Genomic DNA, 57,257 nt, shown 5'->3' with positions numbered 1-57,257 from the left:
CGCTCGATCGAGATCGTCTCCATCCTTACATCCCCCGCATCGCGCGTGCCATCGCACCCGCCGTTTCCAGAATTTCGGGTTTCAGCCCCGTGGCATATCCCAGCTCGATCAGCTTGGCATGGACCGCCTCGGTGGCGACATTGCCCGCCGCACCGGGGGCGTAGGGGCAACCGCCCAGCCCCCCCACGGCCGCGTCGAACACGCGCAGGCCCTTGTCCAGCGACACCTCGATATTGGCCAGCGCGCGGCCCGCCGTGTCGTGGTAATGGCCCGCCAGCTTGCCCGCAGGGACGACCTGCAGCACCGCGTCCAGCATCGCGCCGATGCTTTCCGGGGTGCCCTGCCCGATCGTGTCGCCCAGGCTGATCTCGTAGCAGCCCATCGCGGCCAGTTCGGCGGCAACACGCGCCACGGCCTCGGGGCGCACCGCGCCGTCATAGGGGCAGTCGGTCACGCAGCTGACATAGCCGCGCACCTTGACGCCCGCCGCCCGCGCCGCTTCGGCCACGGGGCGAAACCGCTCCAGGCTTTCGGCGATGGTGGCGTTGATGTTGGCCTTGGAAAACCCTTCCGAGGCCGAGCCGAAGATCGCCACCTCGTCCGCCTTGGCGGCAAGGGCGCGTTCCAGCCCCATCATGTTCGGCGTCAGCGCGGCATAAGACACGCCGCTTGCGCGAGTGATCCCGGCCAGCACCTCGGCGCTATCGGCCATCTGCGGCACCCATTTCGGGCTGACAAAGCTGGCGACCTCGATCCGGCGGAAGCCACCGCCGGACAGGCAATCCACCAGCGCGACCTTGGCCGCGGTAGGGATCTGCGCCTTTTCGTTTTGCAAGCCGTCGCGGGGGCCGACCTCGAAGATCTCGACGTATTCGGTCATCGCTTATTCCTCGTCTTCCAGCCGGATCAGGGCCGCGCCTGCCTCGACCTGGCTGCCTGCAGCGACCAGAACCTCGGCCACGACGCCGTCGCGCGCCGCCAGCAGCGAGTGTTCCATCTTCATCGCCTCCAGGATGGCCAGACGGTCGCCCGCGGCAACCTGTTGGCCAGCCGTCGCAAAGACCGCCTTGACCAGACCTGGCATCGGCGCCTCGATCAGGTTGCCGGCCGCACCGGCGCTGGCCGCGCGGTCCAGCGGATCGACGACGTGGAAGGCCACGCCATAATCGGCGAACACCGTGATCACCGCGCCCGAGCGTGCCCAATCGGCCGCCTTGGCGCCGTCAAAGCTCCAGCCGCTGGCGCCATACAGCGCCTCGACCACCAGCCCGTCCACGTTGATCAGCGCCGAGCCCGCGCCACGCAGCATCACGCCCACGTCCAGCGGTTCACCGTCGCGTTCCAGCAGCACCTCGCGCCAGCTGGCGCCCCACAGGGTAAAGCCCTGATCCCAGTCCGGCTTGCCCATCAGGTTCAGCGCCACCATCGCGGCCTGCGCGGTGATCTGCGGGGCGACCGTGGGGGCCGTTACCAGGCTGCCCAGATCGCGCCCGATCAGGCCGGTATCGACCTGCCCCGCCGCGAACCCCTTGTGCGCGCACAGGGCGCCCAGAAAGGCCAGGTTGGTCACGGTGCCCGCGACCTGCGTGCCCGCCAGCGCCTGACCCAGCTGTTTCAGCGCCACTTCGCGGGTGGCCCCGTGGGTGATGACCTTGGCGATCATCGGATCGTAGAACGGGCTGATCGTGTCGCCCGAGCGCACGCCGCTATCAGCCCGGCACGACGCCGGGAACGCCAGATGGGACAGCGTGCCGGTGGCCGGCAGGAAGCCCTTGGGCACGTCCTCGGCATACAGGCGCGCCTCGAAGGCGTGGCCGGTGATCGTCAGCTCGTCCTGCATCTTGGGCAGGCCCTCGCCGCTGGCGACGCGCAGCTGCCATTCGACCAGATCGACGCCGGTGATGGCCTCGGTCACGGGGTGTTCCACCTGCAGGCGGGTGTTCATCTCCATGAACCAGAACCCGTCAGTGCGCAGGCCACGGCTGCCATCGACGATGAATTCGATGGTGCCCGCTCCCTTGTAGCCGATCGCCTCGGCGGCGCGGACGGCGGCGTGCCCCATCGCGGCGCGCATCTCGCGCGTCATGCCGGGGGCCGGAGCCTCTTCGATCACCTTCTGGTGGCGGCGCTGCAGCGAGCAGTCGCGTTCAAACAGGTGCACCGCGCTGGTGCCGTCGCCAAAGACCTGCACCTCGATATGGCGGGGCTGCTGGATGTATTTCTCGATCAGAACGTCAGGGTTGCCGAAGGCCGTCCGCGCCTCGCCCTGCGCCGAGGCCAACGCATCCGCGAAATCCTTGGGGCGTTCGACAAGGCGCATGCCCTTGCCGCCGCCGCCCGCAACGGCCTTGATCAGCACCGGATAGCCGATGGCGTCAGCCGCGCCGGACAGGTGTTCCGGGTCCTGGTTGGCGCCGTGATAACCCGGCACGACGGGCACGCCCGCCTCCTCCATCAACGCCTTGGCGGCGTCCTTGAGGCCCATCTTGCGGATCGCACTGGCCGAGGGGCCGATGAACACCAGCCCGGCGGCTTCGACGGCATCGACGAAGCCGGGGTTTTCAGAGAGGAAGCCATAGCCGGGGTGGATGGCTTGTGCGCCGGTGGCCAGCGCGGCCTCGATGATGGCGTCGCCGCGCAGGTAGCTTTGCGCCGGGGCCGAGCCACCGATATGCACGGCCTCGTCCGCGGCGGCCACATGGGCGGCCTGCGCGTCGGCATCGGAATAGACGGCCACCACCTTGACGCCCAGCTTGCGGGCCGTGGCGGCCACGCGGACGGCGATCTCGCCCCGGTTGGCAATCAGGATCTTGTCAAACATCAGTTCGGTCCTTTCGGTTCGGGCAGTACCGGGGGCCAGCCCCCGGACCCCCGGGATATTTGGAAAAAGAAGAAGGCATCACATCCGGAAGACGCCGAACTTCGTGTCCTCGATCGGGGCGTTCAGCGTGGCGCTGAGCGACAGGGCCAGCACGTCGCGGGTTTTGCGCGGGTCCACGATGCCGTCGTCCCACAGGCGGGCGGCGGCGTAGAGCGGGTGGCTTTGTTCCTCGAACATCTCGATGGTGGGGCGCTTGAACTCGGCCTCTTCCTCGGAGGACCAGGTGCCGCCTGCGCGCTCGATGCCGTCGCGTTTCACGGTAGCCAGAACGCCCGCGGCCTGTTCGCCGCCCATCACGCTGATGCGGCTGTTCGGCCAGCTCCAGAGGAAGCGCGGGGAATAGGCGCGGCCGGCCATGCCGTAATTGCCCGCACCGAAGGAGCCGCCCACCAGCATGGTGATTTTCGGTACCTTGGTGGTGGCGACGGCGGTGACCATCTTGGCGCCGTGGCGCGCGATGCCCTCGTTTTCGTATTTGCGGCCGACCATGAAGCCGGTGATGTTTTGCAGGAAGATCAGCGGGATCTTGCGCTGGCTGCACAGTTCGACGAAATGCGCGCCCTTTTGCGCGGCTTCCGAGAACAGCACGCCGTTGTTGGCGATGATGCCCACCGGGCAGCCCTTGATATGGGCAAAGCCGGTGACCAGGGTTTCGCCGAAGCGCGGCTTGAACTCGTCAAAGCGCGAGCCGTCGACGGTGCGGGCGATCACCTCGCGGATGTCGTAGGGGGTGCGCAGGTCGGCGGGCACGACGCCCAGGATTTCCTCGGGGTCGTAGAGCGGTTCCTCGGAGGATTGCCACTGCACGCCCAGCGGTTTGGCGCGGTTCAGGTGGCTGACTGCGCGGCGGGCCAGCGCGATGGCGTGGGCGTCGTCCTCGGCCAGGTAATCGGCCACGCCCGACAGGCGGGTGTGCACATCGCCGCCGCCCAGATCCTCGGCGGTGACGACTTCGCCGGTGGCGGCCTTGACCAGCGGCGGGCCGGCCAGGAAGATCGTGCCCTGTTCCTTGACGATGATCGTCACGTCCGACATCGCGGGCACATAGGCGCCGCCTGCGGTGCACGATCCCATCACCACGGCGATCTGCGGGATGCCCTTGGCGGACATGTTCGCCTGGTTGAAGAAGATGCGGCCGAAGTGGTCGCGATCGGGGAACACCTCGTCCTGGTTGGGCAGGTTGGCGCCGCCGCTGTCGACCAGGTAGATGCAGGGCAGGTTGTTCTGCTCGGCGATTTCCTGGGCGCGCAGGTGTTTCTTGACCGTCATCGGGTAGTAGGTGCCGCCCTTCACGGTGGCGTCGTTGCACACGATCATGCATTCCAGCCCGTGCACGCGGCCAATGCCCGCGATCACGCCCGCGCTGGGGGCGGCGTTGTCATACATGTTGTGGGCCGCGGTGGCGCCGATCTCGAGGAAGGGCGAATCCGGGTCCAGCAGCGCGCGCACCCGGCGGCGCGGCAGCATCTTGCCGCGGGCCTCGTGGCGTTGACGGGATTTTTCGCCCCCACCCATGCGGGCGGCTTCGGCGGCTTCGCGGATCACCTCCAGCGCCTCGAGGTGCCCACGCCGGTTGGCCTGGAACGTCTCGGACGAGGGGATGGCAGAAGAGTTCAGTTTCATAGGACCTCCACCTGAAAGAAATGCCGCTCCAGTCGCGCGCGGATCAGAATGACCAACACCGCGAAGACGGCCGTGAATGAGAACATCGCCACGGCGGCGGGCGTCAGCCCCCCGTCAGGCGAGACGAAAGACAGCGACAGTACCATGCCGCCGATGAACAGCGCCGCCACCAGCAGCGGCAGCAGCCCCTGCCAGACCAGCAGGCCGGGGCCATCGGGCCGTGTGCTCAGCACCAGCCGCGCCTCGCAGCCCGGGCAGGCGGCAAACTCGTTGTACCGGGTCCGCTTGGCCCCGCCCCGAAAGGTCGAGTGCAGCGCGAACCATCCCGGTTCGGCCCCGCAGTTCGGGCAGGCATGGCCGGACAGGCGCGACATCAGGCTCATGATGCCTCCTGACTGGCGCGGGCCTTCAACTCTTTGCGGATCACCTTGCCGGTGACGGTCATCGGCAGCGCGTCCAGGAACCCGATTTCGCGCGGGTAGGAATGCTTGGCGACGCGCTCCTTGACGAAGCCCTGCAGCTCGGCCGCCAGCGCGTCCGAGGGCGCATGGCCCGGTTTCAGCACGACATAGGCCTTGACGATCTCGGTGCGCAGCGGGTCGGGTTTGCCGATCACGCCCACCGTGGCCACCGCCGGGTGGCGCAGCAGGCAATCCTCGATCTCGGACGGCCCGATCCGGTAACCCGCACTGGTGATGACGTCATCCTCGCGCCCGACAAAGCGCAAGAAGTCGTCCTCCCACCGGCCGCGGTCGCCGGTCAGCATCCAGTCACCCAGGAATTTCTCGGCCGTCGCCTCGGGCCGGTTCCAGTAGCCCAGCATCATGCTGGCGGCACCCTTTGCGATCGCCACGTCGCCCTCGCCGTCGGTCGGCAGGCCGTCCGCGTCCAGCACCGCGATGCGGAACCCCGGAGAGGGCTTGCCGATGCAGCCCGGTCGCGCGTCGAACAGCGCCCCGCAGGACGAGGCGACCATGTTGCATTCGGTCTGCCCGTAGAATTCGTTGATCGCCACGCCAAAGGCATCACGCCCCCAGGCCAGCATCTCGGCGCCCAGCGGTTCGCCCCCCGACGCGACCGAGCGCAGCCCGGAAATCCGCGCGTCCTCGGCCTTCAGCATCCGCAGCGCGGTGGGCGGGAAAAACACGTTGCGCACGCCGCCTTCGGCCACGATGCGCTGACATTCGGCTACGGTGAACTTGTCCATCCGTGCCGCCACGACCGGCACGCCCAGCGCCAGCCCCGGCATCAGCACGTCGAACAGCCCGCCGATCCAGGCCCAATCGGCCGGGGTCCACAGGCAATCGCCCCCCTGCCCCAGAAAATCATGGCTGACCTCGACCCCCGGCAGGTGGCCAAGCAGCACGCGGTGACCATGCAGCGCGCCCTTGGGCGCCCCGGTCGTGCCGCTGGTATAGATCAGAACCGCCGGATCCTCGGGGCCGGTATCGACCGCCTCAACGGGCGTGTCGCTCAGCGACAGCTCCTCGGGCACGATTTGCCCGTGCCCAGCGCCCGCCAGCCATTCGCGCAGCCCATCCGTGCCCTCGGGGTCCGAGACCACCCAGGCCACGCCGGCATCCTCCAGACGCGTCAGCAGCGCCTCGGTGCCAAAGAGTTTGAACAGGGGAATGGAAATCGCGCCCAGTTTCCAGCACGCGATATGCGCCGCCGCCGTCCAGGGGGACTGAGACCGCAGCACACCCACCCGGTCGCCCCGCTGCACGCCCTTCGCGCGCAGCTCGGCGGCCAGGGTATCGGCCATGCGGCGCAACATGCCATAACTCACGTTGCGCCGGGTGCCGGCGGTCATGTCGATGATCGCCACGCGATCCGGCACCCGCGCGGCCCAGTCGTCACAGACCTGCCGCGCCATGTTCAGCCGTTCCGGAAGGTTCCATTGGAACCCCCGTACCAGGCTGCCGTAGTCCTCCCCCCTCAGCAGCATGGCTCAGCTCATCGCCGCCATCATTTCGCGGCCCACCAGCATCCGGCGGATTTCCGAGGTGCCTGCGCCGATCTCCATCAGCTTGGCGTCGCGGAAAATGCGCCCGACCGGGTTGTCGCTCAGATAGCCCGCGCCACCGAACGCCTGCACGGCCTGGTGCGCCACGACCATCGCTTCTTCAGAGGCATAGAGACAGCACGCCGCCGCATCCTGACGGGTCACCTCGCCACGATCGCAGGCCTTGGCCACCTCGTAGACATAGGCCCGGGCCGAGTTCATCTTGGTGTACATGTCCGCCAGCTTGCCCTGCATCAGCTGGAAATTCCCGATGGGCTGACCGAACTGCTTGCGCTCGGCCATGTAGGGCATGACCTCGTCCAGGCAGGCCGCCATGATGCCGGTGCCGATCCCGGCCAGCACCACGCGCTCATAATCCAGGCCCGACATCAACACGCGCACGCCCTTGCCTTCTTCGCCCAGCACGTTTTCGAACGGCACTTCGACATTGTCGAAGATCAGCTCGGCCGTGTTCGAGCCGCGCATCCCCAGCTTGTCGAAATGCTTCGAGGTGCTGAACCCCTTCATCGACTTCTCGACGATGAAAGCGGTGATGCCCTTGCTGCCCGCTTCGGGGTCGGTTTTGGCATAAACCACCAGCGTGTCCGCATCCGGGCCGTTGGTGATCCAGTACTTGTTGCCGTTCAGCACGTAATAGCCGTTGCGCTTATCCGCCTTCAGCTTCATCGACACCACGTCCGAGCCCGCCGACGGTTCCGACATCGCCAGCGCGCCGACGGTCTTGCCCGAGATCAGCCCCGGCAGGTACTTCATCTTCTGCTCATGGGTGCCGTTCAGCTTGATCTGGTTGACGCACAGGTTCGAATGCGCGCCATAAGACAGCGACACCGAGGCCGACGCCCGCGCGATCTCCTCGACCGCGATCACATGCGCCAGATAGGACATGCCCGCCCCGCCGTATTCCTCAGGGGTGGTGATACCCAGCAGACCCAGCTCGCCCATCTCTTCCCACAGCTCGTTGGGGAATTCGTTGTCCTGGTCAATCTTGGCCGCCATCGGCTTGACCCGCTCTTGTGCCCAGCGATGCACCATCTCGCGCAGCGCATTCACATCCTCGCCCAGGTCGTACTTCATCACCGCGTTGAACATGGCCGATCCTCCATCTCATTGTCCCGTTATTGAACGCTTGTTCATAAATAGACACAGGCCCCGAGTCGGGTCAATACAAATGACAAAACTGGCAATTCCGGCCGCACTCCCCATCTAAGGACAAACCAATTGCCGGAGACCCCATGCGCCACCTCCCCCTCGCCTGCGCCGCCCTGCTGATCGCCGCCACGCCCCTTGCCGCCGACAAAGTCGGAGAAATCGGCGTCGACTGGACCGGAAACGATATCGTCCTCGAAGCGATCCACGACCCCAAGGTCGAGGGCGTCACCTGCCACATCGCCTATTTCGACCGCGGCCTGCTGGACCGCCTCAGCCAGGGCAACTGGTTCGAGGACCCCTCGAACGCCTCCATCGCCTGCCGCCAGACCGGCCCGATCACCATCGGCGACATCGACCGCAGCCAAGGCGGCGAGGACGTGTTCAAGACGTCCCGCTCGATCATCTTCAAGAAACTGCGCGTCAAACGGATCTTCGACGAGGCCAACCAGACCCTGATCTACGTCGCCCACGCGACGGAACTGGCCGAAGGCTCGGCCAAGGTCTCGATCTCCACCGTGCCGCTCTACGGCAGCGACTAAGGTTGGGGGCGCTGCCCCCAAACCCCCGGAGTATTTCATTCAGAAAGAAACCAGATCTGCTTCTTTCTGATCCAAATACTCACTTCCCACAAATGCCGCCCAGCGCAAGCGCCAGGGTCAGAGCGACTGATACACCGCGCTGACTTCGGCGCGAATGATGCGGGCGATCAGGGCGCAATCCTGGGTGCTGAAGGTCAGTGGCAGGCGCATGTCCAGGATGGCCTTGAGCACCCGGTCGCTGGCGGGCATGGGCGCGCTGGGGGCGTAGCGCCAGCTGTCATAGCGGCTGGTGAAGCCCACCGGCTCGGCGCCGCCGAACCATTTCAGTTCCACCCCGCGGGCCGCGCAGCGGCGCTGGACCTCTTGGATGGCGGCATCGGGCCAGTCCAGCAGCAGGAACTGGATCGAGCTGCCGACGAAGTATTCCTGTTCGGACCGTTCGATCACCGTCAGGCCGGTTGTGTCGCGCAGGCCGGTCTCGACCACCCGATAGCGTTCGTTCCAGCGGTCGCATTGGGTGCCGAGTGCGCGCAGTTGTGGGCGCAGGATCGCGGCGCGCAGGTTGTCCATGCGGCCTGACACGTTAGGGGTGTCGTATTTCACCGCCTCGAACGTCGCCGCATCCGGCGCAGCAAGGTGGCGGTCGTACAGCATGTACGAGCCCGACAGCATCACCGCTCGCGCCATCACCTGCGCGTCATCGGTGATCAGCAGCCCGCCCTCGCCCGAGTTCATGTGTTTGTAAGTCTGGGTCGAATAGCAGCCGATCACCCCATCCGTCCCCGATAGCCGCCCGTTCCAGCGCGCACCCATTGTGTGGGCGCAGTCCTCGATCACCTGGATACCCGCATCGGCGCAGATCTGCAGCAGCCGGTCCATGTCGCACAGGTGGCCGCGCATGTGGCTGAGCATCAGCACATCCGCCTGATCCGCCTTGGCCGCCAGATCATCCAGATCAATTACCAGCGCCTCGGTCACGCCCACGAACAGCGGCACCGCCCCGACCGAGGCGATCGCCCCCGGCACTGGTGCCAGCGTGAAGGCGTTGGTCAGCACCCGGTCGCCCGGCTTTACCCCCACCGCCCGCAGCGCGCAGGCCAGCGCGTAGCCGCCTGACGCCACCGCCAGCGCATAGCGCGCGCCCATTGCGGCGGCGAATTCCTGCTCCAGCAGGGCGACCTCGCCGGGATCGTCGCCCACCGTGTTGTACCGGTGCAGCCGGCCCGAGCGCATCACCCGCAGCGCCGCCTCGATCCCCTCTTCGGGGATGGGTTCCTGCTGGGTGAAGTTGCCGGTGAAGACCTCGGTCATGCGGCGGGCCCCAGCAGGCCCTGCACCACGCCCAGCAGGTCGTCGTAGTGGTCCAGCAGCGCCTCGGGGTTCAACGCTTCGACCCCGCGCCCGTCCGGGCCGAAGGTCACCAGCACGCAGGGCACGCCCATCGCGGCGGCGGTCTTGCGGTCGGTCATGGTGTCGCCGATCAGCACCGATTGCGCCGGATCACCGCCCGCGCGCAGCACCGCCTGGCGCAGCGGCTCCGGGTCGGGTTTGCGCACCGGCAGCGTGTCCGCCCCGATCAGCGAGGCAAACGCATCCCGCACCCCCAGCCGCTGCATCAGGGTTTCGGCCAGCCCCTCGGGCTTGTTCGTGCAGATGCCAACGCGATAGCCCGCGCCGCACAGCGCCCCCACCGCCTCCATCACGCCGGGATACAGCGTGGTGTGCCGGTCGATATCCGCACCGTAGGCCTCCAGCAGCACGGGATACCATTCAGCGATCTGCCCTTCGATGTCCGGGTGGTTCAGCCGCTCCAGCCCCAGCTTCAGCATCGCGCGCCCGCCGTGGAACGCGGTCGAGGCATCCTGCGCCACGCTCAGCACGTCGCCTTCGCCCATCCCGCGGAAACAGGCGTTCGCCGCCGCGATCAGGTCGCCGCTTGTGTCTGCCAGCGTCCCGTCCAGATCGAATATTACAGTTTTCATCGCCTGCCCCGTGTTTTCAGCGCCTTTCCGCGCACCCTTGTCACATGCCGCAATCACAAGTGACTCATCGCGGGCTTGCGCCGCGCCCCTCAGCGGATAAAACGGGCGCAACGCAAAAACAACAAGAGAGACGGCATGAGCACCGCCCTCATCATTCTCGCCGCAGGCATGGGAACACGCATGAACTCGGACCTGCCCAAGGTCCTGCACCAGATCGCCGGTGCGCCTTTGCTGATCCACGCCATGAAATCCGGCGCGGCCCTGGCCCCTGAACGCACCGTCATCGTCACCGGCCATGGCGCCGATCTGGTCGAGGCCGCCGCCCTGGACTGGGACGAGGACGCGCAATTCGCGCTGCAATCCGAACAGCTGGGCACCGCCCATGCCGTCGATCAGGCCCGCCCCCTGCTGGCCGAGTACGAGGGCGACGTGATCGTCCTGTACGGCGACACCCCCTTCATCCAGCCCGAAACGCTGGAGGCAATGGTCGAGGCGCGCGCCAAGCATGACGTCGTCGTGCTGGGCTTTACCGCCGCCGATCCCGGCCGTTACGGCCGTCTGGTGATGACCGGTACCTCGCTGGACCGCATCGTCGAGTTCAAGGACGCGACGGATGAAGAGCGCGCCATAACCCTCTGCAATTCCGGTGTGATCTGCGCCGACAGTGCGACGCTGTTCAGCCTGATCGACGCGGTGGGCAATGACAACGCTGCCGGCGAATATTACCTGACCGACATCATCGGCATCGCCCGGTCGCGCGGCCTGTCCGCCACCGCCGTCACCTGCAACGAGGCCGAGACGCTGGGCATCAACTCGCGCGCTGAACTGGCCGCAGCCGAGGCCGCATGGCAGGCCCGCGCCCGTCTGATCGCGATGGAGGACGGCGTCACCCTGATCGCCCCCGAGACCGTGTTCTTCGCCCATGACACCGTGATCGGGCGCGACTCGATCGTGGAACCGAATGTCGTGTTCGGGCCGGGCGTCACCGTGGAATCCGGTGCCCGCATCCGCGCCTTTACCCATCTCGAAGGCTGCCACGTCAGCCAGCGCGCCTCGGTCGGGCCGTTTGCCCGCCTGCGTCCAGGGGCCGAGCTGGCCGAGGACGTCCGCATCGGCAACTTCGTCGAGGTGAAGTCCTCGTATATCGACGAAGGCGCCAAGGTGAACCACCTGTCCTATATCGGCGACGCGACCATCGGGAAGGCTGCCAATATCGGCGCGGGCACCATCACCTGCAACTACGATGGCGTCATGAAGCACCAGACCGAGATCGGCCCGCGCGCCTTCATCGGCTCCAACACGATGCTGGTCGCCCCGGTGAAAATCGGCCGCGACGCGATGACGGCCGCCGGTTCGGTCATCACCGCAGACGTCCCCGCCGAGGCGCTGGCCATGTCCCGCGCCAAGCAGGAGGTCAAACCCGGCCTGGCGGTAAAATTGTTCGATATTCTAAAGAATAAGAAAGCCAAACGCGATAAAGGGGCTGTCTGATGTGCGGTATTGTGGGGGTGCTCGGGAACCACGAAGTGGCTCCTATCCTGGTCGAGGCGCTGAAACGGCTGGAATATCGCGGCTATGACAGCGCCGGGATCGCGACCGTCAACAACGGTCACCTGGACCGCCGCCGCGCCGTCGGCAAGCTGGTGAACCTGTCCGACCTGCTGGTGCACGACCCGCTGCCCGGCAAGTCCGGCATCGGCCACACCCGCTGGGCCACGCATGGTGCGCCCTCGGTTCTGAACGCCCACCCCCACCGCGCGGGCCCCGTCGCTGTCGTCCATAACGGCATCATCGAGAATTTCCGCGAACTGCGCTGCGAGCTGACCGAGAAGGGCTTCGACTTCGTCACCGAGACGGACACCGAAACCGTCGCCCTGCTGGCGCAATCCTACATGGCCGAGGGGCACGCCCCCGTCGAGGCCGCCCGCCTGACCCTGTCGCGTCTGCACGGTGCCTTTGCGCTGGCCTTTCTGTTCGACGGCGAAGAGGACCTGATGATCGCCGCCCGCAAGGGCAGCCCGCTGGCCATCGGTCACGGCGACGGAGAGATGTTCGTCGGCTCGGACGCGATCGCCCTGGCCCCGCTGACCGACCGCATCACCTATCTGGAAGAAGGCGACTGGGCCGTCCTGACCCGCCATTCCGTCGAAATCCGCGACGCCCACAACCATCTGGCCAACCGCGACATGCGCCGGATCGAGATTGACAGCGCCCGCATCGACAAGGGCGGCCATAAGCACTTCATGGCAAAGGAAATTGCCGAACAGCCCAGCGTGATCGGCGAAGCCATCCGCCACTACCTGAGCAACGACGCCGCCCATGTCGCCCTGCCCGGCGACGGTCTGGATTTCACCCAGATCGACCGGCTGACCATGGTCGCCTGCGGCACCGCCTTCTACGCCTGCCTGACCGCGAAATACTGGTTTGAACAGCTGGCCCGCCTGCCGGTCGAGGTCGATATCGCATCCGAGTTCCGCTACCGCGAGCCGCCGATCCCTGCGAAAACCGTCGCCCTGTTCGTCAGCCAGTCGGGCGAAACCGCCGACACCCTCGCCGCCCTGCGCTATTGCCAGGACAAGGCCGCGCAGATCGTGTCCGTGGTCAACGTCCCCGAAAGCTCGATCGCGCGCGAAAGCGATCTGGCCCTGCCGATCCTGGCCGGGGCCGAGATCGGCGTCGCCTCGACCAAGGCGTTCACCTGCCAGCTGACCGTCCTGCTGATGCTGGCCCTCAAGGCCGCCGAGCAGCGCGGCACCATCTCGCCCGAGCGTCTGTCCGACCTGCTGTCGCAACTGCGCGCGCTGCCCAACACGCTGAACCACGCGCTGGACCAGAACGCCGCCACCGAACGCGCCGCCCGCAAGCTGGCCGAGGCGTCGGACGTGCTGTTCCTGGGCCGCGGCCTGATGTATCCGCTCGCCCTCGAAGGCGCGCTGAAACTCAAGGAAATCAGCTACATCCATGCCGAAGCTTATGCATCGGGCGAACTGAAACACGGCCCCATCGCGCTGATCGACAAGACCCTGCCGGTGGTCGTCATGGCCCCCCGCGATGGCCTCTTTGAAAAGACCGTCTCGAACATGCAAGAGGTGCTGGCGCGTGGCGGCAAGGTCATGCTGATCACCGATGCTGCCGGTGCCGCCGAGGCCGTGAATGACACCTGGGAAACCATCGTCATGCCTCAGGTTGACCCGGTGCTGTCACCGATCCTCTACGCCGTGCCTGCGCAGCTGCTGGCCTATCACACCGCCGTCGCAAAGGGGACCGATGTTGACCAGCCGCGCAACCTGGCCAAATCGGTGACGGTGGAATGACGCTGGACGACGCCCTCGCCCAGCTGCGCGCCGCCATCGAGCCCGGCCGCGCCGAGGGTATGGCCGCCTACCACAAGCAGACGCGCGAGGTGCTGGGCATCCCCAACACCGCGCTCAACGACCTGTCCACCGAATGGCGCCACAGCCTGACGGTGCCCGAACGCGTCGACCTGGCCCGCGCCCTGTGGGACACCGACATTTTCGAGGCCCGCATCGCCGCCGCCAAGCTGCTGACTCAGGCCCGCATCAAGGATGACGAGCAGACCTGGATCCTGATCCAGTCCTGGGTGCCGCAATTCGACAGCTGGGCCATCGCCGATCACGTCTGCATGGCCGGGCAAAAGCGCCTGCTGGCCAACCCCACCCGCGTCGATCAGGTCGAGGATTGGACCCACTCCCCGCACCTGTGGACCCGCCGCGCCGCGCTGGTCATCACCCTGCCCTGGGCGAAACAGAACACCCCCAAGCCGACCGATCTGGAGATCCGCGACCGCGTCCTGAACTGGTGCGCGCGCTACGTCGACGACCGCGAGTGGTTCATCCAGAAGGCCATCGCCTGGTGGCTGCGCGACCTGTCCAAACACGACGCAGATCGCACCCGCGCCTTTCTGGATCGCTACGGCGCGCAGCTCAAACCCTTCGCCCGCAAGGAAGCGGCCAAGCACCTGCCGGCCGCCTGATTTCACGCGTACCAAAATCGCCCCGAATCGTACGATTTCGCGGGTAAAGGCCAGGTAAACGACCCGTTATTTACGGTAGATTTCCACCTCGGGCAGGCCCGTCAGGGGCGCATTCAGCAGCCGCATCGTGGCCAGCGACAACCGGCTTCCGGCGGTAGACGGCCCCGCGATCGGGATCAGGTCCACCTTCACCGTGCGCCCGGTCTTGCGGTAGCGCACGCTGCCCTTCGCGGGGGCGCTGACCAACGGGGTTTCGACCCAGAACCCCTCGCGGGATGTATCACCCAAAGAGGCCACGGTGACGCCCAAAAACCCTGTCTCATCAGGGGTTTGCGGCGTTTCCGGCACCACGTCCACCGGCTCGCTCACCGGCGGCTCGGCGGGTTGCACCTCGGCGGGACGGTCCTTTTTCAGACGCAGATCCAGCCCGATTTTCTCCATCGGGGTACAGGCGGAAACGGCCAACACGGCCAAGGAAACGGTCAAATATGCTTTCATGACGGCAGGCTACGACCATTCGCGTAACCGATCAATGACATCGCCCCTTGCCCCGGCAAGGTTCCGCGCCTACCTTCCGCCCATGACCGCCCCATTGATCGACCCCTTCCAACGCGCGATCTCGTATCTTCGCGTTTCCGTCACCGACCGGTGCGATTTCCGATGTGTCTATTGCATGTCGGAGAACATGACTTTTCTTCCGAAAAAAGAACTACTTACGCTGGAAGAACTGGACCGCGTCTGTTCCACCTTCATCCGGATGGGTGTCGAAAAACTGCGCATCACCGGGGGCGAACCGTTGGTCCGTCGTGGCATCATGACCTTCTTTCAGGACATGTCCCGGCACCTCGACTCCGGCGCGCTGAAAGAGCTGACGCTGACCACGAACGGCTCGCAATTGTCACGTTTTGCGGCGGAATTGTACGATGCGGGCGTGCGGCGGGTGAATGTCTCGCTGGATACGCTGGACGAGAAAAAGTTCGCCGACATCACCCGCTGGGGCCGCCTGCCGCAAGTGCTGGAGGGCATCGACGCCGCCCAACGTGCCGGAATGCGCATCAAAATCAACGCGGTAGCCCTCAAAGGTTTCAACGAGGATGAGCTGTTCCCGATGGTGGAATGGTGCAAATCGCGCGACATGGACCTGACCTTTATCGAGGTCATGCCGATGGGCGATATCGGCAACGAAAACCGGCTGGATCAATACTGGCCGCTGAAAGATCTGCGCGCGACGCTGGCGCAGCAATACACCCTGACCGACCTTTCCGAACGCTCGGGCGGCCCCGCCCGCTATGTGCGGCTAGAGGAAACCGGCCAGAAAATCGGCTTTATCACCCCGCTGTCCCACAATTTCTGCGAAAGCTGCAACCGCGTGCGCCTGACCTGCACGGGGGAATTGTTCATGTGCCTGGGCCAAGAGGACATGGCCGATCTGCGCCCCGCCCTGCGCGGCAACACCGACGACACACAGCTAGAGGCCGCCATTCGCGCCGCCATCGGGCTGAAACCCAAGGGGCACGATTTTGACTATTCCCGACAAGAGGTTAGCGGGAAAATGTCCCGCCACATGAGCCACACCGGCGGATGAAAAAAGGCGCCCCGCGGGGCGCCTTTCGCGTTACGCAGCGGGCATCCGCCGCTCGACGATCTCGGCCCACCAGCTGCACCCGGCAGGGATGGCCTCGTCGTTGAAATTGTATTCCGGGTGGTGAACCATCGCCGTGTCGCCGTTGCCGACCAGGATATAGGCACCCGGGCGCTCCTCCAGCATGAAGGCGAAATCCTCGCCGCCCATGACCAGCGGGGCTTCGTCGCATTGCCCGCTGATCGAGCGCGCGACCTCGGCGGCGAAATCGGTCTGCTCGGGCGTGTTCACCATCACCGGGTAGTTGCGGGTGTAGTTCACGCGGGCCACCCCGCCAAACGTCACCGCCACGCCGTTGCAGATCTGGCTGATCCGCGCCTCGGCCAGATCACGCATCTCGGCGCTCATGGTGCGGACGGTGCCCTTCAGCGTCACGCGCTGCGGGATGACGTTGAATGCCTTGGAGGACGTCTCGAAAGATGTCACAGAAACAACGACTTGATCCACCGGATCGGCGTTACGGCTGGCGATCGTCTGCAGCGACAGAACCGCCTGAGACGCCATCACGGTCGTGTCGATCACCTCTTGCGGCTTGGCAGCGTGGCCGCCTTTGCCCTCGAACTCGATCTCGAAAATGTCGGTCGCGGCAAAGAACGCGCCGGGGCGGATCGCGAACGAACCGGTCGGTCGGCCCGGCCAGTTGTGCATGCCGTAGACCTCTTGGATGTTCCAGCGGTCCATCATGCCGTCGTCGCACATCTCTTTGCCGCCGCCGCCGCCCTCTTCGGCGGGCTGGAAGATCACGACGACGGTGCCGTCGAAATTCCGTGTCTCTGACAGGTACTTAGCGGCCCCCAGCAACATCGCGGTGTGGCCGTCATGGCCGCAGGCATGCATCGCGCCGGGGGTTTTGCTGGCATACTCGACCCCGGTCTGCTCGTGGATCGGCAGCGCGTCCATGTCCGCACGCAGCCCGATCACCTTGCCGCCGGTATTGGACTTGCCCTTGATGACGCCGACCACGCCGGTGCGCCCGATGCCCTCGACCACCTCGTCACAACCAAAGGCGCGCAGCTTTTCGGCCACGATCCCGGCGGTGCGGACGGTATCGAACAGAATCTCGGGGTTTTCATGGAAATCGCGCCGCCAGGCGGTGATTTCGTCCTGAAGTTCGGCAAAGCGGTTTTTCACGGGCATTTCGGGGTCCTTAAGTTAGGCGCGCGGCAGGCGGCGCTCGATCAGTTCGGCGAAAAAGCTGCAACCCAGCGGGATCGCGGCGTCGTTGAAGTCATAGGCGGGGTGGTGACACATCGGCGTGTCCCCGTTCCCCATGAAGATATAGGCGCCGGGCCGCGCTTCCAGCATGTACGAGAAATCTTCGGCCGGCATGATCGGCGGCGTGTTGGTTTCCACGTGCTGCGCGACGGCCTGCGCCGCCTCGATCGCGTGCTGGGTGGGTTCCTCGGCGTTCACGGTCGGCGGGTAGCCGCGGTGATAGTTCACCTGCACGGTCGCGCCATAGGCCTGTGCGGTCAGGGTTGCGACGGCTTTCAGGCGTTCCTCGATCTGGTCGCGCACTTCGGGCTCAAAGCAGCGCACGGTGCCGCGCAGCTTGGCCGTTTGCGGGATCACGTTCTGGGTGTCGCTTTCGGTCAGAAAGGTCGCCACCGTCACCACGGCCTGTTTCACCGGGTCAACATTGCGCGAGACGATGGATTGCAGCGCGATCACGATATGGCTGGCCGCCAGCGTGGTATCGACCGCCTGATGCGGGGCCGCCGCGTGGCCGCCCTTGCCCGTCACCACGATGTCAAATTCATCAGCCGAGGCCATCAGCGGCCCCGGACGGATGGCAAATTCGCCGACCGGCACGCCGGGCATGTTGTGCAACCCGTAGACTTCTTGCACGTTCCAGCGGTCCATCGCGCCGTCCTCGACCATCTTCAGGCCGCCGCCGCCACCCTCCTCTGCGGGTTGGAACAGCAGCACCACGGTGCCGTCGAAATTGCGCGTCTCGGACAGGTATTTCGCGGCCCCCAACAGCATCGCGGTGTGGCCGTCATGCCCGCAGGCATGGGCCTTTCCGGGCACCTTCGAGGCATAGGCGAGCCCCGTCATCTCGGTCATCGGCAGCGCGTCCATGTCGGCGCGCAGCCCGATCACGCGGTCAGAATTGCCCGCCTTGATCACGCCCACGACGCCGGTGATGCCGATCCCCTCGACCACTTCGTCGCAACCAAAGGCGCGCAGCTTTTCGGCCACGATCCCGGCGGTGCGGTGCACGTCGAACAGGATTTCGGGGTTTTCGTGGAAATCATGCCGCCAAGCGGTGATTTCTGGGTGCATCTCGGCGAAACGGTTCTTGATCGGCATGGGTTTGGTCCTTCAGGCCAGTGTGTCCAGCAGGCGGCGCATGAAGTCCTGGCCCTTGTTGAACTGGGATATGGTAATGAATTCATCGGGTTGGTGGGCCTGTTCGATATTCCCCGGCCCGCAGACAACGGTGGAGTACCCGGCGGCCTGAAAGTGGCTGGCCTCGGTGCCGTAGCTGACCACGTGCACGCCGTTATCGCCGGTGATCATGCGCACCAGCGCCTCGGCCTCGCCGCCTTGTTCGGGGGCGAAGCCCGGCAGGGCAAAGGTCGGTTGCACCTCGATCCGGGTTTCGGGGACGATGGCCTGCATCTCTGCCTCGACCTCGGCGGCCTTGGCGCGCAGGCGGGCTTCCCAGTCCATGGGGTCTTCATCCGGGATCACGCGAAAGCCAAAGCCGAACTCGCAATCCTTGGCGGTGATGTTATGCGCCGTGCCGCCGTGGATCTGGCCGACATGGGCGGTGGTCCAATACGGCTCGAACAGCGCGGCGACCGGAGAGGGTTGCTTGGCCCGCGTTTCCTCGTTCACCTGATTGGCCCAATCAATCAGTTTCGCGCCGTACATGATGGCGTTGACGCCGGTATGCAGCAGCGAGCTGTGCACCTCATACCCATGCACATGCACCCAGTACGAGGTGCCGCCCTTATGCCCCGTCACCGCCTGCAACATCGAGGGTTCGCCGACGATCACCGCACTGGCCTTGGGCAGGGTTTGCAGCATCCGCTCGATCAGCGGCGGCGCGCCGGTGCAGCCGATTTCCTCGTCGAAACTGAGCGCGATTTGCAGAGGCCGGGTCACGCCGCGATACTGCGCCTCGACCAGCGCCCAGATCGCCAGCGCGTCAAAGCCCTTCATGTCGGCACAGCCGCGCCCAAAATATTTGCCGTCGCGTTCCACCACGGTGAACGGATCGCTGGCCCAGGGCTGGCCGTCGACGGGGACGACATCGGTATGCCCCGACAGGATCACGCCGCCGTCCTCCATCGGGCCGACATGGGCGAACAGGGCCGCCTTGTCGTTGTCCTCGTTATAGTAACGGTGGGCGGTGATGCCGTGGCTGGTCAGGTAGTCCTCGACCCAGTCGATCAGCGGCAGATTGGTGTCACGGCTGACCGTCGGAAACGAGACAAGCCGAACCATGATGTCATAGGGCGACAGACGCGCGGGCATGGTCAGTATCCGCTATCCGTGGTCAGGATGAAGTGGCCGGGGCTGACCTCGCGATACTCCGACGGGGCGGGTTCGTAGCCCACAGGGTGGATTGGCGAGGGGATGGGTTTGAATTTCAGATCCCGCTCCAGCGCGCGATTGTGCGGGTCCGCGATTGGCACCGCCTTCATCAGCGACTGGGTATAGGGGTGCTGCGGGTTTTCGAACACGGCCTGACGCGGGCCAAGTTCAACGATCCGACCCAGATACATCACGCCGACATCGTGGCTGACGCGTTCCACCACGGCCATGTCATGGCTGATGAACAGGAAGGACAGGCCCAGTTCAGCCTGCAGTTCCATCATCAGGTTCAACACCTGCGCCTGCACCGACACGTCCAGCGCCGAGACCGCCTCGTCCGCGATGATCAGCTTGGGGTTCAGCGCCAAGGCGCGGGCAATGGCGATGCGCTGGCGCTGGCCGCCCGACATCTCGTGCGGGAAACGCCGCATGAAGCTGCGGGGCAATTCCACCCGGTCGAACAGCATGGCGACCCGGTCCATCAGCGCGCTGCCCTTGTGGGTGCCGTAGTTGCGCATCGGCTCGGCCACCTGATCGGCCAGTTGCATCTGCGGGTTCAGGCTGGCGAACGGGTCCTGGAACACCATCTGCATGTCCAGCCGCGCCTCGCGCAGGCCGCTTTGGTCCAGCCCCATGATGTCGGTGCCGTCCAGCATGATATGGCCCGATTGCGGCTGCACCAGCCGCAGGATCGAGCGCCCGGCCGTCGACTTCCCGCACCCGGATTCGCCGACCAGCGACAGGGTGCGCCCCTTGTTCAGGGTAAAGGACACGTCCTCGACCGCATGTACATTGGCCACGGTCTGACGGAAGAAGCCGCCCTTGACCGGGAAGCGCGTCACCAGGTTCTTGACCGTCAACAACGGCTGATCGGTGCCCTTGATCGGCTTGATCTCGGCCTGTTCGCGGCCCAGCAGCTTCATCGGTTCGGGCAGCGGTTTGCCCGTCATCTCGCCCAGCTTGGGCACGGCGGCCAGCAACGCCTGCGTATAGGGGTGCTGCGGGTTTTCAAAGATCTGGGCGACCGGGCCTTCCTCGACCTTGTTGCCGCGGAACATGACGACCACGCGGTCGGCCATCTGCGCCACGACGGCCATATCGTGGGTGATGAACATCACCGCCGTGCCGGTTTCACGCTTCAGCCGGTTCATCAGCGCCAGAATCTCGGCCTGAATGGTCACGTCCAACGCCGTTGTCGGTTCGTCCGCGATCAGCAGGCGCGGCTCGCAGGCCAGAGCCATCGCGATCACGACCCGCTGACGCATCCCGCCCGACAGCTCGTGCGGGTACTGTTTCAGGCGCCGTTCCGGTTCGGGAATGCGGACCTGGCGCAGCAGGTCCAGCGCGCGCTCGGTCGCCTCTTGCTTGGACAGGCCCCGGTGCAGACGCAAACCCTCAGTCAGCTGGCGGCCAACGGTGAACACCGGGTTCAGCGCGGTCATCGGTTCCTGAAAGATCATGCCGATCTCGTTACCGCGGATCGTGCGCATCAGGGACTGGTCGGCCTTGGCCAGATCCAGCTCGCCGCCATCCTTGCGGTCGAAGATCAGCTTGCCTCCGGCAATTTCGCCGCCGCCGAACTCGACCAGGCGCATCAGCGACAGGCTGGACACCGATTTCCCCGAGCCGGATTCGCCGACGATCGCCACGGTTTCGCCGGGGTTGATGCTGAACGAGACATCCTCGACCCCGACGACGGGGCCGTCCTTTGTCTGAAATTCGACGCGCAGATTTTCGATTCTGGCGATGGGTTGATCCAGCATCCCCGCTACCCCGTTCCCTGGTGATTTTGCCCCGACGCTACAGACAGGCGAACGTCAGTGTCAAACCGCTTGCCAAGCTCCCGCGGGGTCAACATGCTGACCCCTTGCTTTTTTTGACCATTTGGTTTGGAGTTTGCGCATTCGCGGCAGCGTCACGGGAAAAATCGTGGTGCCGGAAGGGCCTGTTGGTGCATCCTTTGCGTAGACCGTGGACAGAATCACCCGATTGCACCGCGGGAACAAGACACATCAAAGTGTCCAACAAGGAGAGAGTTATGAAACTGAAGTCTCTGTTGCTTGGCGCAGTGGCCGCGACCGGACTGGCACCGGCGGCCTTTGCCGAGCGCGGCGCGGACGGCCATGTCAACATCATCTACTGGCAAGCACCGTCGATCCTGAACCCTTACCTGTCCAGCGGCACCAAGGACCTGGAGTCCGCGTCGCTGGTGATCGAGCCGCTGGGTCGCTACGACCAGACCGGTGCGCTGGTGCCCTACCTGGCCGAAGAAATCCCCACCATTGAAAACGGCGGCGTTGCAGCTGACCTGACCTCGATCACGTGGAAACTGAAGTCGGGCCTGAAGTGGTCGGACGGCTCGCCGGTGACCTCGGCGGACGTCAAGTTCACCGCCGACTACTGCATGCACCCCGAAGGCGGCTGCGCGCAGCTGGCCAAGTTCCAGGGCGTCAGCAGCATCGATGTCGTCGATGACCTGACCGTGAAGGTCACCTTCGCCGAGCCGAAGCCGAACCCCTATGGCCCCTTCATGGGCGCGCAATCCCCGATCATCCAGAAGGCGCAGTTCGAAAACTGCACCGGCGCGAAAGCCCCGGAATGCACCAGCGCCAACTTTGGCCCGATCGGCACCGGCCCGTTCGTCGTCACCGAGTTCAAGCCGAACGACGTGATCTCGATGGTTGCCAACCCGAACTACCGCGATCCGGCCAAGCCCGCCTTCGCAACGCTGACCTTCAAGGGTGGCGGTGATGCGACCGCAGCCGGCCGTGCCGTGCTGGAAACCGGCGAATTCGACTACGCCTGGAACCTGCAGCTGGCCCCCGACGTCATCGCCAACATGCTGAAAGGCGGCAAGGGCGAGACCGTGGCCGCATTCGGTTCGCTGGTGGAACGGATCGAGATGAACATGACCGACCCGTCGCCCAGCCTGCCGGAAGGCGAGCGTTCGACCGCCAAGCACCCGCACCCGGCCCTGTCCGACGTGCGCGTCCGCAAGGCGCTGTCGATGGCGATCGACCGCGCCCTGCTGGTGGAAATCGGCTATGGTCAGGCAGGTCGTCCGACCTGTAACCTGGTGCCCGCTCCGGCGCTGTATGCCTCGGACAACACCGACTGCATGACCCAGGACATCGAAGGCGCCAAGGCGCTGCTGGACGAAGCAGGCTGGAAAGTCGGCGCTGGCGGCATCCGTGAAAAAGACGGCAAGAAGCTGTCGCTGCTGTACCAGACCTCGACCAACGCCGTCCGCCAGGACTTCCAGGCGCTGATCAAGCAGTGGTGGAGCGAGATCGGCGTCGAAACCGAGCTGCGCAACATCTCGGGTTCGGTCTTCTTCGGTGGCGATCCGGGTTCGCCCGACACCTTCCAGAAGTTCTATGCTGACGTCGAAATGTACGCCAACAACTTTGACGGCACCGACCCGGAATCGTACCTGGCACAGCACACCTGCGAAAAGGCGCCCAAGCCGGAATCGCAGTGGCAGGGCGAGAACATCAACCGCTTCTGCGACCCCGCCTATGACGCCCTGGTGGCGGAACTGGGCCGCACCGGCGAGCTGTCGAAGCGTGGCGAAATCGCCAAGAAGCTGAACGACATGCTGACCAAGGACAGCTATGTCGTGGTGCCGCTGGTTGACCGTGGCCGTGTCTCGGCACATGCCAAGTCGCTGGGTGGTGTGGTTCTGAACACCTGGGATTCGGAACTGTGGAACGCCGCTGACTGGTACCGCATCAAGTAATCCGCTAAGACAACAGCCCCGGCCCATGCTGGCCGGGGCTTTTTGCGTTTAAGGCGTCCGTACACTCGCCTCCCTCCTCAACGATAAGCCGCAAAGGCGACCTCATGCTGACATTTACGATACGTCGACTGGTTCTGGCCGTCCCGACGCTGTTGTTCATCAGTCTGGTGATTTTCCTGCTTCTGGAACTGGCCCCCGGCGATCCGATGGCGCAGGTTCCCCTGACCGTCCCCCCCGAAGTCAAAGAACGCATGCGCGAGGCCCTGGGCCTTGGCGAACCCGTTCACGTACGCTTTGTCAAATGGCTGGTGCAGTTCTTCTGGATCGAGCCGCAGGTGCTGTTCGACAACCTGTTCGGCACCAACCTGACCGAAGGCCAGCAGCGCGTTCTGTCGTGGCAGACCCGCAGCCCGGTGATGGACATCGTGGTGCAGCGCCTGCCCCAGACCCTGTGGGTCGTCGGCATGTCCTACGTGCTGGGCGTGCTGATCGCCCTGCCGATCGGCATCTACTCGGCCTACCGCCAGTATTCGGTGTTCGACCAGCTGGGCACGTTCATCTCGATGATCGGCTTCTCGGTCCCGACCTTTTTCACCGGCGTTCTGCTGATCGTGCTGTTCTCGGTCCATCTGGGCTGGTTCCCGTCGATCTACGACACCACGCACAAGATCACGGACTGGGACAGCTTCGTATTCCAGCTGCGCCAGATGGCGATGCCCGTCTTCGTGCTGGCCTTGTACAACGCCGCACAGATCAGCCGCTTCATGCGCGCCTCGATGCTGGACAACCTGAACCAGGATTACGTCCGCACCGCCCGCGCCAAGGGGCTGGGCGAAAAGACCGTCGTTCTGGTGCACGTGCTGCGCAACTCGATGATCCCCGTCGTGACCGTGATCGCGCTTGGCGTGCCGCAGGTATTCGGAGGCGCCATCATCACCGAGCAGGTGTTCAAGGTGAACGGCCTGGGCCACCTGCTGATCGGCGCGATCGAGGCGAACGACCTGCCGATGGTGCAGACGCTGACCTTTATCTTTGCGCTGCTGATCGTGATCTTCAACCTGATCGCCGACGTCCTGTACGGCATCCTTGACCCGAGGATTCGCTATGACTGAGCCGATCCAGAACGCCGCCCCCACCGGGGCGCTGACCGATCCGATCCCCTCCAGCCCGCCGCGCAGCCAGTGGCACGACGTGTGGGACCAGTTCAAGCACCACAAAGGCGCGATGCTGGGCGGCGTGATCTTCCTGCTGATCGTCTTGCTGGTCTTTGTGGGCCCGTGGTTCTGGCCCTTCGACGCCACCCATATCGACATCCGCGCCCGCAACCAGGGCCCCACCTGGGCACATCCGCTGGGCACCGACCAGCTGGGCCGCGACACGCTGGCCCGGATGATGGCGGGCGGGCAGACCTCGGTCTCGGTCGGGATCACAGCGATGCTGCTGGCGCTGTTCCTGGGCAGCTTGATCGGCGTGCTGGCCGGGTTTTTCCGGCAACTCGACGGCCTGCTGATGCGCATGACCGACCTGTTCCTGGCGCTGCCCCTGCTGCCCCTGCTGCTGGTCATGGTCCTGCTGTTCCGAGACCCGCTGAACGCCGCCTTCGGCCCGGAAACCGGCATCTTCATCCTGATCGTCTGCGCCATCGGCGTGACCAGCTGGATGCCCACCGCCCGGATCGTGCGCGGCGACGTGCTGGCGCTTAAGGAACGTGAATTCGTGCTCGCCGCCCGCTCGATCGGCACCACGAACGCACGGATGATCACCCGGCACATCCTGCCCAACGTGCTGTCGCCGATCATGGTGTCGGCCACGCTGGGCATCGCCAACGCGATCATCACTGAATCCGCGCTGTCCTTCCTTGGCTTGGGCTTTCCGCCTGATTTCCCCACCTGGGGGCGGCTGCTGTTCGACGCGACCGACTACCTGCAGCAATACCCCGAACGGGTGTTCTGGCCGGGTCTGGCGATCTCCTTGACGGTGCTAAGCGTCAATTACCTGGGCGACGGCCTGCGCGACGCGCTGGACCCGCGGATCCGGGGCCGCTAAGGCAAATCCCTGCAAATAAGGATCAAAGCACGGCCCGTCCCACCCCGGACGGGCCGTTTTCATATCATCGCATTCATGAATACGGATTCGTTTCGATTTTTCCTGCGATCTGGGAAATTGTCCCGACTACAGGACGACATCCAAAGCCCCACCCACTTGATTAATAAACTCATCCCCGGCATCTGGGAAAAAATTCCAAACCCGCTGAGGACCCGCCATGTTTGAAACCTTCGGCTTCGAAGAGCTGACCGCGCCCCAGGCTGCCGTCTATTTCGCCCTTGTCATCGGCGTCGCCTTCGGCGCGCTGGCACAGATCACCCGGTTCTGCTTTCGCCGCGCCATCGTAGGCGAGGATCGCCGCCAAGCCACCGGCGTCTGGCTGACAGCGCTGGCCGTCGCCGTTCTGGGCACGCAGGCCGCCGTATCGGCCGAGTTGATCACGTTCGCCGATCACCGTTTCATGGCCGCCGACCTGCCGGTTCTGGCCATCGTCGCAGGTGGCCTGCTGTTCGGCATCGGCATGGTGTTGACCCGCGGATGCGTGTCGCGACTGACGGTTCTGACCGGTTCGGGCAACCTGCGTGCCGCGCTGGTGCTGGTGGTCTTCGCCGTCATTGCCCATGCCACGCTGAAGGGCGTTCTGGCCCCGGTCCGCACCACGCTGGCGCAAGTCACCGTCCCGCTGGAAACCGCCACCCTGCCCGGCTCTCCGCTGATCTGGGCCGCTCTGATCGCCGTGGCCGCGCTGGCCTTTGCCCTGCGCTCGGGCAACCGCATCGGCGCTCTGCTGGGTGCCGCGCTGATCGGCGCGCTGGTGCCGCTGGCCTGGGTTGGCACCGGCTACGTCCTGCTGGACGAGTTTGACCCTATCGCGCTGGAAAGCCTCAGCTTCACCGCGCCCGCTGCCGACACCCTGTTCTGGGGCATCGCCAGCACCTCGATTTCCGCTAATTTCGGCGTCGGTCTGCTGGGCGGCGTTCTGGTCGGGGCCCTGCTGGCCGCGCTGCTCCGGGGCCAGTTCCAGTGGCAAAGCTTCGAGACCGCGCGCCAGACTGGCCGCTACCTGACCGGCGCTGCGCTGATGGGCGTGGGCGGCGTGCTGGCGGGCGGCTGCACCGTGGGCGCGGGCCTGTCGGGCATCCCGACCCTTTCGATCTCGGCCATCCTGGCCATCGCCAGCATCGCCGCAGGTGGCTGGCTGGCGGGCCGGGTGCTTAGTGCATCTTCTTCTGGATCCGCCGCAGCATCCACCACACCGCCCCTACAACCGGCAGAGTAAGCGCCGCCGTCAATTCCCCCTTGCCCAGGCCCACCGCCGCGGCAAGGGGATAGGCCGCATAGGCCGCCAGCGACACGGCGTAATAGCTGATCGCGACCACGCTCAGCCCCTCGACCGTCTTTTGCAGGCGCAGTTGCAGATCGGCGCGGGTGTCCATGCTTTCCAGCAGCTTCTGGTTCTGGGCCGAGCGTTCCACGTCCACCCGTGTCCGCAGCAACTCGCCCGCCCGGATCGCCCGATCAGCCATCGCGGCCAGGCGTCCCTCGGTCGATTTCACCGTCCGCATCGCCGGATCATAGCGGCGCATCATGAATTCGTTGAAGGTCTGCCGCCCGTCGAAGCGTTGCTCGCGCATCACCTCGATCCGGTCGTGCACGATGGCCTCATAGGCCGCCGTCGCCCCAAAGCGGAACGAGTTGCGCGCCACCATCCGCTCCAACTCGGCCGAGGTGCTCAGCAGCCCCGCCAACGTCTGGTCGGCCGAGCTGTGGTCGCTGGTCATGTCGTCCATCAGCTTGGTCAGGCGGGCGTCCAGCTCGCCCATGCGGGGCGACAGTTCCTTGGCGCGGGCAAAGCCCAGCATCGACAGGCTCTTGTAGGTCTCGATCTCGCACAGCCGGGTCACGATCCGGCCGATCCGGCGCGCGCCCGTGCTGGGGGACACGAAGACGCCGAACCGCAGGTGACCCGACGGGTCGATCCGGAAATCCCCGGCCATCACGCCGGCATCGTCCAGCACGCGGCTGGCGGCCAGGCTTTCCAGCTCGAACCAGTCGTTGAACCGCTCGGTGGCGACCTGTTTGTCGCTCCACGGCTCGACCCGCACCAGCGCCGAGGTCACCCGCGCGCCCGGCGCCTGCTCCAGCCAATCCGACGGGAAGACGTTGAAATCGGCGGGGTCAAACGGCCGGTCGCTCAGCCGGTCGCTGAACGCGGTGTAGGTCACGAATTCGGTGTGCTGTTCCCACTTCAGCAGGTGCCGCCCGATCTTGCCGGAATAATGCGTGGCCCCCGGTTGCGGGTGCGGCGCGCCGTAGCGGTCCAGCAGCGCGATCAGGTGGGCGCGATCTTCGGCCCGGTCCCGGCTGGCGGCGTCCACCGGACGCTTGACCGCCAGAAAAGCCGCCGTGCAGGGGGCCGAAAGCGACGGGAACGGACGCGCGTGCAACTCGTTCGCCAATTCGTAGCGCAAGGGGTGGTCAGCGATCATCGGGGCGGCCCTATGCAAATGCGGATGCCGCCCTCCATGCCACAGAGATCAGAAAAGATAAAGCATTTTCAATAACTTGAAGGAATGCAACGGTATACCGTCGCCTAGCCACCACGCCCGACTACTGCCAGCGTACCCTGACCGGCGGCGACCAGCTTTTCGGTGCCGTCCTGCAACGCGTAGATCTCGCACCGGCACACCGCCTGCGTCTTGCCGACCGACAGCGCCTCGCCGCGTGCGATCAGCGCCTCGCCGATGCCGGGGCGGATCATGTTCAGCTTGAACTCCAGCGTCACGCTGTCCCCCAGTTTCGAGCCGCCCGCATAGGCAATCGCGCTGTCCGCCATCATCGCCACCAGCCCGCCATGGGCAAAGCCATGCTGTTGCAAATGCTCGGGTTTCAGCGTCAGCCGCAACTCGGCCTGACCCGGTTCGAACCGCGTCAGCTCTATCCCCAGCAGGGTGCAGAATGGCTGCGTCGCCAGCACCGAGCGGCCAAATTCCAACAAATCGGTCATGGGCTCTCCTCCTGCCTGTCACTGCATCCCGGCGCGCCAAGCCTGTCAAAACCAACGTGGCGTCAGAACGCACAAAGGGCGCCCGAAGGCGCCCTTTGCAATCCCGTATGACCGTCGATCAGGAGATCTTGGTCAGCAGCTCGTCCAGCGACTTTTTCGCGTCGCCATAGAACATGCGGGTGTTTTCCTTGTAGAACAGCGGGTTTTCGATGCCCGAGTAGCCAGTGCCCTGACCGCGCTTGGACACGAAGACCTGCTTGGCCTTCCAGCATTCCAGAACCGGCATGCCGGCGATGGGGCTGTTGGGATCTTCCTGCGCGGCGGGGTTCACGATGTCGTTCGAGCCGATCACGATCGCCACGTCGGTTTCCGGGAAGTCCTCGTTGATCTCGTCCATTTCCAGAACGATGTCGTAGGGGACTTTGGCCTCGGCCAGCAGCACGTTCATGTGACCCGGCAGACGGCCTGCCACGGGGTGGATCGCGAAACGCACGTTCTTGCCCTTGGCGCGCAGGCGACGGGTCAGTTCCGCCACGTTCTGCTGTGCCTGAGCAACCGCCATGCCGTAGCCCGGGATGATGATGATGCTGTCCGCATCGTCCAGAGCCTGCGCCACGCCGTCGGCGTCGATTGCGATCTGCTCGCCCTCGACTTCCATCGCGGGACCGGTGGTGCCGCCGAAGCCGCCCAGGATCACGCTGATGAACGAACGGTTCATAGCCTTACACATGATGTACGACAGGATGGCACCCGACGAACCCACCAGCGCGCCGGTGACGATCAGCAGATCGTTGCCCAGCGAGAAGCCGATGGCCGACGCGGCCCAGCCCGAGTACGAGTTCAGCATCGACACAACCACCGGCATGTCGGCGCCGCCGATGCCCATGATCAGGTGATAACCGATGAAGAAGGCCAGCAGCGTCATCAGCAGCAGCGGCCACAGCGCGCCGGTGTTGAAGTAGACGATCAGCAGGATCAGCGAACCAACAGCCGCCGCAGCGTTCAGAATGTGACCGCCGGGCAGTTTCTTGGCCTTGCCGTCAACCTTGCCAGCCAGCTTGCCGAACGCGATGATCGAGCCGGTGAAGGTCACCGCACCGATGAACACGCCCAGGAAAACCTCGACCTTCAGGATGTTCAGCTCGACCGCGGTCTTGTGCGCGACCTTGCCGGCGAACCCGTCGATGCCCTGGTCATGCAGCCACGCCTGCAGGCCCGTTTCGTTCAGCGAGGTGGGCGCGCTCATCAGGATGTCCGCAATGCGGCTCATCTCGAACTGCGCGTTGAACCCGATGAACACGGCCGCCAGACCGACGAACGAGTGCAGCGCCGCGACCAGCTGGGGCATTTCGGTCATTTCGACCTTTTGTGCCACCATCTGACCCAGGAATGCACCGCCCAGGACCATGACCAGCACGATCAGCAGGTTGCCCATACCGGGGCCGAACACGGTTGCCACGATCGCCAGCGCCATGCCGACGATGCCGTACCACACAGCGCGCTTGGCGCTTTCCTGGCCCGACAGACCGCCCAGCGACAGGATGAAGAGGATAGCTGCCGCGATGTATGCGGCGGAAACGATTCCGATGCTCATTTATCCGCTCCCTTCCTTACGATTTCTGGAACATGGCCAACATGCGGCGCGTGACCATGAAGCCACCGACGATGTTGATCGTTGCGATCAGGATCGAGATGGCGGACAGGATGACCACCAGCCAGTTGCCCGAGCCCACCTGCAGCAGGGCGCCCAGGATCACGATCCCCGAGATTGCGTTCGTCACGGCCATCAGCGGCGTGTGCAGCGAGTGCGACACGTTCCAGATCACCTGGAAGCCGACAAAGCACGCCAGCGCGAACACGATGAAGTGCGACATGAAGCTTTCGGGGGCAAAGGCGCCCACGATCAGCATCAGCAGCGTCCCCACACCCAGCAGGATGGCCTGGTTCTTGGTCTGAGCCTTGAACGCGGCGATCTCCTTGGCGCGTTTTTCCTCGGGCGTCAGCTCTTTGGCCTTTTCCTTCGGTTTTTGCGCGGCGATTGCGGCCACTTTCGGCGGGGGCGGCGGCCAGGTGATCTCTTTCTCGAAGGTCACGGTTGCGCCGCGGATGACGTCATCCTCCATGTTATGAACCAGCTTGCCGTCCTTTTCGGGCGTCAGGTCGGTCATCATGTGACGGATGTTGGTCGAGTACAGGGTCGACGCCTGCGCGGCCATGCGCGACGGGAAGTCGGTATAGCCGATGATGGTCACGCCGTTGTCAGTGACGATTTTCTCGTCCTTGACGGTCAGCTTGCAGTTACCGCCCTTTTCCGCCGCCAGGTCAACGATGACCGAGCCCGGCTTCATGCTCTCGACCATATCCTTGGTCCACAGCTCGGGGGCTTCGCGGTTGGGGATCAGCGCGGTGGTGATGACGATGTCCATCTCGGGGGCCAGTTCGCGGAACTTGGCCAGCTGGGCCGCCGCGAATTCAGGCGAGGACACCGAGGCATAACCGCCGGTGGCTGCGCCATCCTGCTGCTGTTCCTCGAAATCCAGGAAGACGAACTGCGCACCCATCGACTCGACCTGTTCGGCCACTTCGGGACGCACGTCGAACGCATAGGTGATCGCACCCAGGCTGGTGGCGGTACCGATGGCGGCCAGACCGGCCACACCGGCGCCCACGACCAGAACCTTTGCCGGCGGGACCTTGCCCGCAGCAGTCACCTGACCGGTGAAGAAACGGCCGAAGTTGTTGCCCGCTTCGATGACAGCGCGGTAGCCCGCGATGTTGGCCATCGACGACAGCGCGTCCATCTTCTGGGCGCGCGAAATACGCGGCACCATTTCCATGGCGATGACGTGGGCGCCTTTCGACTTGGCCAGCTCCAGACCCTCGGAGTTACCCGCCGGGTTGAAGAAGCTGATCAGGGTCTGGCCCTCTGCCATCCGCTTCAGCTCGGTATCGGTGGGCTGGCGCACTTTCGCGACAACGTCCACAGCTTTCCACAGCTGAGCGGCGGTCTTGATGATTTCGACACCGGCCTTTTCATAGGCCGCGTCAGAAAACCCCGCGGCGGCGCCCGCCCCGGACTCGATGGCGCATTCGTAACCCAGCTTCTGCAGTTGCAGAGCCGAGTCAGGAGTCATCGCAACGCGATTTTCTCCCTCGAACACTTCCTTAGGAGTTCCGATTTTCAACTTTTTTGTCCCCCTTAAGAACAGTTAACCCCTTTTCCCCGACATATTCGGAGCTTGTTATCATTTGCCGCGCAATATTATTGCGCAAGCATTCCGCCCCAGATGCACCGAACCGACTGGCAAGTCAAATCCAACGGCGCGTCTTTTGGCAGTACCGTGCAAAATTAGCACGAAATTTGATCCTCAGTCTGTGCTCCTCTGGTATGACAAATCGCCGTTCCAGAAGCCACAGCAACAAAGGTACCAAGGGCAGCGCCAACACGGCGTCGAAACGCAGAACCAAACCGGCCAGCACCAGAACATCACCCAGGTAGATCGGATTGCGCGTCCGCGAGAAGATGCCCGACTGCACCATCGTATCGGCATCGCGATGCGGAATGATGGTGGTGCGGTGCTTGCGCATCTCTACGAACGCCAGCAGCATCAACAGAATGCCGCCCCCAACCAGAATACCGCCCAGAAAATCGGCCCAGACCCCGCCAAAGCTGAAGCCCAGGGGATAGTATGTCCCCTGCACCCAGGCCAACACGGCCGCGGCCAACAGCCAAACCGGCGGAATATCGAGCCATTTCAACATCGCGGTCCTGGTCCTTGATCCATCCCGGCATCAGCCGGAATCACCTTGTGCGCCCAAAGCGACGCTGCCGCAAAATGCCATCAACTTTATGGGGTTTCCATGCGGCATCTTTTAGCTGTTACAGAATCTTTCAGATGCTACCGAAAAGATGCCGCGTTGGACGTGACAGGGGTTTTCCCGGCACGCCGGACAAGCGACGCGCCGAATTGGGTTATTCCCACTCCATCTCTTCGAAGACGCGGCCGGCGTTCTTGGTGGCCAGCTCGTCAAAGGTGTCCAGGTTGCGCCAGCGTTCCTGATCCACGTAATAGGCGCCCGCCAGATCGCCGCCATCGTCGATATGGGCACGGATCTTCTCTCGCAGATCGACCAGATAGTCGTGAGTGTAGCGCCGCACCTGCGCCAGGTTGGTCGGGTGGCCGTGGCCGGGGATCAGGTAGGTGGGATTCAGCGGTTCCAGCTTCGTTTCCCAGGTCTCGATCCAGCAGCTTGTGCAGGTGTCCTGAAAGATCGGAGGCATCCGTTCATGGAACGCGATGTCGCCCGCGATCATGAAACTCCACTGCGGAATCCACACCTGCGTATCCCCCGGACCGTGCGCAGGACCCAGGTGCAGGACGTGGAATTCCACGTCGCCCATCTGGACGATTTCTTCGTCCTCGAAGGTGCGGGTGGGCATGACGATGCGCGTGCCCTCGGCCTTGTCCTTGTTGTACTGCTCCATGCCGATCAGGATCTGGTCGCCATGCGCCTTGATCTCTTCCTCGGCATCGACATGCATCAGGATCTCGACGCCCTGATCCGCCCAGTACGAGTTGCCAAGGACCGCGTGCCCCTGCCCGTTCTCGCTGATCACCAGTTTCACGGGCTGGTCGGTCACGGCCTTGATCTCGTCATGCAGCGCCTTGGCCAACCGGGCCGAGGCCCCGCCATTGACCACCAGCACCCCATCGCCGGTGACGACAAAGGACAGGTTGTTGTTGTGGCCGCTGTTTTCATAGGTCGGCGGCGCGGTCGCCCCGATCGCCGTGAACACGTAGGGGATTACCTCGACCGGTTTCGAATAAAGCTCGGACTGCGGGTACTGATCGGCAATGTCCTCGCTGGCAAAAACGCTGGTGCCCAACAGGCACAAGGCGGTCGTCATCAGAAATCGTTTCATGAAAGGTCCTCCCTCAAAGGCTGAATAACAAATTCACAGATGCGAATACTTTTGTAAAGCACTCCTGCATGCAGGCGCATGCCAAAATGACGGAACGGCGCGCTGGACAGCCGCGCGCCTGCGCCTATCGTGGCCCCGTCTAACGGGAGGAGAGGACACATGACCCTGACAGGGAAACACGCATTGGTCACCGGCGGCGGCACCGGCATCGGGCTGGCCATCGCGCAGGCGCTGGCGGCGCAGGGCGCCAAGGTCACCATCACCGGCCGCCGCATGGCCGTGCTCGAGGAAGTCGCGGGCGAGAACATGTACCCCGCCGTGATGGACGTGACCGACGAGGCCGCCGTGCGTGACGTGATCGACGCCGCCGTCGCCGCGCGCGGACCGATCCAGATCGTCGTCGCCAACGCGGGCATCGCCGAGGGCCGCAAGCTGCACAAGACCGACACCGATTTCTGGCGTCAGATCATGGCGACCAACCTGGATGGCGCGTTCTTCACCATCCGCGAGGCGCTGCGCTCGATGACCCAGACCGATTGGGGCCGGGTGATCGCGATCTCCTCCATCGCGGGCGTGCGCGGCCTGCCGGGTGCCGGGGCCTATTCGGCCTCCAAGCACGGGGTGATCGGCATGATCCGCTCCCTGTCCGAGGATTTCATGGGCTCGAACTACACATTCAACTCGATCTGCCCGGGCTATGTCGCCACCGACATCATCACCCGCAACGTGGACGCGATCCAGGAACGCTCGGGCATGAGCGCCGACGACGCGCTCAAGGTCATGGTCAACGCCAACCGCCACAAGCGGCTGATCGACGCCTCCGAGATCGCGCAGGCCGCGCTGTGGCTGTGCGGGCCGGGGTCCGGCAGCGTGAACGGCCAGGAAATCCAGATCGCGGGCGGCAAGGTCTGATACCTGCCATCACATTCCTTGATGGGGTGGTCAAAAAGTTTCGTTGGCGCGGTCCGGGCGATCTCCGCTAGGACCGCGTCAAAGGAGACACGCGATGACCGATTTCCAAGCCACCAAAGCCCTGTTCGATCTGCCCCAGGGCGTGATCTATCTCGACGGCAATTCCCTTGGCCCGCTGCCCAAGGCCGCCCCCGCCCGGATGGAGCAGGTCATGCGCGCCGAATGGGGCCAGATGCTGATCACCGGCTGGAACAAGGCCGGCTGGATGCACCAGCCCCGCCAGATCGGCGACCGCATCGCCCGCCTGATCGGCGCGGAACCGGGCAGCGTCGTGATGGGCGACACGCTCTCGATCAAGGTCTACCAGGCGCTGGCCGCGGCCCTTGGGCTGGCAAAACCGGGCCGCAAGGTGATCCTGTCGGACAGCGGCAACTTCCCCTCGGATCTGTACATGGCGCAGGGGCTGATCGCCTCTCTGGACCGCGGCTATGAACTGCGCGTCGTCGCCCCCGAGGATGTCGCGGACAATATCACCGAAGACGTCGCCGTCCTGATGATCACCGAGGTCGATTATCGCACCGGCCGTCTGCACGACATGCAGTCCCTGACCGCCAAGGCCCACGCAATGGGCGTGATCACCGTCTGGGATCTGGCTCACACCGCCGGCGCCACGCAGGTCGAACTGGCCGCCTGCAAGGCCGATTTCGCAGTCGGTTGCACTTATAAATACCTGAACGGCGGCCCCGGCGCCCCTGCCTTCATCTATGTCGCCCCGCGCCACGCCGACACCGCCGCTCCGGCCCTGTCGGGCTGGCTCGGCCACGACGCCCCCTTCGCGTTCGAACAATCCTACCGCCCCGGCGCAGGCATCGAACGGATGCGCGTCGGCACCCCGCCCGTGCTGGCCCTGGCCGCACTGGAAACCGCGCTCGATATCTGGGATCTGACCGACATGCCGGCTGTCCGCGCCAAGTCGCAACAGCTGACCACCCTGTTCATCGACGAAGTCGAGCGCCGCTGCCCGCAACTGACCCTCGCCACCCCGCGCGACCCGAACGCGCGCGGCAGCCAGGTGTCCTTCCGCTTCGCCGACGGCTACGCCGCGATCCAGGCGCTGATCGCCCAGGGCGTGATCGGCGACTTCCGCGCCCCCGACATCATGCGCTTCGGCTTCACCCCGCTGTACGTCGACGAAACCGACGTGATCCGCGCCGCCGAAATCATCGAGGACGTGATGACCAACGCGCTCTGGGATCACCCCGATTTCAAGGTCCGCGCCGCCGTCACCTGACGCGCCGCACGCCCCATTCCCCCCTTCTTCCGACAGGCAAACCGATGACCAACACCCCCTACAACCCCGCTCAGGAAGGCGCGCAGATGCAGTTCGACGGCCGCATGAGCTATACCGACTATCTGCAGCTGGACCCGATCCTCAGCGCCCAGCACCCCCGCTCGGACGCCCATGACGAGATGCTGTTCATCATCCAGCACCAGACCTCGGAACTGTGGATGCGCCTGGCCCTGCACGAGCTCACCGCCGCCCGCGCCACACTGCAAAAGGGCGACTTCCGCCCGGCCTTCAAGATGCTCTCGCGCGTGGCGCGCATCTTCGAGCAACTGAACTCTGCCTGGGACGTGCTGCGCACGATGACCCCGTCGGATTACACCCGCTTCCGCGCCGCTCTCGGCCAAAGCTCGGGCTTTCAGTCGCATCAATACCGGCTGGTGGAATTCATCCTCGGCAACCGCAATCCTGCGATGCTTGCCCCGCACGCCCACCGGCCCGACCTTCTGGCGCAGCTCGAACAGGAACTGACCCGCCCCTCGCTCTACGACGTCGCCCTGTCGCATCTGCATCAGGTCGTCCCCCTGCCCGACGCCATCCTGACCCGCGACGCCGCCCAGCCCTACGCCCCCTCGCCCGAGGTCACACGCGCCTGGGCCCATATCTACGAGGCGTACGAAAATCACTGGGAACTGTACGAACTGGCTGAAAAACTGGTCGACCTCGAAGACTATTTCCGCCGCTGGCGCTTCAACCACCTGACCACGGTCGAGCGCGTCATCGGCCTCAAACGCGGCACCGGCGGCACCAGCGGCACCTCCTACCTGCGCCGCATGCTGGACACCCAGCTGTTCCCCGAACTGTGGGAACTGCGCACCACGCTCTGACTTCTTCTTTTTGAAAATATCCCGGGGGAGTCGTTGAAAATCTTCGGATTTTCAACGGCGGGGGCAGCGCCCCCTACCCGGCCAACGCCCGCGCGAACATCAGCGCCAAGCGCGAGATCGACGCCTTGTACTCGCTCACCCCCGGCAAGGACGCCTTCACCCCGTGCAGCGCGCTCAGCATCGTGCGGGCCACAGGCAAGGCCTCGCCGCCCAACCCGGACAAGTTCACCCGCCCCGCCCGCTCAGCCCGCGCCAGCCAGTCCGCGTAAATCTCCGCCAACCGCGCTTCGCCGGCGGCGATGATGTCCTCGGTATGGGCGTATTTCGTGTCCAGCAATTCCTGCCCGTGCGGCGAGGACAACAGCGCCTCGAACACCGGCCCGGCCTGGGTGTGGAACGCACGCTCCAGCGCCTCGGCGGGCGACAGATCCAGCGCCAGAACCTCGCTCACCTGCGCTGCGGCCATGTCGTAATACCCCTGCGCAAGCGAGCGAAAGATGTCTTCCTTGTTGCGGTAATGCAGGTACAGCGACGCGCGCGACATCCCCGCCCCGCGCGCGATGTCCTCCATCGAGGTGCGCCGGAACCCGTACAGGCGAAACGCCTCGAAAGCGGCGGCCAGAATGGCCTGCTGCTTGGCGTCGGTCCCCGGAATTTTCGCTGCGATCTCTTGCATTTGCACAAATTGACAAAATTCCGCAAAAACGTCAATTGACATTAATGACACTTTCACTAGATTTTGTCAGAGCGTCAACTCACGCACGGAGGAAGCCATGCCAACCACCCTGACGATCAACGGCCAGACCCATCAGGTCGACCTGCCCGACGATGTCCCCCTGCTGTGGGTGTTGCGTGACGAACTGGGCCTGACGGGCACCAAATACGGCTGCGGCGTCGCGGCCTGCGGGGCCTGCACCGTGCAGATCGACGGAGAGGCTGTGCGCTCGTGCCAGACCTCGCTGGGTGATGTCTGGGGCGAGGTGACCACGATCGAAGGGCTGGGTGCCCCCGATGCCCTGCACGTGCTGCAAACGGCCTGGGTCAAGCATCAGGTCGCGCAATGCGGCTACTGCCAGTCCGGGCAGATCATGCAGGCCGCCGCGCTGCTGGCCACGAACCCGGCCCCCTCGGACGCCGAGATTGACGAGGCGATGCAGGGCAACCTGTGCCGCTGTGGCACCTACCCGCGCATCCGCGCCGCCATTCACGACGCAGCCAAGATGATGGAGGCCTGATCCATGGCAAGCCTGGGAAAACTGACGCGCCGCGCCTTTCTGATCGGCTCTGCCGCCATTGCCGGGGGCGTGGCCTTTGGCGTCTACAAGGTCAAAACCCCGTCGCCGAACCCGCTGATCCCCGCCGAGGGCGAGGCGGTGCTGAACCCCTACATCATCATCGACCAATCCGGCGTCAGCATCATCACCCCGCGCGCCGAGATGGGTCAGGGCGTCCACACCACCCTGGCCGCGCTGGTCGCCGAAGAGTTGGACGTGGACATGGCCGAGGTCACCACCCGCCACGGCCCCGCCGCGCAGGCCTATTTCAACGGCGCGGTTCTGGGCAGTTCTCTGCCATTCAAGGAATACGCGATGAGCGAGTTCCAGCATGGTCTGGGCAACCAGATCGGCCAGGTCGGCAAGCTGCTGTCGCTGCAGATCACCGGCGGCTCAACCTCGACCGTGGACGCGTTCGAGAAGATGCGCGCCGCCGGGGCCTCGGCCCGCGAGGCGCTGAAACTGGCCGCCTCGCAGCGGCTGGGCGTCCCCGTGGCGCAGCTGAAAACCGAAAACGCCCATGTCATCGCCCCCGATGGCAGCCGTTTGTCCTATATCGAGCTGGCCCCCACGGCCGCCCAGTTGGAGGCGCCCCAAGTGCCGCTGCGCCCGCGGGAGCAATGGAAACAGCTTGGCCGCTCGATCCCGCGGGTGGATATGCTGGCAAAGTCGACCGGCACCGCGACCTTCGGACTGGACGTGCGCGTGCCCGGCATGAAATTCGCCGCCCTGCGCGCCAATCCCCACCTGAACGGCGCGATGCAGCGCTTTGACGCCTCGGACGCAAAAGCGATGCCCGGCGTCGAAGGCGTCTATGATCTGGGCGACGCCATCGCCGTTGTGGCCCGCAACTCCTGGCTGGCTATGCAGGCGGTCGAGGCTGTCTCGGTCGATTGGGCCGCCTCGCCGCATCCGGCAACCATGAAGGAGATTGACGCCCGCATCCGCGCCGCGCTGAACGACAGCGCGAACTCGACCCTGCGCGATGATGGGGATGCCGATGTGCTGCCCGCCGGGTCCACCGAGATTACCGCCGAGTACCACCTGCCCTACCTGCCCCACGCCACGATGGAGCCGATGAACGCGACCGCGCTGTTTGACGGCGATCAGCTGACGATCTGGGCGGGCAATCAGTCGCCGATCATCGTGCGCGACAAATGTGCGAAAATCGCCGGGCTGTCCTCGGACGCAGTCACCGTCCACACCACCTGGATGGGTGGCGGGTTCGGACGGCGCGGGGAAGTCGACTATGCCCAATACGCCACCCGTCTGGCCGTACAAATTCCGGGCGTTCCCGTACAACTCATGTGGTCGCGCGAAGAGGACATGACCCACGATTTCTATCGCCCCGGCGCGATGGCGCGCTTTCGTGGCGCGGTCAAGGATGGCAAGGCTGTTGTGATGGACGGCCATATTGCCGCGCAATCCGCGATGGTGCAGGCCGGGGGGCGCATGATGGGCCTGCCGATGGGCGGCCCCGACAAGATCCTGGTCGAAGGCGCCTACGATCAGCCCTATCGCATCCCGAATTACCGCATCCGCGGCCATATCGCCGATCTGGACCTGCCGGTCGGCTTCTGGCGCTCGGTCGGGGCGTCCTACAACGGATTCTTCCACGAGACCTTTATCGACGAGCTGGCCCATGCCGCCGGCCGTGATCCGCTGGAGTTCCGGCTGGAGCTGATGCGCGACGAAGACCCCATCTCTGCCGCCGTGCTGGAGGCCGTGCGCGACATGTCCAACTGGACAGGCAAGACCGCCGCCAATGTCGGGCGGGGCGTGGCCTTTACCTGGTCCTTCGGCACCCCCGTCGCCGAGGTGATCGAGGTCGTCGACGAGGGCGGCACAATCCGCATCGCCAACGCCTGGATCGCGGCGGATGTCGGCATCGCGCTGGACCCGTCGATCGTGCAGACCCAGATGGAGGGCGCGCTGATCTACGGTCTGTCCGCAGCACTCCACGGGCAGATCACCTTTGAACAAGGGGCCGCGCAGCAGCTGAACTTCCCGGATCAGGACGCCTTGCGCATCCACACCACCCCCCGGATCGAGACGCGCATCCTGCAGAACAAGCCGCATATCTCGGGCATCGGGGAACCCGGCACGCCGCCGTCGATGCCTGCGCTTGGCAATGCCCTGTTTGACCTGACGGGGACCCGTGCGCGCAAACTGCCGCTGGCCGACCAATTCCCGCTGCTGACCTGAGGCCGCCCCCGACTGCTTTGCTTGCCCGAACGGTGGAAGTGCCGTAAGGTGTTCCCCAAGCGTCCGACAGATGACGCAAACAAGTCAGAGTAGTAGGGGGCATTTTCCGCCCCACAGGCAGGAGCAGTCACATGCCCACCGGATACCTCATTTCCTTGGGGGACGGGTCGCTGGATTCCGGCGACACGCTGGGCACATCAGCCTACAGCTTCTCGACGGCTTCTGTCATCGGCACCGGCTCTGTCAGTTTCACCGGAGAGTTGTACCGCCATTACAACGTCTCCGACTACAACCTGACCGGCACCTATTACGAGGCGACCGACGGCAACGTCTATTTCGTGCCCAGCACCTTTCCGCGCCGGATGAACAGCGCCGAGGTGAACGATCACCCGCAATATCCGCCCGCAGACGGGATTGTCGAAGGCACCGGCGGCGATGATGTGATCGACGGCTCGTATCTGGATACCGACGGCGATCAGGTCGATAGCGGTCAGGGCACCGGCCCGGCTGGCATGGGGGATTCCATCGCGGCCGGGGATGGCAACGACACCGTTGATGGCGGCGCCGGGGATGACACGATCTCGGGCGGGGGTGGCGCGGACTCGATCCTGGGCGGCGAAGGCGACGACAGCATTTCAGGCGACGGGATCAATGACGCCAGCGCGACCTCGGAGTCGCTGAACTGGAGCGATGCCGGCGCGGACGAAGAGGACATCTCGGGCGGGTTCACCCAAAGCACCGGAGTCATGGACGTCACGGTCGGCTTTACCGATGACGGCAACTCGACCGGCATCACGGTGGAAAGCACCGGCTCCAACTATGTCGGCACGGGCGAGCCGTTCGACCCGAACTCGACCCTGTCGCTGACCGGCTCGGGGGTGGGCGACACCTCGACCACGACGATCACCTTCGACACCAACCAGCCCGACAGCTACTCGGACAACGTCGAGAACGTCACCTTCCGCATCAACGACATCGACGGGTCGGCCAACAGCTGGCAGGACATCATCACGATCACCGCCATCGACGCCAACGGCAACCCGGTGACGATCCAGCTAAGCGGCAATGGCGACGACAACATCAACGGTAACGTCATCACCGCGACGCTGACGCCGAACTACTTCACCGATCAGAACGGCTCGGTTCTGGTGACGATCCCGGGGCCGGTGCATTCGATCACCATCCATTACGGGAACGGCTACGGCAACGGACAGGCGCTGGCGATCTCGGACGTGCATTTCGACACGATCCCGCTGACCCCCGGCGACGACACCATCGACGGCGGCGCGGGCGACGACTGGATTTCCGGCGACGGCGGCGCGGATAGCCTGATGGGCGGCGAAGGCAGCGACACGCTGATCGGCGGCGACGGCAATGACACGCTGGCGGGTGGCGCGGGGGGCGACCGCCTCAGCGGCGGCGCGGGCATGGATTTCCTGGACTATTCCGAGTCCGACGCAGGCGTGAACATCGACCTGGGCGCAGGCACCGCCAGCGGCGGCCACGCGACCGGCGACACGCTGGCAGGCGGGCTGGACGGCATCATCGGCTCGGACTGGGACGACACGCTGGTCGGCTATGACGGGCAAGGCGCGGACTGGACCAACGTGTTCTACGGCGGCGCGGGGAACGATTACCTCGACGGTGCGGGCGGCGACGATTCCCTGTACGGTGGCACGGGCGACGACACAATTCTGGGCGGCGCGGGCAGTGACGTGATCGAGGGGGGCGACGGCGACGACCTGATTGACGGCGGCACCGGCGACGACAATATCGACGGCGGCGCAGGCGCGGACACGATCGAAGGCGGCGACGGCAGCGACGTGATCGAGGGCGGCGATGGCAGCGACGTGATCTCGGGCGGGGCCGGCAGCGACATCCTCAGCGGTGGCGCGGGCGACGACACCCTGACCGGCGGCGCAGGTGCGGACATCCTGACAGGCGGCGCAGGCAATGACGCGCTGTTTCTGGGCGGCGGCGACATCGCCCAGGGTGGCGAGGGCGACGATGTCTTTCACATAACCGGCGGCGGCGGCACGATCACCATCGACGGGGGCGAAGGCGGCGAAGGCGATGGCGACACGCTGGATTTCGGCGGCACCATCGACTGGGGCTCGATCAACTACACCAGTACCGACCCCGGCAACTTGGCCGGCTCGGTCACCCTGGCAGACGGCACCGTCGTCACCTTTGAAAACATCGAGTCGGTCGTCATCTGCTTCAAGGCCGGCACCCGAATCCAAACGCCCCACGGCCCAAGGGCGATCGAGACCCTGCGCGCGGGCGATCTGGTGATTACCCGCGACAATGGCGTCCAGCCGGTTCGCTGGGCGGGCCGTCGGCGCGTTCCGGGCACCGGCGAATTCGCCCCGATCCGGTTTGCGCCCGGCACCTTTGGCAATGATCGGCCCCTGTTCGTTTCCCCGCAGCACCGGATGCTGCACCGCTCGGCCACCGCGACGCTGCTGTTCGACACGCCCGAAGTGCTGGTCGCCGCACGGCATCTGGTCAACGGGCGCTCGGTCCGGCAGGTGGCGAAGGACGAGATCGACTATGTCCACATCCTGTTCGACCGGCACGAAATCATCTTTGCCGAGGGCGCGCCCAGCGAAAGCTTCCACCCCGGCCAATACGGCCTGAACGGCGTCATGGGCGCGGCCCGAGAAGAGTTGTTCGCCCTCTTCCCCGAACTGCGCGCCGATCCTGATAGTTTTGGTGATACCGCCCGCCGCTGCCTGCGCGAATACGAGGCGCGGCTGCTGCACCCGGCTTAGGCGCTTTTCAGCACCCGCCCGGATTTGCGCGCGGCCCAGTCATGCACGGCCTGCCCGAAAGCGGTGAACAGCGGGCGTGAAACCGGATCATTCGCCGCATCCCATTCCGGGTGCCACTGCACCGACATGGTAAAGCCCTTGGCCCCCTCGACATAGATCGCCTCGGGCGTGCCATCGGGGGCATATCCGTCGATGACGATGCGGGCGCCGGGTTGCTTGATCCCCTGCCCGTGCAGCGTGTTGGTCATCACCTCTTGCGCGCCCATCAAGCGATGGAACGGCCCGCCTTCGGTGAAGCGCACCTTGTGGCGCAGGGCGAACTTTTCCTCCAGCGTGCCATCCGGCGGCATCCGGTGATTCATCCGGCCCGGCAGATCGCGGATCTCGGGGTACAAAGAGCCCCCCATCGCCACGTTCACCTCTTGAAAGCCACGGCAAATCCCCAGAAAAGGCTGCCCCCGCTCCACGCAGGCGCGAACCAGCGGCAGGGTGATGGCATCGCGGTTGCGATCGAACGCCCCATGCGCGGGCGTCTCGGCCTCGCCATATTCCTCAGGGTGGACGTTCGGCCGCCCGCCGGTCAGCACGAAACCGTCGCAGGCCTCCAGCAGTTCGGCCACGTTGACATAGCGCGGGTCCGAGGCGATCAGCATCGGCAGGCAGCCAGACACGCACGAGACCGCCTCAGTATTCATCACACCCCCGGCATGCACCTGATAGGTGTCATTGATCAGATGGTGATTGCCGATGATACCAACGATGGGACGGGTCATGTCGCGCCTATTCCTGCCTTTGTCGCCCAGTTTATATGCAATAAAAGGGTTACAAAACAAGAAACCTGCGCGGTGACGCACAGCCAGCCGCCGTTTGCCTTGGTTTTGCGCAGGCTCACGCCTCGCCGACCAGACCCGCCGCCTCGATCCCGGCCAGCGCCGCAATCGCATCATTGTCCGAGGTATCGCCGGTCACGCCAACCGCGCCCAGGATCGCACCCTTCTTGTCGCGCACCAGAACACCGCCCGGCACCGGCACCACTTGGCCGCCATAGACGCCGTTCACAGCCGCCATGAAATAGGCCTGCGCCTCGGCCCGCGCCATCTGCGCCTTGCCCGCCATGCCCAGCATTACGCAACCATAGGCCTTGCCCTGCGCGATTGCGAACCGCCCCGGCGCCGCACCGTCGCTGCGCTCGAATGCGATGACATGACCACCCGCATCCAACACCACCGCGCTCAGCGGCTTCATCCCGGCCTCGCGCCCCTTTTCCAGCGCCTTGCGGATCATGACCCGCGCCTTGCTCAACGAAATCCCGGCCATCGCCTCATCCCTTCTTCTTTTTCCAAATATCCTGCGGGGGTCTGGGGGTGCAAAACCCCCAGTTCTCAGTCCGCCGCCTTCAATTCCAGCCGCCGCTGATGCAAGACCGGCTCGGTATAGCCCGAAGGCTGAACCCGCCCCTTGAACACCAGATCACAGGCCGCCTGAAAGGCAATCCCGTCAAAGCCCGGCGCCATCGGCCGATACAACGGATCGCCCGCGTTCTGACGGTCCACGACGGCCGCCATCTTGCGCATCGCGGCCATCACCCGCTCTTGGCTGACCACACCGTGATGCAGCCAGTTCGCCAGCGCCTGCGAGGAAATCCGGCACGTCGCCCGGTCCTCCATCAGCCCGACATCATGGATATCCGGAACTTTCGAGCACCCGACACCCTGGTCCACCCAGCGCACCACGTAGCCCAGGATGCCCTGCGCGTTGTTCTCGATCTCGCGGGTGATTTCCTCGTCGCTGAAGTTGCGCCCCGTCGCGACCGGGATCGTCAGCAGATCGGCCAGCGTGCCGCGCGGCCCGCCTGCCTTGATCTCGGCCTGACGCGCCTTCACGTCGACCTTGTGATAATGCGTAGCATGCAGCGTGGCGGCGGTGGGCGACGGCACCCAGGCGCAGTTCGCACCCGCCATCGGATGGCCGATCTTGGCCTTCAGCATGTCCGCCATCATGTCGGGCATCGCCCACATGCCCTTGCCGATCTGCGCCTTGCCCTGCAGGCCGCAAGCCAAGCCGATATCCACGTTGCGATCCTCGTAGGACAGGATCCACGGGGTGGTTTTCATCTCGCCTTTCGGCAGGAACGGCCCCGCCTCCATCGAGGTGTGAATCTCGTCCCCCGTCCGGTCCAGGAACCCGGTGTTGATGAACGCCACCCGGTGCTTTGCCGCCCGGATGCATTCCTTCAGGTTGGCCGAGGTCCGGCGCTCTTCGTCCATGATGCCCAGTTTGACGGTGTATTGCGGCAGGCCCAGAATGTCCTCGACCTTCGAGAAAATCTCGTCCGCAAAAGCCACTTCTTCCGGCCCATGCATCTTGGGCTTCACCACATAGACCGAACCATGCAGCGAGTTGCGCGCGCCGTCGGTCTTGCGCAGGTCATGCATCGCGATCAGCGTCGTGCACAGCGCATCCATCAGCCCTTCGCCGATCTCGTGCCCGTCGCGGTCCAGCACCGCCGGGTTGGTCATCAGGTGCCCCACGTTGCGCACCAGCATCAGCGAGCGCCCCTTCAGCACCAGCGGCTGCCCGTCCGCCCCGGTAAAACTCAGGTCAGGGGCCATGCGGCGGGTCATCGCCTTGCCGCCCTTCTCGAAGGTCTCGGTCAGGTCGCCCTTCATCAGGCCCAGCCAGTTGCGATAGGCCAGCGCCTTGTCCTCGGCATCCACGGCGGCGACTGAATCTTCGCAGTCCATGATGGTGGACATGGCGGATTCCAGACGGATGTCCGAAATGCCCGCCGCGTCACCGCTGCCAATCGGGCTAGTCGGGTCGATGTCGATGACGATATGCAGCCCGTTATGGCGCAGCAGGATGGCCGTCGGTTTGGCCGCGTCGCCCTGGTAGCCCAGGAACCCCTCGGGCTGCGCCAGTTCCGGCACCAGCTTTCCGCCCTCGACCGCGATACCCGCGATCTGCGACCACGAGCCCGAGGCCAGCGGCACCGCATCGTCCAGGAACTGACGGCCCCAGGCGATCACGCGTCCGCCACGCCCGGCGTCATAGCCCTTGCCCGTCGGCAGATCGCCCAAGGCGTCCGTACCATAAAGGGCGTCATACAAAGACCCCCACCGCGCATTCGCGGCATTCAGCGCAAAGCGCGCGTTGGTGATCGGAACCACCAGTTGGGGGCCGGGAACCTCGGCGATCTCGGGGTCGACACCCGCGGTTTCGATCTGGAACTCCGGGCCTTCGGGCACCAGGTAGCCGATCTCGTTCAGAAACGCGGTGTAGGCGGCGGCATCATGGGGTTTGCCGCGATGCTTGACGTGCCAATCGTCCAGTTTCTGCTGAAACGCTTCGCGCTTTTCCAGCAAGGCTCGGTTCTTCGGCCCCAGCTCATGCGCCAGCGCAGACAGGCCAGCCCAAAAGGCATCGGCCTGAACGCCAGTGCCCGGCAGCGCCTCGCCCTCGACGAAGGCAACCAGCTGTTCCGCCACCTGAAGCCCGTATTTTTCGATCCGGATCGTCATCTCGTCCCCCTGATTTCCCTGAGTCGTGTTTCTCAATAGAACGGAAGTTTCCTATAGGCAACAAGAGTGGTCAAATAATATTACCAATTTAGCCGAAGATGCTTCAAAAATCTTAAAACAATCCCGCTCATGTGCCGTTTCGCGCGGTTCCGCGCGCCTGCCGGCACCGGTCCGAGCAATAGCGCACCTCATCCCAGACCTTCGCCCATTTTCGCCGCCACGCAAACGGTCGTCCGCAGGTGACGCAGATTTTCGTCGGCAAATCCGCTTTCTTACGCTGTTTCACCGGCATTCCCCCCATTCTGGCCCGTTCACAGCAGATCTAGCCGCAACCCGCGCCACGAAAAGGGATGCGCATCCGCCATTGAAGCCCCCTGCCCGGCGTCCTAACGTCTGGCCGACACCAGACCGGAGACCACGATGAAAGACGCCGCACCGCAGACGATCTACCTGTCCGACTACCAGCCCTTCGGGTTCATCGTGGACTCGGTGCACCTGACATTCCGTCTGGCCCCGACCGCGACGCGCGTCATCAGCCGGATCGCGTTCCGGCCCAACCCGGCGGCGCAATCGCGCGACTTCTTTCTGCATGGCGAGCAGCTGAGCCTGATTGACGCGAAACTGGACGGGGCCGCGGTCTCACCAGAGCTGACGCCGACCGGCCTGCGGCTGGACGTCCCCGACGCTCCGTTCGTGTTCGAGACCGAGGTCGAGATCAGCCCCGAAACCAACACCGCGCTGGAAGGGCTTTACATGTCCAACGGCATGTACTGCACACAGTGCGAGGCCGAGGGCTTCCGCAAGATCACCTATTACCCCGACCGTCCCGACGTGATGAGTGTTTTCACCGTCCGCATCGAGGGCGACCTGCCTGTCCTTCTGTCCAACGGCAACCCGGTGGCGCAGGGCGACGGCTGGGCCGAATGGCACGACCCCTGGCCCAAACCGGCCTACCTGTTCGCGCTGGTTGGAGGCGAATTGCTGAACCACCCCGACACATTCACCACCAAATCCGGTAAGCCAGTCGAGCTGAACATCTGGGTCCGCCCCGGTGACGAGGATAAGTGCGCCTTTGGCATGGAGGCGCTGAAGAAGTCCATGAAATGGGACGAAGATGTCTATGGCCGCGAATACGACCTCGATATCTTCAACATCGTCGCGGTGGACGATTTCAACATGGGCGCGATGGAGAACAAGGGGCTGAACATCTTCAACTCCTCCTGCGTTCTGGCCTCGCCCGACACCTCGACCGACATGAATTTCGAGCGGATCGAGGCGATCATCGCGCACGAGTATTTCCACAACTGGACCGGCAACCGCATCACCTGCCGCGACTGGTTCCAGCTGTGCCTGAAAGAGGGGTTGACGGTGTTCCGCGACAGCCAGTTCACCGCCGACATGCGCTCGGCCCCGGTGAAGCGGATCAGCGACGTCATCCAGCTGCGCGCCCGCCAGTTCCGCGAGGATAACGGCCCGCTGGCGCATCCCGTGCGCCCCGAGAGCTTTGTCGAGATCAACAACTTCTACACCGCCACCGTCTACGAAAAAGGGGCCGAGCTGATCGGGATGCTGAAGACGCTGGTCGGGGACGAAGCGTACGAAAACGCGCTGAATTTGTACTTCGACCGCCACGACGGCGACGCCGCCACGATCGAGGATTGGCTACAGGTGTTCGAGGACGCCACCGGCCGCGACCTGAGCCAGTTCAAACGCTGGTATTCGCAGGCCGGCACCCCGCGCCTGTCGGTCAGCGAGGAGTATGCCGACGGCACCTATACCCTGACGTTCCGCCAGTCCACGCCGCCCACGCCCAGCCAACCGGTCAAAGACCCCCGCGTGATCCCCATCGCCGTGGGCCTGCTGAACCCCAATGGCGACGAGGTTGTCCCAACGACCGTGCTGGAGATGACCGAGGCCGAGCAGAGCTTTGCCTTCGACGGGCTGGCGGTGCGTCCGGTGCCGTCGATCCTGCGCGGCTTCTCGGCCCCGGTGATCTTGCAGCGAGACACCACGAACGAGGAACGCGCCTTTCTGCTGGCCCATGACACCGACCCGTTCAACAAGTGGGAATCCGGCCGTGCGCTGGCCCGCGACGGGCTGCTGCACATGATCCGCGACAGCGCCGCGCCCGACATGGCCTATCTGGAGGCTCTGACGGCCGTCGTGCGCGACGATGCGCAAGACCCGGCCTTCCGCGCGTTGGCGATGGGCCTGCCCAGCCAGGACGATCTGGCTCAGGCGCTGGTCGATCTGGGCGAGATCCCCGATCCGCAAGCGATCTGGCAGGCGCTGGAAACCCTGCGCCAGGCCACCGCCCAGCACATGCAAGACCTGCTGCCCCGGATCTACGCGCAATACCAGGTGGACGCGCCCTTTCAGCCCGATGCCGAGCAATCCGGCGCGCGGGCGCTGGCGAATGCGGCACTGGCGCTGCTGAGCCGACTGGACGGCGGAGCCCAAGCGCAAAAGCAATATGACGCGGCCGACAACATGACCCAGCAACTGGCCGCCTTTGGCTGCCTGCTGTCGGCGGGCAAGGGTCAGGCAGCCACGAAAGCCTTCTATGAGCGGTGGAAACACGACCGGCTGGTGATCGACAAATGGTTCACCATGCAGATCGTGCAGGCCGACCCCGATCAGGCCGCCGATGTCACCGCCGCGCTGACGCAGCACCCCGACTTCACGATGAAGAACCCCAACCGGTTCCGCGCCACCCTTGGCGCACTGGCCATGAGCCCCGCCGGGTTCCACCACGCCAGCGGTAAGGGCTATGCGCTGCTGGCCGACTGGCTGATCCAGCTGGACCCGCTGAACCCGCAGACCACGGCGCGGATGTGCTCGGCCTTCGAAACGTGGCGGCGCTACGATGCGGACCGGCAGGCGCTGATCGCGACACAGCTGGACCGCATCCTGGAAATCGACACCCTCAGCCGCGACACCCGCGAAATGGTCGAACGTATACGAAAGGCGTAACTGCCTGAGGACCATACGCAATCGAACTGAAGCCTGCGCGCAACAGGACACGGAAAAAACACCGGAAGTGACCGATGCGGCCGGTTGTTAACCGTATTTTTGCCATTCCTCAGGCGTCATACTGAAGTCATGAACAGGATTGCGGAATATCATTGGCGCGGGTTGGACCCATTGCACATCGCTGGCGGCGTTACGTTGCTGCTGGCGTGGGGCGTGATGTTCATCATGGCGCGCGTGTTGCCCGACTGGCAGATGATCCTGCTGATCGGCACAGTGGCGCTGGCCAGCGCGGCATTCCTGCGTGAATTGCTGAACCGCAAAAGCTCGGGCGCGTGGATGACGGACACGCATCTGAACGTCTATTACGGGCAAAAGCACTGGACCTTTCCGCTGACGGGCATCCGCGCCGTGGGCGCACGGGCTGCGCCCTTCTATGCGCGCGCCCCGCATCTGGAACTGTCCGGCGGGCGCAAGGTGCAACTGCCTCTGACCTGCCTGCCCGCAGCCCCGGTATTGCGCCGCTGGTTCAATGGGCGACCAATCCGGGTTGACGCCAAGATCACACTGACCTGAAACTCCCATTTGGGAGGAGAAGATCATGTCACATCACACCATTCTTATCACCGGCGGTAGCGCGGGTATCGGCGCGGCTTGCGCGGTTATGGCGGCCGAGCGCGGCCATGACATCATTCTGACGTATAACAGCGACCGCGCGGGGGCCGAGGCAACGGCGGCAGCGGTCAAGGCCGCAGGTCAGCGCGCCCAGATCATCCGCTGCGATGTCGGCCAGCCGGAGCAGATCGACCGGATGTTTAGCGAGATCGACCCCGCCTGCCCCATCCATCTGGTCAACAACGCCGGTGTTGTGGGGCCGACCGCCTCGATCGCCGATCTGACGGCCGAGCGGCTGACCAACATCTTTGCCGTCAACGTCGTGGGTGCGATGCTGGTGGCGAAAGGGGCCGTTGCCCACATGCGGCGCTGCGGACAGTCCGGCCATATCGTCAACGTGTCGTCGGCCGCTGCGCGGCTGGGGTCGGGCAACCAATACGTGGACTATGCCGCCACCAAGGGCGCGATCGACACGTTCACCCTGGGTCTGGCGGATGAGTTGGCGCCCGAGGGGATTCGCGTGAACGCCGTCCGTCCCGGCCTGATCGAGACGGAAATCCACGCCAAAGGCGGAGAGCCCGACCGCCTGGCCCGCCTGTCGCACATGGTGCCGATGCGCCGATCAGGCTCGGCCCAAGAGGTGGCGGATGCCATTCTGTGGCTGCTGTCGGATCACTCGTCCTACGTGACCCGCGCGCTGATTGACGTCACCGGGGGGCGCTAGGGCCACTCTACCTTATGGCGACCAGACGCCACCCAGCACACGGCATTTCCCCAAAACCAGCCCGAACTGGCCATTATTCGGACAGAAAGCTGCGGTCATATCGGTCCAATGCACTTTTGGACACGCACTGACCACACATGAAACATCTGTTCACCAGAGGCTCCGGTTTTGGATTGGGCTCGGTTGGATTGCTGCGACGCTCGGCCCGGGTCGTCGACGCAGCCCCGGCCAAGCCCATACAGGAATCGTCCCCCGGCCCGATGCCGATCCGTCTGCAACGGGCGCTGGATATCCCGGTCATGGATACCAGCCATGAACAGTCGCGCCGTGAATACGTCATCTCGCGTGGCCAATTCCTGGCGCGTCAGGACATGTGGGAGGAGTTGGGCGCCGAATTGCGCAACCACGACCGCAAACGCGCCCGCACCGCCGCTGACATGCCGCTGAGCGATCTGCTGTCCTATGGCGCGCGCTCGGACGTGGTTGAGCCGCTGATCCGCCAGATCCGCGCCGGTCGGATCGACGCCTCGGATATCGAGGATCTGCCCGCATTGACCCAATTGGAATACGCGCTGGAGGACGCTCCGAACGATTACGGTGTCGCGCTGGTCGTTTTGCACGCGTTGCAGGATCTGGCCTGGGCGTTCCACGGGATCGAGCCGTCCTCGGAACCCTCGAAACCGCGGGCCCGCGCCTTTCACGCGCTGATGTCCAGCGCCGAGGAAATCCTGGACCGCTTTGACGCGTTCGAACAGAACAGCCCTGCATTGGCCGCCGCCCGCTGCGCCATGCTGCCCGCCCAGCAAAACCCGCAATCGCGCGTGGTGGACGATTACGAGGACCTGATCGACCTGGACCCGCACAACCCCGGCCACATGCGCGCCTTTGGGCGGTTCATGCTGCCGCGCTGGTTCGGATCGTATCAACAGCTAGAGGTGCAGGCCCGCCGCATGGCCGCCCTGACCGAGGATGTCTGGGGCGCCGGCGGCTACGCCTGGACCTGTCTGGACGCCCTGCGGCTGGACCCCGAGGTGCTGAACCTGCTGGAAACCGACATGTTCATCGAAGGGATGCACGACATCCTGGAACGGCGTCAGGACCAACACACCGCCAACCTGTTCGCGGCCTTCTGTGCCGTCACCATGCACACGGCGCGGCTGCGCGGCTCGGCCTATAAGCCACAGATCGAGGCGTTGCGCGGCGCGTTCGACTGGATTCTGGCGGACCACCTGCGCGAAGTGCACCCGCTGGTCTGGGCCCTTGCCGAAAGGGATTCGATGGACGAGCACGAGCTGACCTATAACGAGTCCCTCGCCGAAAAAGGCCGCGGAAGCGCGTTCCGCCGCATCGCGCGACATTTCGAAACCGAAATCCGCAACGGTGCGCGCGTGGTTTTTGGCGAAAACGGCCCTCAAATCCAGCCACGCGCCTAAGCGAACGGGCATTTGGGCATCGCCCCTCTTGCCCCTTTTGCACCCCTGTCCTAGAACGCGGGTCAATTCCCGTGACAAAGGACGGATGCGATGCTGGACCTGACCTATGAGACCCCGAAACCCAAGGTGATCGCTGGCGCGAAGCACGACTGGGAACTGGTGATCGGTATGGAGGTCCACGCCCAGGTCAGCTCGAACGCGAAACTGTTCTCGGGCGCGTCGACCAAATTCGGGGCCGAGCCGAACTCGAACGTGTCCTTCGTGGACGCGGCGATGCCCGGGATGCTGCCCGTCATCAACGAATATTGTGTCGAACAGGCCGTCCGCACCGGGCTGGGCCTGAAGGCCGAGATCAACCTGTGGTCCGCCTTCGACCGCAAGAACTATTTCTACCCGGACCTGCCGCAGGGCTATCAGATTTCGCAGCTCTATCACCCGATCGTGGGCGAGGGCGAGATCCTGGTCGACATGGGCCCCGGCGTGGCGCGTCTGGTCCGCATTGAACGTATCCACCTGGAACAGGACGCCGGCAAATCGGTGCACGACATGGACCCGAACATGTCCTTCGTCGACTTCAACCGTACCGGCGTGGCCCTGATGGAGATCGTCAGCCGCCCCGACATCCGTGGCCCCGAAGAGGCCGCCGCCTACGTGACCAAGCTGCGCCAGATCCTGCGCTATCTGGGCACTTGCGATGGCAACATGCAGAACGGCAACCTGCGGGCGGACGTGAACGTCTCGATCTGCCGTCCCGGTGCGTACGAGAAGTACCAGGAAACCCAGGATTTCAGCCATCTGGGCACGCGCTGCGAAATCAAGAACATGAACTCGATGCGCTTTATCCAGGCCGCGATCGAGGTCGAGGCACGCCGCCAGATCGCCATCGTCGAAGCCGGTGGTTCGGTCGTGCAGGAAACCCGCCTGTATGACCCGGACAAGAACGAGACCCGCTCGATGCGGTCCAAGGAAGAGGCGCACGACTACCGCTACTTCCCCGATCCCGACCTGCTGCCGCTAGAGATCGAGCAGGCCTGGGTCGACGACATCAAAGCCTCGCTGCCCGAACTGCCGGACGAGAAGAAGGCCCGCTTCGTCGGTGATTTCGGCCTGTCCGAATACGATGCCAGCGTGCTGACCGCCGAAGTGGCGAACGCCGCCTATTTCGAAGCGGTTGTGACCGAGGCAGGCGACGGCAAGCTGGCCGCCAACTGGGTCATCAACGAACTGTTCGGCCGTCTGAAGAAAGAAGACCACGATATCACCGACAGCCCGGTCAGCCCGGCGCAACTGGCCGGCATCATCAAGCTGATCAAAGCCGGGGACATCTCGGGCAAGATCGCCAAGGACCTGTTCGAGATCGTCTATACCGAAGGTGGTGACCCGGCGGAAATCGTGGATGCGCGCGGCATGAAGCAGGTCACCGACACCGGCGCCATCGAGGCTGCCGTGGACGAGGTGATCGCCGCCAACCCCGCGCAGGTCGAAAAGGCTCAGCAGAACCCGAAACTGGCGGGCTGGTTCGTCGGTCAGGTAATGAAGGCCACCGGCGGCAAGGCCAACCCGGCCGCCGTGAACGCGCTGGTTCTGCAAAAACTCGGCCTCTGATCCCGGATCAGCAAGAATTGCATCAGACGGGGGGCCTTGTGCCTCCCGTTTTCTTGCGTCGGGGGGCCGCTTCGCCTTAGGGTGTGCAAATCACCAATGGAAAGAAGCCCGCGATGCCCCACAAAGCCCCGTTCCTCTCGTCTGTCATGGAAGTGCTGCCGGAATGGATCGACTATAACGGACACTTGAACATGGCCTATTACAACGTCCTGTTCGACCGGGGCGTGGACGAGGCATTTATCCTGATGGGCTTTGGCCCCGACTATGCGGCGACGCGCCAGCACACCACCTATACGGCCGATTTCCGGGTGCGTTACCTGCGCGAAATCCATGTCGGCAACAAGGTGCGCGTCGGCTTTCAGTTGCTGGCCACGGATCAGAAGAAATTCCACTTTGCCCAGTGGCTGTACCACGAGGACGGCTGGGTCTCGGCCACCGGCGAGGGCGTCACGCTGCATGTCGACATGAGCGGCCCGCGCGTCGTCCCCTACCCGCCGGACGTCGCCAAAAAGGTCAACGCCATGCTGGAGGCGCACAGCCACCTGCCGGTGCCCAATTTTGTCGGTCTTCCCATCGGTATTCAGAAGAAGTGACCCCTGCAGGGCGGATCGCTTTTGCGTTTTGCCACAGGGCTGATACTGTTGACGTGATTTGAGCACGGACAACAATAGATGCCGAAATACGAGTACAAGGTGGTTCCCGCACCAGCGAAGGGACTGAAGGCCAGAGGCGTGCGCGGGCACGAGGCGCGGTTTGCCTATGCCCTGCAGGACCTGATGAACCGGATGGGGGCGGACGGCTGGGAATACCAGCGCGCCGAGACCCTGCCCTCGGAGGAACGCCACGGGCTGACCACCGTCACCACGACCTACCGCAATGTGTTGGTGTTCCGGCGCATCGCCTCGGACACCGAGGATTACGCCCCCCGCCTGCTGGAGCCGCCGGTTGCCACCCCGCCTCCGCCGCAGGAGGAGGACGACGAGGACGGGCCCGATAATTTCTTTGCCCACGCGTCGGATAACGGGGTCGAGGACACCGCCGACATGGACAGCCCCGCCGCCGCGCTGCTGCGCGCGCGGGCGTCTCAGTCCGCGCTGAAACCGGCGGACACGGACGCCGAAGATTAACGCACACATAAAAACGTCAATATTCGTCAATAGATTAGCGCGGCACGATTCTCTGGCGCTTACCCTCTACGACCAGGTGCCTGCCATTTTTTCGCGGACGCCCCTTCAACTCGGCGTCAACAAGTGTAAACTCCACCGTCCGAGTCGAGAGGTGACCCCATGGCTAAATCAGACCCCTTCGGGTTCGACATGTCCGTTTCGTCGGCGAAAAAGAAAACGACCCGCGGCCGCCGAGGCATGTCCGGGGCGTTCGAAACCTCGCAACGCGTCTGCGAACACGAGGGCTGCCAAGAGGCAGGCCAGTACCGCGCGCCCAAGGCACCCGATGTGCTGGACGAGTATTTCTGGTTCTGCAAGGACCACGTACGCGAATATAACCAGAAGTGGAGCTTCTTCGACGGCACCACCGAGGCCGAGCTGAACGCCCAGATGTCCAAGGACAAGGTGTGGGAACGCCAGACCCGTCCGATGGGCGACCCCGAGGCCCGCGCCTGGGCCCGTCTGGGCATCGAGGACCCGCATCAGGTGCTGGGCGCCAACGCCACCAAGAACCCCGGCAAGGCCGCCGCCGCTGGCCGCCGCCTGCCCCCGACCGAACGCCGCGCCATCGAGATCCTCGAAGCACAGGACACCTGGACCAAGGCCGAGGTCCGCAAGGCCTACAAGAAGCTGATCAAGGTGCTGCACCCTGACATGAACGGCGGCGACCGCAGCCAGGAAGAACAGCTGCAATTGGTCGTCTGGGCCTGGGACCAGATCAAGGAAAGCCGCAACTTCAAGTGACGCGGTCAAATGCCGGAAAACGGGCGGGGATTTCCCCGCCTTTTTCTTTGGCACGCCATGTCAGGCGGCAAGTGACGCAACGATACAATCGGACGCGGCGGAACGGCGCACTGGCTCTTGCCCTCGCGCGCAATATGTTGCACCACTCGGGGGCACGGGCAATCCGGCCCCCAATTCAGCACGCAGGTAAAGGCGGACGAGACATGGACAAGCACGCAAAACCCACCGAAGAGATCTCTGTCCGCGACATGTTCGGGATCGACACGGACATGACCGTGAAGGGCTTTGCCGACCGCACTGAACGCGTGCCCGAGATCGACCCGACCTATAAATTCGACCCCGACACCACGCTGGCCATCCTTGCGGGTTTCCGCAACAACCGCCGCGTGATGATCCAGGGCTACCACGGCACCGGCAAATCGACCCATATCGAGCAAGTCGGCGCGCGCCTGAACTGGCCCACCGTCCGCGTCAACCTGGACAGCCACATCAGCCGGATCGACCTGATCGGCAAGGACGCGATCAAGCTGAAGGACGGCAAGCAGGTCACCGAATTCCACGAAGGCATCCTGCCCTGGGCCCTGCGCAACCCCTGCGCCATCGTGTTCGACGAATACGACGCGGGCCGTGCGGACGTGATGTTCGTGATCCAGCGCGTGCTGGAGCATGACGGCAAGCTGACCCTGCTGGACCAGAACGAGGTCATCACGCCGAACCCCTATTTCCGTCTGTTCGCCACCGCCAACACCGTTGGTCTGGGCGACACCACGGGCCTGTACCACGGGGTGCAGCAGATCAACCAGGCGCAGATGGACCGCTGGTCGCTGGTCGCCACGCTGAACTACCTGTCGCATGACGCCGAAACCGCGATCGTGCTGGCCAAGAACCCGCATTACAACACCGAGAAGGGACGCAAGCAGATCAGCCAGATGGTGACGCTGGCCGACCTGACCCGGACCGCCTTCATGAATGGCGACCTGTCCACCGTCATGTCGCCCCGGACCGTGATCAACTGGGCCCAGAACGCCGAGATTTTCCGCAATGTCGGCTATGCGTTCCGCCTGTCCTTCCTGAACAAATGCGACGAGCTGGAGCGCCAGACCGTGGCCGAGTTCTACCAGCGTTGCTTTGACGAGGAACTGCCGGAAAGCGCCGTCTCGATGGCGATGAAATAAGCCCGACCCCATCGGTTGGCCTGAACGGCGCCCCTCGCGGGCGCCGTTTTGCGTTTCGGGGCATTGAGGCAGGGTAGAAAATGGTGCTTTGTCTGGATATTTTTTGACCGTATAGTCCATTTTATGGGCACTTTGCGAACTCTTCTCTTGGCGATCATGCTGGGCGGAATCGGGACCGCCCCCGCCGCTTGGGCGCAGGTTGCCCCGTGGCAAGATCAGCTGCGCACCTTTGCCACCTGCGTCGGCCGGCTGTCGGCCCAGATGGAGTGGCAATGGATGTTCGACGGCCCCGGATCGGAAGAAACCCAACGCCAGCGCGCCGGAATTATTGAATTGCTGGAGGCACTTATGCCACCCGAGCAAGGGCGCGAGGTGTTGGCTTGGCGGGTCGAGGCGAAGATGGCGCATGCCTATCTGCTGACGCGGGCGACGTTTGGGCAGGACAAACGCGCGGCGCAGCGGGCCGAACGGCTGGCAGTGCGGCAGATCGGTGAGTGCCGCTCGTTGCTACTCAGCTAGAAACAGCGCCGCCCGTCTGTCAGATCATGCGCGAGGACGTAGGTCTCACCGTCGCGGACAATTCGCCTAAGCCTTTGTTCCTGATTGATTATTTCAGAAACACTCGCCAGGTCCGGGTGATCGTCGTGCAGGATTTTCACGGCGCCATAGACCGAGGGAGAGGCCGGAAGGCGGCAATTCCAGGTGTTGGGCAGCGCATGCAGACGGGCTCCGCTGGACCAGAGCGCCTGCGCCAGCGTCCATTGATCGCCGCCGCCGGGGATCATTTTTTCCTGCCATACCAACCAGTTACGCGCAATCCGTTGCGCGCCGTCCCGGCCCGAGAAGAACAGAACGCCGCCGTTCCATTC

51 protein-coding genes (2 of these 51 cut by a window edge) are annotated in these 57,257 nt (G+C 64.5%); 25 read left to right on the top strand and 26 right to left on the bottom strand.

The features are described 5' to 3' along the window. The 7 genes from E7681_RS11820 to E7681_RS11790 all read right to left on the bottom strand — a co-directional run. A protein-coding gene (locus E7681_RS11820; RefSeq protein WP_136339509.1) for a crotonase/enoyl-CoA hydratase family protein crosses the window boundary here: on the bottom strand, positions 1 to 23 show its 5' portion. Its footprint begins 757 nt before the window's first position; 23 of the gene's 780 nt are visible here — the first part of the coding sequence; the start codon lies at positions 21 to 23; its stop codon lies off the left edge, out of view. A 2-nt stretch (positions 24 to 25) separates the two neighbouring features. Beyond that, positions 26 to 880 (bottom strand): hydroxymethylglutaryl-CoA lyase, encoded by an 855-nt coding sequence (locus E7681_RS11815; RefSeq protein ID WP_136339508.1) that lies wholly within the window; start codon positions 878 to 880, stop codon positions 26 to 28. Between the two features lie 3 nt (positions 881 to 883). Next, complete coding sequence (locus tag E7681_RS11810) at positions 884 to 2,821, bottom strand: ATP-binding protein (protein ID WP_136339507.1); 1,938 nt, start codon at positions 2,819 to 2,821, stop codon at positions 884 to 886. 78 nt (positions 2,822 to 2,899) lie between these two features. Continuing rightward, positions 2,900 to 4,504 (bottom strand): carboxyl transferase domain-containing protein, encoded by a 1,605-nt coding sequence (locus tag E7681_RS11805; RefSeq protein WP_136339506.1) that lies wholly within the window; start codon positions 4,502 to 4,504, stop codon positions 2,900 to 2,902. Continuing rightward, positions 4,501 to 4,887 carry a hypothetical protein gene (locus tag E7681_RS11800; RefSeq protein ID WP_136339505.1) on the bottom strand — a complete coding sequence of 129 codons (387 nt, stop codon included), beginning with the start codon at positions 4,885 to 4,887 and terminating at the stop codon, positions 4,501 to 4,503. The genes E7681_RS11805 and E7681_RS11800 overlap by 4 nt, the downstream gene beginning before the upstream one ends. Further along, the gene (locus E7681_RS11795; protein ID WP_136339504.1) at positions 4,884 to 6,452 is read right to left on the bottom strand and encodes an AMP-binding protein; all 1,569 of its coding nucleotides are present in this window, start codon (positions 6,450 to 6,452) and stop codon (positions 4,884 to 4,886) included. Before E7681_RS11795 ends, E7681_RS11800 begins: the two co-directional genes overlap by 4 nt. A 3-nt stretch (positions 6,453 to 6,455) precedes the next feature. Then, complete coding sequence (locus E7681_RS11790) at positions 6,456 to 7,619, bottom strand: isovaleryl-CoA dehydrogenase (RefSeq protein WP_136339503.1); 1,164 nt, start codon at positions 7,617 to 7,619, stop codon at positions 6,456 to 6,458. A gap of 143 nt (positions 7,620 to 7,762) precedes the next feature. Here E7681_RS11790 and E7681_RS11785 point away from each other — a divergent pair, with 143 nt between their 5' ends. Next, the gene (locus E7681_RS11785) at positions 7,763 to 8,218 is read left to right on the top strand and encodes a CreA family protein (protein ID WP_136339502.1); all 456 of its coding nucleotides are present in this window, start codon (positions 7,763 to 7,765) and stop codon (positions 8,216 to 8,218) included. Positions 8,219 to 8,335: 117 nt separating this feature from the next. Here the strand turns inward: E7681_RS11785 and E7681_RS11780 are convergent, their stop codons facing one another. After that, positions 8,336 to 9,529, bottom strand: a complete 1,194-nt coding sequence (locus tag E7681_RS11780; protein ID WP_136339501.1) for a DegT/DnrJ/EryC1/StrS family aminotransferase — start codon at positions 9,527 to 9,529, stop codon at positions 8,336 to 8,338. After that, entirely contained in the window at positions 9,526 to 10,200 is a 675-nt protein-coding gene (locus E7681_RS11775; protein WP_136339500.1) for an HAD-IA family hydrolase, read from the bottom strand. The genes E7681_RS11780 and E7681_RS11775 overlap by 4 nt, the downstream gene beginning before the upstream one ends. A gap of 135 nt (positions 10,201 to 10,335) precedes the next feature. Between E7681_RS11775 and glmU the strand changes: the two genes are divergently transcribed. Genes glmU through E7681_RS11760 form a run of 3 tightly spaced genes read left to right on the top strand, consistent with a single transcriptional unit; the run spans position 10,336 to position 14,194 of the window. Further along, positions 10,336 to 11,691 carry a bifunctional UDP-N-acetylglucosamine diphosphorylase/glucosamine-1-phosphate N-acetyltransferase GlmU gene (glmU, locus tag E7681_RS11770; protein WP_136339499.1) on the top strand — a complete coding sequence of 452 codons (1,356 nt, stop codon included), beginning with the start codon at positions 10,336 to 10,338 and terminating at the stop codon, positions 11,689 to 11,691. Continuing rightward, complete coding sequence (glmS, locus tag E7681_RS11765) at positions 11,691 to 13,514, top strand: glutamine--fructose-6-phosphate transaminase (isomerizing) (protein WP_136339498.1); 1,824 nt, start codon at positions 11,691 to 11,693, stop codon at positions 13,512 to 13,514. The genes glmU and glmS overlap by 1 nt, the downstream gene beginning before the upstream one ends. Beyond that, positions 13,511 to 14,194 (top strand): DNA alkylation repair protein, encoded by a 684-nt coding sequence (locus tag E7681_RS11760; protein WP_136339497.1) that lies wholly within the window; start codon positions 13,511 to 13,513, stop codon positions 14,192 to 14,194. The genes glmS and E7681_RS11760 overlap by 4 nt, the downstream gene beginning before the upstream one ends. Before the next feature lie 66 nt (positions 14,195 to 14,260). On the opposite strand, the gene E7681_RS11755 is transcribed toward E7681_RS11760, so the two are convergent. Continuing rightward, a complete protein-coding gene (locus E7681_RS11755) occupies positions 14,261 to 14,692 on the bottom strand; it encodes a hypothetical protein (protein ID WP_136339496.1) in 432 nt (143 codons plus the stop codon). Between the two features lie 82 nt (positions 14,693 to 14,774). Here E7681_RS11755 and moaA point away from each other — a divergent pair, with 82 nt between their 5' ends. Next, on the top strand, positions 14,775 to 15,779 hold the full coding sequence (gene moaA, locus E7681_RS11750; protein WP_136339495.1) for a GTP 3',8-cyclase MoaA: 1,005 nt from the start codon (positions 14,775 to 14,777) through the stop codon (positions 15,777 to 15,779). A gap of 30 nt (positions 15,780 to 15,809) precedes the next feature. Here the strand turns inward: moaA and E7681_RS11745 are convergent, their stop codons facing one another. The 4 genes from E7681_RS11745 to E7681_RS11730 are packed head-to-tail and all read right to left on the bottom strand — an operon-like array spanning position 15,810 to position 21,145. Beyond that, the gene (locus E7681_RS11745; RefSeq protein ID WP_136339494.1) at positions 15,810 to 16,973 is read right to left on the bottom strand and encodes a M20 aminoacylase family protein; all 1,164 of its coding nucleotides are present in this window, start codon (positions 16,971 to 16,973) and stop codon (positions 15,810 to 15,812) included. Between the two features lie 15 nt (positions 16,974 to 16,988). Then, positions 16,989 to 18,149, bottom strand: coding sequence for a M20 aminoacylase family protein (locus E7681_RS11740; RefSeq protein ID WP_136339493.1), 1,161 nt, complete (start codon positions 18,147 to 18,149; stop codon positions 16,989 to 16,991). Positions 18,150 to 18,161: 12 nt separating this feature from the next. Next, positions 18,162 to 19,322, bottom strand: a complete 1,161-nt coding sequence (gene argE / locus E7681_RS11735; protein ID WP_136339492.1) for an acetylornithine deacetylase — start codon at positions 19,320 to 19,322, stop codon at positions 18,162 to 18,164. 2 nt (positions 19,323 to 19,324) lie between these two features. Continuing rightward, positions 19,325 to 21,145, bottom strand: coding sequence for an ABC transporter ATP-binding protein (locus E7681_RS11730; protein WP_136339491.1), 1,821 nt, complete (start codon positions 21,143 to 21,145; stop codon positions 19,325 to 19,327). Between the two features lie 275 nt (positions 21,146 to 21,420). Between E7681_RS11730 and E7681_RS11725 the strand changes: the two genes are divergently transcribed. From E7681_RS11725 to E7681_RS11710, 4 genes are all read left to right on the top strand, one after another. Next, positions 21,421 to 23,121 carry a peptide ABC transporter substrate-binding protein gene (locus tag E7681_RS11725; protein WP_136339490.1) on the top strand — a complete coding sequence of 567 codons (1,701 nt, stop codon included), beginning with the start codon at positions 21,421 to 21,423 and terminating at the stop codon, positions 23,119 to 23,121. A 104-nt stretch (positions 23,122 to 23,225) separates the two neighbouring features. Then, the gene (locus E7681_RS11720; protein WP_136339489.1) at positions 23,226 to 24,233 is read left to right on the top strand and encodes an ABC transporter permease; all 1,008 of its coding nucleotides are present in this window, start codon (positions 23,226 to 23,228) and stop codon (positions 24,231 to 24,233) included. Then, positions 24,226 to 25,167 (top strand): ABC transporter permease, encoded by a 942-nt coding sequence (locus E7681_RS11715; RefSeq protein ID WP_136339488.1) that lies wholly within the window; start codon positions 24,226 to 24,228, stop codon positions 25,165 to 25,167. Before E7681_RS11720 ends, E7681_RS11715 begins: the two co-directional genes overlap by 8 nt. A 217-nt stretch (positions 25,168 to 25,384) precedes the next feature. Next, positions 25,385 to 26,446, top strand: a complete 1,062-nt coding sequence (locus E7681_RS11710) for a YeeE/YedE family protein (protein ID WP_136339487.1) — start codon at positions 25,385 to 25,387, stop codon at positions 26,444 to 26,446. On the opposite strand, the gene E7681_RS11705 is transcribed toward E7681_RS11710, so the two are convergent. From E7681_RS11705 to E7681_RS11680, 6 genes are all read right to left on the bottom strand, one after another. Beyond that, positions 26,382 to 27,656 carry a DUF3422 family protein gene (locus E7681_RS11705; RefSeq protein ID WP_136339486.1) on the bottom strand — a complete coding sequence of 425 codons (1,275 nt, stop codon included), beginning with the start codon at positions 27,654 to 27,656 and terminating at the stop codon, positions 26,382 to 26,384. The genes E7681_RS11710 and E7681_RS11705 overlap by 65 nt on opposite strands. 104 nt (positions 27,657 to 27,760) lie before the next feature. After that, on the bottom strand, positions 27,761 to 28,174 hold the full coding sequence (locus E7681_RS11700; RefSeq protein WP_136339485.1) for a PaaI family thioesterase: 414 nt from the start codon (positions 28,172 to 28,174) through the stop codon (positions 27,761 to 27,763). Positions 28,175 to 28,292: 118 nt separating this feature from the next. Next, the gene (locus E7681_RS11695; protein WP_136339484.1) at positions 28,293 to 29,768 is read right to left on the bottom strand and encodes an NAD(P)(+) transhydrogenase (Re/Si-specific) subunit beta; all 1,476 of its coding nucleotides are present in this window, start codon (positions 29,766 to 29,768) and stop codon (positions 28,293 to 28,295) included. Positions 29,769 to 29,784: 16 nt separating this feature from the next. Then, on the bottom strand, positions 29,785 to 31,359 hold the full coding sequence (locus tag E7681_RS11690; protein WP_136339483.1) for a Re/Si-specific NAD(P)(+) transhydrogenase subunit alpha: 1,575 nt from the start codon (positions 31,357 to 31,359) through the stop codon (positions 29,785 to 29,787). A 124-nt stretch (positions 31,360 to 31,483) separates the two neighbouring features. After that, positions 31,484 to 31,936: a methyltransferase family protein gene (locus tag E7681_RS11685; RefSeq protein WP_136339482.1), complete on the bottom strand. Its 453-nt coding sequence runs from the start codon at positions 31,934 to 31,936 to the stop codon at positions 31,484 to 31,486. A 211-nt stretch (positions 31,937 to 32,147) separates the two neighbouring features. Then, positions 32,148 to 33,098, bottom strand: a complete 951-nt coding sequence (locus E7681_RS11680) for an MBL fold metallo-hydrolase (protein ID WP_136339481.1) — start codon at positions 33,096 to 33,098, stop codon at positions 32,148 to 32,150. A gap of 159 nt (positions 33,099 to 33,257) precedes the next feature. On the opposite strand from E7681_RS11680, the gene E7681_RS11675 reads away from it, so the two are divergent. The 3 genes from E7681_RS11675 to kynA all read left to right on the top strand — a co-directional run bounded on the left by E7681_RS11675 (position 33,258) and on the right by kynA (position 36,182). Further along, positions 33,258 to 34,010 (top strand): SDR family NAD(P)-dependent oxidoreductase, encoded by a 753-nt coding sequence (locus E7681_RS11675; RefSeq protein ID WP_136339480.1) that lies wholly within the window; start codon positions 33,258 to 33,260, stop codon positions 34,008 to 34,010. A 94-nt stretch (positions 34,011 to 34,104) separates the two neighbouring features. Continuing rightward, positions 34,105 to 35,301, top strand: a complete 1,197-nt coding sequence (gene kynU / locus E7681_RS11670; RefSeq protein WP_136339479.1) for a kynureninase — start codon at positions 34,105 to 34,107, stop codon at positions 35,299 to 35,301. Positions 35,302 to 35,345: 44 nt separating this feature from the next. Continuing rightward, complete coding sequence (gene kynA, locus E7681_RS11665; protein WP_136339478.1) at positions 35,346 to 36,182, top strand: tryptophan 2,3-dioxygenase; 837 nt, start codon at positions 35,346 to 35,348, stop codon at positions 36,180 to 36,182. Positions 36,183 to 36,255: 73 nt separating this feature from the next. On the opposite strand, the gene E7681_RS11660 is transcribed toward kynA, so the two are convergent. Continuing rightward, entirely contained in the window at positions 36,256 to 36,858 is a 603-nt protein-coding gene (locus E7681_RS11660) for a TetR/AcrR family transcriptional regulator (RefSeq protein ID WP_136339477.1), read from the bottom strand. Between the two features lie 97 nt (positions 36,859 to 36,955). Between E7681_RS11660 and E7681_RS11655 the strand changes: the two genes are divergently transcribed. From E7681_RS11655 to E7681_RS11645, 3 genes are all read left to right on the top strand, one after another. Next, complete coding sequence (locus tag E7681_RS11655; protein ID WP_136339476.1) at positions 36,956 to 37,417, top strand: (2Fe-2S)-binding protein; 462 nt, start codon at positions 36,956 to 36,958, stop codon at positions 37,415 to 37,417. 3 nt (positions 37,418 to 37,420) lie between these two features. Then, complete coding sequence (locus E7681_RS11650; protein ID WP_136339475.1) at positions 37,421 to 39,661, top strand: xanthine dehydrogenase family protein molybdopterin-binding subunit; 2,241 nt, start codon at positions 37,421 to 37,423, stop codon at positions 39,659 to 39,661. Positions 39,662 to 39,792: 131 nt separating this feature from the next. After that, the gene (locus tag E7681_RS11645; protein ID WP_136339474.1) at positions 39,793 to 42,435 is read left to right on the top strand and encodes a Hint domain-containing protein; all 2,643 of its coding nucleotides are present in this window, start codon (positions 39,793 to 39,795) and stop codon (positions 42,433 to 42,435) included. Here the strand turns inward: E7681_RS11645 and E7681_RS11640 are convergent. From E7681_RS11640 to E7681_RS11625, 4 genes are all read right to left on the bottom strand, one after another. Further along, on the bottom strand, positions 42,432 to 43,208 hold the full coding sequence (locus E7681_RS11640; protein WP_136339473.1) for a gamma-glutamyl-gamma-aminobutyrate hydrolase family protein: 777 nt from the start codon (positions 43,206 to 43,208) through the stop codon (positions 42,432 to 42,434). The genes E7681_RS11645 and E7681_RS11640 overlap by 4 nt on opposite strands. Before the next feature lie 115 nt (positions 43,209 to 43,323). Continuing rightward, positions 43,324 to 43,752 (bottom strand): GlcG/HbpS family heme-binding protein, encoded by a 429-nt coding sequence (locus tag E7681_RS11635; protein WP_136339472.1) that lies wholly within the window; start codon positions 43,750 to 43,752, stop codon positions 43,324 to 43,326. 65 nt (positions 43,753 to 43,817) lie between these two features. After that, positions 43,818 to 45,956, bottom strand: coding sequence for a malate synthase G (locus E7681_RS11630; protein WP_136339471.1), 2,139 nt, complete (start codon positions 45,954 to 45,956; stop codon positions 43,818 to 43,820). A gap of 127 nt (positions 45,957 to 46,083) precedes the next feature. Next, positions 46,084 to 46,248, bottom strand: coding sequence for a DUF2256 domain-containing protein (locus E7681_RS11625; protein ID WP_136339470.1), 165 nt, complete (start codon positions 46,246 to 46,248; stop codon positions 46,084 to 46,086). A 128-nt stretch (positions 46,249 to 46,376) separates the two neighbouring features. Between E7681_RS11625 and pepN the strand changes: the two genes are divergently transcribed. The 10 genes from pepN to E7681_RS11575 all read left to right on the top strand — a co-directional run bounded on the left by pepN (position 46,377) and on the right by E7681_RS11575 (position 56,907). Continuing rightward, a complete protein-coding gene (pepN, locus tag E7681_RS11620) occupies positions 46,377 to 48,929 on the top strand; it encodes an aminopeptidase N (RefSeq protein WP_136339469.1) in 2,553 nt (850 codons plus the stop codon). Positions 48,930 to 49,058: 129 nt separating this feature from the next. Next, entirely contained in the window at positions 49,059 to 49,502 is a 444-nt protein-coding gene (locus E7681_RS11615) for a hypothetical protein (RefSeq protein ID WP_136339468.1), read from the top strand. 25 nt (positions 49,503 to 49,527) lie between these two features. Then, positions 49,528 to 50,265, top strand: coding sequence for an SDR family oxidoreductase (locus E7681_RS11610; RefSeq protein ID WP_136339467.1), 738 nt, complete (start codon positions 49,528 to 49,530; stop codon positions 50,263 to 50,265). Positions 50,266 to 50,402: 137 nt separating this feature from the next. Beyond that, on the top strand, positions 50,403 to 51,698 hold the full coding sequence (locus E7681_RS11605; RefSeq protein WP_136339466.1) for a hypothetical protein: 1,296 nt from the start codon (positions 50,403 to 50,405) through the stop codon (positions 51,696 to 51,698). A 90-nt stretch (positions 51,699 to 51,788) separates the two neighbouring features. Further along, positions 51,789 to 53,303, top strand: coding sequence for an Asp-tRNA(Asn)/Glu-tRNA(Gln) amidotransferase subunit GatB (gene gatB / locus E7681_RS11600; protein ID WP_136339465.1), 1,515 nt, complete (start codon positions 51,789 to 51,791; stop codon positions 53,301 to 53,303). Between the two features lie 113 nt (positions 53,304 to 53,416). Beyond that, on the top strand, positions 53,417 to 53,896 hold the full coding sequence (locus E7681_RS11595) for a thioesterase family protein (RefSeq protein WP_136339464.1): 480 nt from the start codon (positions 53,417 to 53,419) through the stop codon (positions 53,894 to 53,896). Between the two features lie 78 nt (positions 53,897 to 53,974). After that, on the top strand, positions 53,975 to 54,430 hold the full coding sequence (locus E7681_RS11590; RefSeq protein ID WP_136339463.1) for a DUF4177 domain-containing protein: 456 nt from the start codon (positions 53,975 to 53,977) through the stop codon (positions 54,428 to 54,430). A 159-nt stretch (positions 54,431 to 54,589) separates the two neighbouring features. Continuing rightward, positions 54,590 to 55,213, top strand: a complete 624-nt coding sequence (locus tag E7681_RS11585; protein WP_136339462.1) for a J domain-containing protein — start codon at positions 54,590 to 54,592, stop codon at positions 55,211 to 55,213. A 203-nt stretch (positions 55,214 to 55,416) separates the two neighbouring features. Then, positions 55,417 to 56,388 carry a cobaltochelatase subunit CobS gene (cobS, locus tag E7681_RS11580; RefSeq protein ID WP_136339461.1) on the top strand — a complete coding sequence of 324 codons (972 nt, stop codon included), beginning with the start codon at positions 55,417 to 55,419 and terminating at the stop codon, positions 56,386 to 56,388. Between the two features lie 156 nt (positions 56,389 to 56,544). Next, positions 56,545 to 56,907: a hypothetical protein gene (locus E7681_RS11575; protein ID WP_136339460.1), complete on the top strand. Its 363-nt coding sequence runs from the start codon at positions 56,545 to 56,547 to the stop codon at positions 56,905 to 56,907. Here E7681_RS11575 and E7681_RS11570 read toward each other — a convergent pair. Beyond that, positions 56,904 to 57,257, bottom strand: partial view of a hypothetical protein gene (locus E7681_RS11570; RefSeq protein ID WP_136339459.1) — the 3' end only. The gene runs 420 nt beyond the window's last position; 354 of the gene's 774 nt are visible here — the last part of the coding sequence; its start codon lies off the right edge, out of view; its stop codon occupies positions 56,904 to 56,906. The genes E7681_RS11575 and E7681_RS11570 overlap by 4 nt on opposite strands.

Origin of the sequence: Thalassobius vesicularis, assembly GCF_004799325.1 — a bacterium.
Lineage (GTDB): Bacteria > Pseudomonadota > Alphaproteobacteria > Rhodobacterales > Rhodobacteraceae > Thalassobius > Thalassobius vesicularis.
The sequence above is the reverse complement of the archived record's forward strand: the minus strand, read 5'-3'. Positions and strand labels throughout refer to the sequence as shown.

Bases quoted from the DNA above. Each gene is read 5' to 3' on its own strand.
- E7681_RS11615 (WP_136339468.1), top strand. From the start codon at position 49,059: ATGAACAGGATTGCGGAATATCATTGGCGCGGGTTGGACCCATTGCAC.
- gatB (WP_136339465.1), top strand. From the start codon at position 51,789: ATGCTGGACCTGACCTATGAGACCCCGAAACCCAAGGTGATCGCTGGC.
- E7681_RS11755 (WP_136339496.1), bottom strand. From the start codon at position 14,692: ATGAAAGCATATTTGACCGTTTCCTTGGCCGTGTTGGCCGTTTCCGCC.
- argE (WP_136339492.1), bottom strand. From the start codon at position 19,322: ATGCCCGCGCGTCTGTCGCCCTATGACATCATGGTTCGGCTTGTCTCG.
- cobS (WP_136339461.1), top strand. From the start codon at position 55,417: ATGGACAAGCACGCAAAACCCACCGAAGAGATCTCTGTCCGCGACATG.
- glmU (WP_136339499.1), top strand. From the start codon at position 10,336: ATGAGCACCGCCCTCATCATTCTCGCCGCAGGCATGGGAACACGCATG.
- E7681_RS11645 (WP_136339474.1), top strand. From the start codon at position 39,793: ATGCCCACCGGATACCTCATTTCCTTGGGGGACGGGTCGCTGGATTCC.
- E7681_RS11745 (WP_136339494.1), bottom strand. From the start codon at position 16,973: ATGCCCGTGAAAAACCGCTTTGCCGAACTTCAGGACGAAATCACCGCC.
- E7681_RS11650 (WP_136339475.1), top strand. From the start codon at position 37,421: ATGGCAAGCCTGGGAAAACTGACGCGCCGCGCCTTTCTGATCGGCTCT.
- E7681_RS11805 (WP_136339506.1), bottom strand. From the start codon at position 4,504: ATGAAACTGAACTCTTCTGCCATCCCCTCGTCCGAGACGTTCCAGGCC.
- pepN (WP_136339469.1), top strand. From the start codon at position 46,377: ATGAAAGACGCCGCACCGCAGACGATCTACCTGTCCGACTACCAGCCC.
- E7681_RS11590 (WP_136339463.1), top strand. From the start codon at position 53,975: ATGCCGAAATACGAGTACAAGGTGGTTCCCGCACCAGCGAAGGGACTG.
- E7681_RS11625 (WP_136339470.1), bottom strand. From the start codon at position 46,248: ATGCCGGTGAAACAGCGTAAGAAAGCGGATTTGCCGACGAAAATCTGC.
- E7681_RS11710 (WP_136339487.1), top strand. From the start codon at position 25,385: ATGTTTGAAACCTTCGGCTTCGAAGAGCTGACCGCGCCCCAGGCTGCC.
- E7681_RS11680 (WP_136339481.1), bottom strand. From the start codon at position 33,098: ATGAAACGATTTCTGATGACGACCGCCTTGTGCCTGTTGGGCACCAGC.
- E7681_RS11800 (WP_136339505.1), bottom strand. From the start codon at position 4,887: ATGAGCCTGATGTCGCGCCTGTCCGGCCATGCCTGCCCGAACTGCGGG.
- E7681_RS11660 (WP_136339477.1), bottom strand. From the start codon at position 36,858: ATGCAAGAGATCGCAGCGAAAATTCCGGGGACCGACGCCAAGCAGCAG.
- E7681_RS11785 (WP_136339502.1), top strand. From the start codon at position 7,763: ATGCGCCACCTCCCCCTCGCCTGCGCCGCCCTGCTGATCGCCGCCACG.
- E7681_RS11790 (WP_136339503.1), bottom strand. From the start codon at position 7,619: ATGTTCAACGCGGTGATGAAGTACGACCTGGGCGAGGATGTGAATGCG.
- E7681_RS11610 (WP_136339467.1), top strand. From the start codon at position 49,528: ATGTCACATCACACCATTCTTATCACCGGCGGTAGCGCGGGTATCGGC.
- E7681_RS11635 (WP_136339472.1), bottom strand. From the start codon at position 43,752: ATGGCCGGGATTTCGTTGAGCAAGGCGCGGGTCATGATCCGCAAGGCG.
- E7681_RS11775 (WP_136339500.1), bottom strand. From the start codon at position 10,200: ATGAAAACTGTAATATTCGATCTGGACGGGACGCTGGCAGACACAAGC.
- E7681_RS11795 (WP_136339504.1), bottom strand. From the start codon at position 6,452: ATGCTGCTGAGGGGGGAGGACTACGGCAGCCTGGTACGGGGGTTCCAA.
- moaA (WP_136339495.1), top strand. From the start codon at position 14,775: ATGACCGCCCCATTGATCGACCCCTTCCAACGCGCGATCTCGTATCTT.
- E7681_RS11740 (WP_136339493.1), bottom strand. From the start codon at position 18,149: ATGCCGATCAAGAACCGTTTCGCCGAGATGCACCCAGAAATCACCGCT.
- E7681_RS11720 (WP_136339489.1), top strand. From the start codon at position 23,226: ATGCTGACATTTACGATACGTCGACTGGTTCTGGCCGTCCCGACGCTG.
- E7681_RS11655 (WP_136339476.1), top strand. From the start codon at position 36,956: ATGCCAACCACCCTGACGATCAACGGCCAGACCCATCAGGTCGACCTG.
- E7681_RS11685 (WP_136339482.1), bottom strand. From the start codon at position 31,936: ATGTTGAAATGGCTCGATATTCCGCCGGTTTGGCTGTTGGCCGCGGCC.
- E7681_RS11700 (WP_136339485.1), bottom strand. From the start codon at position 28,174: ATGACCGATTTGTTGGAATTTGGCCGCTCGGTGCTGGCGACGCAGCCA.
- E7681_RS11630 (WP_136339471.1), bottom strand. From the start codon at position 45,956: ATGACGATCCGGATCGAAAAATACGGGCTTCAGGTGGCGGAACAGCTG.
- E7681_RS11780 (WP_136339501.1), bottom strand. From the start codon at position 9,529: ATGACCGAGGTCTTCACCGGCAACTTCACCCAGCAGGAACCCATCCCC.
- E7681_RS11640 (WP_136339473.1), bottom strand. From the start codon at position 43,208: ATGACCCGTCCCATCGTTGGTATCATCGGCAATCACCATCTGATCAAT.
- E7681_RS11760 (WP_136339497.1), top strand. From the start codon at position 13,511: ATGACGCTGGACGACGCCCTCGCCCAGCTGCGCGCCGCCATCGAGCCC.
- E7681_RS11810 (WP_136339507.1), bottom strand. From the start codon at position 2,821: ATGTTTGACAAGATCCTGATTGCCAACCGGGGCGAGATCGCCGTCCGC.
- E7681_RS11595 (WP_136339464.1), top strand. From the start codon at position 53,417: ATGCCCCACAAAGCCCCGTTCCTCTCGTCTGTCATGGAAGTGCTGCCG.
- E7681_RS11575 (WP_136339460.1), top strand. From the start codon at position 56,545: ATGCTGGGCGGAATCGGGACCGCCCCCGCCGCTTGGGCGCAGGTTGCC.
- E7681_RS11705 (WP_136339486.1), bottom strand. From the start codon at position 27,656: ATGATCGCTGACCACCCCTTGCGCTACGAATTGGCGAACGAGTTGCAC.
- kynA (WP_136339478.1), top strand. From the start codon at position 35,346: ATGACCAACACCCCCTACAACCCCGCTCAGGAAGGCGCGCAGATGCAG.
- E7681_RS11695 (WP_136339484.1), bottom strand. From the start codon at position 29,768: ATGAGCATCGGAATCGTTTCCGCCGCATACATCGCGGCAGCTATCCTC.
- E7681_RS11585 (WP_136339462.1), top strand. From the start codon at position 54,590: ATGGCTAAATCAGACCCCTTCGGGTTCGACATGTCCGTTTCGTCGGCG.
- E7681_RS11715 (WP_136339488.1), top strand. From the start codon at position 24,226: ATGACTGAGCCGATCCAGAACGCCGCCCCCACCGGGGCGCTGACCGAT.
- E7681_RS11730 (WP_136339491.1), bottom strand. From the start codon at position 21,145: ATGCTGGATCAACCCATCGCCAGAATCGAAAATCTGCGCGTCGAATTT.
- E7681_RS11725 (WP_136339490.1), top strand. From the start codon at position 21,421: ATGAAACTGAAGTCTCTGTTGCTTGGCGCAGTGGCCGCGACCGGACTG.
- E7681_RS11675 (WP_136339480.1), top strand. From the start codon at position 33,258: ATGACCCTGACAGGGAAACACGCATTGGTCACCGGCGGCGGCACCGGC.
- glmS (WP_136339498.1), top strand. From the start codon at position 11,691: ATGTGCGGTATTGTGGGGGTGCTCGGGAACCACGAAGTGGCTCCTATC.
- E7681_RS11815 (WP_136339508.1), bottom strand. From the start codon at position 880: ATGACCGAATACGTCGAGATCTTCGAGGTCGGCCCCCGCGACGGCTTG.
- E7681_RS11605 (WP_136339466.1), top strand. From the start codon at position 50,403: ATGAAACATCTGTTCACCAGAGGCTCCGGTTTTGGATTGGGCTCGGTT.
- kynU (WP_136339479.1), top strand. From the start codon at position 34,105: ATGACCGATTTCCAAGCCACCAAAGCCCTGTTCGATCTGCCCCAGGGC.